General features: G+C 67.5%; 49 protein-coding genes and 3 pseudogenes (1 of these 52 only partly in view). 28 read left to right on the forward strand and 24 right to left on the reverse strand.

The genetic code is table 11. The annotated features are described in order from the left end of the window. A protein-coding gene (locus EBB59_RS06510) for a hypothetical protein (RefSeq protein WP_122101342.1) crosses the window boundary here: on the forward strand, positions 1–181 show its final stretch. It extends 314 nt beyond the left edge of the window; 181 of the gene's 495 nt are visible here — the last part of the coding sequence; its start codon lies beyond the left edge, outside the window; it ends in the stop codon at positions 179–181. Positions 182–238: 57 nt separating this feature from the next. Here EBB59_RS06510 and EBB59_RS06515 read toward each other — a convergent pair whose 3' ends face one another. Genes EBB59_RS06515 through EBB59_RS06530 form a run of 4 tightly spaced genes read right to left on the reverse strand, consistent with a single transcriptional unit; the run spans position 239 to position 4628 of the window. Then, positions 239–1861, reverse strand: coding sequence for an NAD(P)/FAD-dependent oxidoreductase (locus EBB59_RS06515; protein ID WP_122101343.1), 1623 nt, complete (start codon positions 1859–1861; stop codon positions 239–241). Further along, entirely contained in the window at positions 1858–2661 is an 804-nt protein-coding gene (locus tag EBB59_RS06520; RefSeq protein ID WP_122101344.1) for a glycosyltransferase family 2 protein, read from the reverse strand. Before EBB59_RS06520 ends, EBB59_RS06515 begins: the two co-directional genes overlap by 4 nt. Positions 2662–2664: 3 nt before the next feature. After that, positions 2665–3441 (reverse strand): beta-ketoacyl synthase chain length factor, encoded by a 777-nt coding sequence (locus EBB59_RS06525; protein ID WP_122101345.1) that lies wholly within the window; start codon positions 3439–3441, stop codon positions 2665–2667. Further along, positions 3438–4628 carry a beta-ketoacyl-[acyl-carrier-protein] synthase family protein gene (locus tag EBB59_RS06530; protein WP_122101346.1) on the reverse strand — a complete coding sequence of 397 codons (1191 nt, stop codon included), beginning with the start codon at positions 4626–4628 and terminating at the stop codon, positions 3438–3440. Before EBB59_RS06530 ends, EBB59_RS06525 begins: the two co-directional genes overlap by 4 nt. 117 nt (positions 4629–4745) lie before the next feature. Here EBB59_RS06530 and EBB59_RS06535 point away from each other — a divergent pair, with 117 nt between their 5' ends. After that, a complete protein-coding gene (locus EBB59_RS06535) occupies positions 4746–5432 on the forward strand; it encodes a YdcF family protein (RefSeq protein WP_122101347.1) in 687 nt (228 codons plus the stop codon). A 68-nt stretch (positions 5433–5500) separates the two neighbouring features. Then, positions 5501–7837, forward strand: a complete 2337-nt coding sequence (locus EBB59_RS06540; protein ID WP_122101348.1) for a S9 family peptidase — start codon at positions 5501–5503, stop codon at positions 7835–7837. Between the two features lie 51 nt (positions 7838–7888). Here the strand turns inward: EBB59_RS06540 and EBB59_RS06545 are convergent. Further along, positions 7889–8074, reverse strand: a pseudogene (locus EBB59_RS06545) (hypothetical protein); the annotation flags it as partial. Positions 8075–8412: 338 nt separating this feature from the next. Here EBB59_RS06545 and EBB59_RS06550 point away from each other — a divergent pair. The 9 genes and pseudogenes from EBB59_RS06550 (at position 8413) to EBB59_RS06590 (ending at position 16989) form a co-directional block, all read left to right on the forward strand. Further along, positions 8413–8970: a TIGR00645 family protein gene (locus EBB59_RS06550; protein WP_122101349.1), complete on the forward strand. Its 558-nt coding sequence runs from the start codon at positions 8413–8415 to the stop codon at positions 8968–8970. 511 nt (positions 8971–9481) lie between these two features. Continuing rightward, entirely contained in the window at positions 9482–11656 is a 2175-nt protein-coding gene (uvrD, locus tag EBB59_RS06555; RefSeq protein WP_122101350.1) for a DNA helicase II, read from the forward strand. Between the two features lie 177 nt (positions 11657–11833). Further along, positions 11834–11993 (forward strand): annotated as a pseudogene (locus tag EBB59_RS14380) (transposase); the annotation flags it as partial. Between the two features lie 60 nt (positions 11994–12053). Then, a pseudogene (locus EBB59_RS14550) lies at positions 12054–12556 on the forward strand (transposase); the annotation flags it as partial. Positions 12557–12599: 43 nt separating this feature from the next. Next, the gene (locus EBB59_RS06570; RefSeq protein ID WP_245979110.1) at positions 12600–12950 is read left to right on the forward strand and encodes a hypothetical protein; all 351 of its coding nucleotides are present in this window, start codon (positions 12600–12602) and stop codon (positions 12948–12950) included. Then, complete coding sequence (locus tag EBB59_RS06575; RefSeq protein WP_122101352.1) at positions 12947–13171, forward strand: hypothetical protein; 225 nt, start codon at positions 12947–12949, stop codon at positions 13169–13171. The genes EBB59_RS06570 and EBB59_RS06575 overlap by 4 nt, the downstream gene beginning before the upstream one ends. Positions 13172–13238: 67 nt before the next feature. After that, on the forward strand, positions 13239–13574 hold the full coding sequence (locus tag EBB59_RS06580) for a hypothetical protein (RefSeq protein WP_245979112.1): 336 nt from the start codon (positions 13239–13241) through the stop codon (positions 13572–13574). Then, positions 13571–16459: a zeta toxin family protein gene (locus EBB59_RS06585; RefSeq protein ID WP_122101353.1), complete on the forward strand. Its 2889-nt coding sequence runs from the start codon at positions 13571–13573 to the stop codon at positions 16457–16459. The genes EBB59_RS06580 and EBB59_RS06585 overlap by 4 nt, the downstream gene beginning before the upstream one ends. A 20-nt stretch (positions 16460–16479) precedes the next feature. After that, positions 16480–16989 carry a hypothetical protein gene (locus tag EBB59_RS06590; RefSeq protein ID WP_245979115.1) on the forward strand — a complete coding sequence of 170 codons (510 nt, stop codon included), beginning with the start codon at positions 16480–16482 and terminating at the stop codon, positions 16987–16989. A gap of 345 nt (positions 16990–17334) precedes the next feature. On the opposite strand, the gene rpmG is transcribed toward EBB59_RS06590, so the two are convergent. The 6 genes from rpmG to EBB59_RS06620 form a co-directional block, all read right to left on the reverse strand. Beyond that, positions 17335–17499, reverse strand: coding sequence for a 50S ribosomal protein L33 (gene rpmG, locus EBB59_RS06595; RefSeq protein WP_122101355.1), 165 nt, complete (start codon positions 17497–17499; stop codon positions 17335–17337). Between the two features lie 12 nt (positions 17500–17511). After that, positions 17512–17748, reverse strand: coding sequence for a 50S ribosomal protein L28 (gene rpmB / locus EBB59_RS06600; protein ID WP_100309418.1), 237 nt, complete (start codon positions 17746–17748; stop codon positions 17512–17514). 364 nt (positions 17749–18112) lie between these two features. Further along, positions 18113–19486, reverse strand: coding sequence for an ATP-dependent protease ATPase subunit HslU (gene hslU / locus EBB59_RS06605; protein ID WP_122101356.1), 1374 nt, complete (start codon positions 19484–19486; stop codon positions 18113–18115). Between the two features lie 109 nt (positions 19487–19595). Continuing rightward, positions 19596–20147, reverse strand: a complete 552-nt coding sequence (gene hslV, locus EBB59_RS06610) for an ATP-dependent protease subunit HslV (RefSeq protein WP_122101357.1) — start codon at positions 20145–20147, stop codon at positions 19596–19598. Positions 20148–20336: 189 nt separating this feature from the next. Then, positions 20337–23027, reverse strand: coding sequence for a pyruvate dehydrogenase (acetyl-transferring), homodimeric type (gene aceE, locus EBB59_RS06615; RefSeq protein ID WP_122101358.1), 2691 nt, complete (start codon positions 23025–23027; stop codon positions 20337–20339). Positions 23028–23121: 94 nt separating this feature from the next. Then, the gene (locus tag EBB59_RS06620) at positions 23122–23832 is read right to left on the reverse strand and encodes a class I SAM-dependent methyltransferase (RefSeq protein ID WP_158601732.1); all 711 of its coding nucleotides are present in this window, start codon (positions 23830–23832) and stop codon (positions 23122–23124) included. A 33-nt stretch (positions 23833–23865) separates the two neighbouring features. Between EBB59_RS06620 and EBB59_RS13790 the strand changes: the two genes are divergently transcribed. Both EBB59_RS13790 and EBB59_RS06625 read left to right on the forward strand, forming a co-directional pair. Continuing rightward, entirely contained in the window at positions 23866–24237 is a 372-nt protein-coding gene (locus EBB59_RS13790) for a hypothetical protein (protein ID WP_158601733.1), read from the forward strand. Next, positions 24234–25049 (forward strand): glycosyltransferase family 2 protein, encoded by an 816-nt coding sequence (locus EBB59_RS06625; RefSeq protein WP_122101392.1) that lies wholly within the window; start codon positions 24234–24236, stop codon positions 25047–25049. Before EBB59_RS13790 ends, EBB59_RS06625 begins: the two co-directional genes overlap by 4 nt. Before the next feature lie 4 nt (positions 25050–25053). Here the strand turns inward: EBB59_RS06625 and EBB59_RS06630 are convergent, their stop codons facing one another. The 5 genes from EBB59_RS06630 to EBB59_RS06650 form a co-directional block, all read right to left on the reverse strand. Beyond that, on the reverse strand, positions 25054–26043 hold the full coding sequence (locus EBB59_RS06630; protein WP_122101360.1) for a glycosyltransferase: 990 nt from the start codon (positions 26041–26043) through the stop codon (positions 25054–25056). Further along, complete coding sequence (locus tag EBB59_RS06635) at positions 26040–28325, reverse strand: NADP-dependent malic enzyme (RefSeq protein WP_122101393.1); 2286 nt, start codon at positions 28323–28325, stop codon at positions 26040–26042. The genes EBB59_RS06630 and EBB59_RS06635 overlap by 4 nt, the downstream gene beginning before the upstream one ends. Before the next feature lie 325 nt (positions 28326–28650). Further along, positions 28651–29706 carry an ABC transporter substrate-binding protein gene (locus EBB59_RS06640; RefSeq protein ID WP_122101361.1) on the reverse strand — a complete coding sequence of 352 codons (1056 nt, stop codon included), beginning with the start codon at positions 29704–29706 and terminating at the stop codon, positions 28651–28653. Further along, entirely contained in the window at positions 29703–31091 is a 1389-nt protein-coding gene (locus EBB59_RS06645) for a sensor histidine kinase (RefSeq protein WP_122101362.1), read from the reverse strand. Before EBB59_RS06645 ends, EBB59_RS06640 begins: the two co-directional genes overlap by 4 nt. After that, positions 31078–31767, reverse strand: coding sequence for a response regulator transcription factor (locus EBB59_RS06650; RefSeq protein WP_122101363.1), 690 nt, complete (start codon positions 31765–31767; stop codon positions 31078–31080). Before EBB59_RS06650 ends, EBB59_RS06645 begins: the two co-directional genes overlap by 14 nt. A 203-nt stretch (positions 31768–31970) precedes the next feature. Here EBB59_RS06650 and EBB59_RS06655 point away from each other — a divergent pair, with 203 nt between their 5' ends. The 4 genes from EBB59_RS06655 to EBB59_RS06670 all read left to right on the forward strand — a co-directional run bounded on the left by EBB59_RS06655 (position 31971) and on the right by EBB59_RS06670 (position 37723). Beyond that, positions 31971–33119 carry an OprO/OprP family phosphate-selective porin gene (locus tag EBB59_RS06655; protein ID WP_122101394.1) on the forward strand — a complete coding sequence of 383 codons (1149 nt, stop codon included), beginning with the start codon at positions 31971–31973 and terminating at the stop codon, positions 33117–33119. A 42-nt stretch (positions 33120–33161) separates the two neighbouring features. Then, the gene (locus EBB59_RS06660; protein WP_122101395.1) at positions 33162–34487 is read left to right on the forward strand and encodes a CitMHS family transporter; all 1326 of its coding nucleotides are present in this window, start codon (positions 33162–33164) and stop codon (positions 34485–34487) included. Between the two features lie 30 nt (positions 34488–34517). After that, positions 34518–35258: an acetoacetyl-CoA reductase gene (phbB, locus tag EBB59_RS06665; RefSeq protein WP_122101364.1), complete on the forward strand. Its 741-nt coding sequence runs from the start codon at positions 34518–34520 to the stop codon at positions 35256–35258. Between the two features lie 164 nt (positions 35259–35422). Continuing rightward, positions 35423–37723: a TonB-dependent receptor gene (locus EBB59_RS06670; RefSeq protein ID WP_122101365.1), complete on the forward strand. Its 2301-nt coding sequence runs from the start codon at positions 35423–35425 to the stop codon at positions 37721–37723. A gap of 370 nt (positions 37724–38093) precedes the next feature. Here the strand turns inward: EBB59_RS06670 and EBB59_RS06675 are convergent, their stop codons facing one another. Next, positions 38094–39335, reverse strand: a complete 1242-nt coding sequence (locus tag EBB59_RS06675; RefSeq protein WP_122101366.1) for a peptidase MATCAP family protein — start codon at positions 39333–39335, stop codon at positions 38094–38096. Continuing rightward, positions 39335–40426 carry a ribosome small subunit-dependent GTPase A gene (rsgA, locus tag EBB59_RS06680; RefSeq protein WP_245979116.1) on the reverse strand — a complete coding sequence of 364 codons (1092 nt, stop codon included), beginning with the start codon at positions 40424–40426 and terminating at the stop codon, positions 39335–39337. The genes EBB59_RS06675 and rsgA overlap by 1 nt, the downstream gene beginning before the upstream one ends. Positions 40427–40548: 122 nt before the next feature. On the opposite strand from rsgA, the gene EBB59_RS06685 reads away from it, so the two are divergent. Genes EBB59_RS06685 through EBB59_RS06695 form a run of 3 tightly spaced genes read left to right on the forward strand, consistent with a single transcriptional unit; the run spans position 40549 to position 43145 of the window. Continuing rightward, entirely contained in the window at positions 40549–41796 is a 1248-nt protein-coding gene (locus EBB59_RS06685; RefSeq protein ID WP_122101367.1) for an aminotransferase class I/II-fold pyridoxal phosphate-dependent enzyme, read from the forward strand. 45 nt (positions 41797–41841) lie between these two features. After that, positions 41842–42465 (forward strand): SGNH/GDSL hydrolase family protein, encoded by a 624-nt coding sequence (locus tag EBB59_RS06690; RefSeq protein ID WP_122101368.1) that lies wholly within the window; start codon positions 41842–41844, stop codon positions 42463–42465. Beyond that, a complete protein-coding gene (locus tag EBB59_RS06695; RefSeq protein WP_122101369.1) occupies positions 42462–43145 on the forward strand; it encodes a class I SAM-dependent methyltransferase in 684 nt (227 codons plus the stop codon). The genes EBB59_RS06690 and EBB59_RS06695 overlap by 4 nt, the downstream gene beginning before the upstream one ends. Before the next feature lie 24 nt (positions 43146–43169). Here the strand turns inward: EBB59_RS06695 and EBB59_RS06700 are convergent, their stop codons facing one another. Continuing rightward, positions 43170–43940: a polysaccharide deacetylase family protein gene (locus EBB59_RS06700; RefSeq protein WP_122101370.1), complete on the reverse strand. Its 771-nt coding sequence runs from the start codon at positions 43938–43940 to the stop codon at positions 43170–43172. A gap of 67 nt (positions 43941–44007) precedes the next feature. Between EBB59_RS06700 and grxD the strand changes: the two genes are divergently transcribed. After that, entirely contained in the window at positions 44008–44931 is a 924-nt protein-coding gene (grxD, locus tag EBB59_RS06705; protein WP_122101371.1) for a Grx4 family monothiol glutaredoxin, read from the forward strand. A 30-nt stretch (positions 44932–44961) separates the two neighbouring features. Continuing rightward, a complete protein-coding gene (locus tag EBB59_RS06710) occupies positions 44962–45402 on the forward strand; it encodes a hypothetical protein (protein ID WP_122101372.1) in 441 nt (146 codons plus the stop codon). On the opposite strand, the gene EBB59_RS06715 is transcribed toward EBB59_RS06710, so the two are convergent. After that, entirely contained in the window at positions 45399–45956 is a 558-nt protein-coding gene (locus EBB59_RS06715; protein WP_211327698.1) for a DUF924 family protein, read from the reverse strand. The genes EBB59_RS06710 and EBB59_RS06715 overlap by 4 nt on opposite strands. Positions 45957–46055: 99 nt before the next feature. On the opposite strand from EBB59_RS06715, the gene EBB59_RS06720 reads away from it, so the two are divergent. The 5 genes from EBB59_RS06720 (at position 46056) to EBB59_RS06740 (ending at position 50934) form a co-directional block, all read left to right on the forward strand. Then, positions 46056–47462: an amidohydrolase gene (locus tag EBB59_RS06720; RefSeq protein WP_122101373.1), complete on the forward strand. Its 1407-nt coding sequence runs from the start codon at positions 46056–46058 to the stop codon at positions 47460–47462. Continuing rightward, a complete protein-coding gene (locus EBB59_RS06725) occupies positions 47459–48742 on the forward strand; it encodes an amidohydrolase family protein (RefSeq protein WP_122101374.1) in 1284 nt (427 codons plus the stop codon). Before EBB59_RS06720 ends, EBB59_RS06725 begins: the two co-directional genes overlap by 4 nt. A gap of 127 nt (positions 48743–48869) precedes the next feature. Further along, complete coding sequence (locus EBB59_RS06730) at positions 48870–49814, forward strand: DegV family protein (RefSeq protein WP_122101375.1); 945 nt, start codon at positions 48870–48872, stop codon at positions 49812–49814. 66 nt (positions 49815–49880) lie between these two features. Next, positions 49881–50222 carry a hypothetical protein gene (locus EBB59_RS06735; RefSeq protein ID WP_122101376.1) on the forward strand — a complete coding sequence of 114 codons (342 nt, stop codon included), beginning with the start codon at positions 49881–49883 and terminating at the stop codon, positions 50220–50222. Positions 50223–50226: 4 nt separating this feature from the next. Further along, positions 50227–50934 (forward strand): Dph6-related ATP pyrophosphatase, encoded by a 708-nt coding sequence (locus EBB59_RS06740; protein WP_122101377.1) that lies wholly within the window; start codon positions 50227–50229, stop codon positions 50932–50934. Between the two features lie 275 nt (positions 50935–51209). Here the strand turns inward: EBB59_RS06740 and fghA are convergent, their stop codons facing one another. From fghA to ppc, 4 genes are all read right to left on the reverse strand, one after another. Next, positions 51210–52043 carry an S-formylglutathione hydrolase gene (gene fghA / locus EBB59_RS06745; RefSeq protein WP_122101378.1) on the reverse strand — a complete coding sequence of 278 codons (834 nt, stop codon included), beginning with the start codon at positions 52041–52043 and terminating at the stop codon, positions 51210–51212. After that, positions 52043–53152, reverse strand: coding sequence for an S-(hydroxymethyl)glutathione dehydrogenase/class III alcohol dehydrogenase (locus EBB59_RS06750; RefSeq protein ID WP_122101398.1), 1110 nt, complete (start codon positions 53150–53152; stop codon positions 52043–52045). The genes fghA and EBB59_RS06750 overlap by 1 nt, the downstream gene beginning before the upstream one ends. A gap of 58 nt (positions 53153–53210) precedes the next feature. Continuing rightward, positions 53211–53510 carry a metal/formaldehyde-sensitive transcriptional repressor gene (locus EBB59_RS06755; protein ID WP_122101379.1) on the reverse strand — a complete coding sequence of 100 codons (300 nt, stop codon included), beginning with the start codon at positions 53508–53510 and terminating at the stop codon, positions 53211–53213. A 302-nt stretch (positions 53511–53812) separates the two neighbouring features. After that, positions 53813–56527 carry a phosphoenolpyruvate carboxylase gene (ppc, locus tag EBB59_RS06760; RefSeq protein ID WP_122101380.1) on the reverse strand — a complete coding sequence of 905 codons (2715 nt, stop codon included), beginning with the start codon at positions 56525–56527 and terminating at the stop codon, positions 53813–53815. Between the last annotated feature and the right edge of the window lie 922 nt (positions 56528–57449).

Consider the following 57449-nt stretch of genomic DNA (forward strand, 5'->3'; position numbering starts at 1 on the left):
CTCGCTGTACGAAGGTGGCGAGAAAGTCGCCAGTTTCCGCGCCCGGCGCAATTCGATGGGCGGCGCCTTCGCCGGCTTCAAGGGGTCCTGCTCGGTGCTGGGCCGCACGGTCAAGGTGATCGGCCGCGACATCGCCGAGTGGCTCGCCGCGCCGCGCGACGGCGCCAACCTCGGCGATTGATCCCGACGCACATCCGACCCGCGAGGCGCTCCCCGGAGCGCCTCTTTCGTATCCGCTTCAGGCGCGCGTGGGATACCACTCGGCCGAGAGCATCGGCTCGACGGGCGGGGAGACGCCCGCAAGCAGGGCGGCCAACGCACCGGTATCGATATCCGGGTGGCGCGCGGTGGCCTTCGCCCGGATTTCCGCCGCGAGCCGCGCCATCAACCCGACGTTCCCGGCGATGCGCGCGGCGAAGCGGTCATCGTCCAGCGCATCGCCGAGCGCGCGGTTCAGCTCGTGGAACCAGCCGATGCGGTGCTGGTCGAGCAAACGGCCATCCTCCGGCGTGCCGTAGCCGGAGGCTTCGCCCCAGGCGCGCAGCAATGGCTGCATCGCCGCGTTGAGCTGTGTCGCCCGCTCCATCCACGGGCGCAGGCGGCCCAGCATCGTCAGCTCGGCGATGCGGCCAGACATGTACAACGGCGCCAGCAGCGCCCAGTAGAAGGTGTAATCCCAGATCACCTTGACCGGCATCACTTCGGCGTTGCCGAACAGCGCGTACTGGCCGCGATACAACGACATGGTGTTGTCGTAGAAGCCGCGATAAAGCTGCTGGAACAACGCCGCGTGCAGGGTAATGGGTTGGCCGCCGCGATCGAGACGGATCAGTTCGGCGACATAGGTATTGGAGATGGCGATGATGTCGCTGCCCGGCGAATAGAACGGGTCGGCGAAGAAGCCGGACTCGCCGGTCAGCGCCCAGCGCCTTGGCGAGAACACCTCAGCGCATTCGTGGGAAAAGTGGCGCAGGAAGCGGAAATCGAGCACGGCGTGCCCTGGCGCGCGCAGGCTTGCCGCCAGCCGCGGCTGATGGACGTCGAGCCAGGCCATCGCCTTGTCGTGCGTGTTGATCGATGCCAACGGGTGTATCGCTTCATCGGCGACGATGCCGACCGAGTGCGCGCCCGAGGACAGCGGGATCAGCCAGACCCAGTAGCCCGGCCCGCACAGGTGGTTGGTCGAACGCCAGCGCTCGGGCGGGTCGCAGCGCGCGTGCCAGCCGGCATCGTCCGACCAGGTATCGGGGTCGACGAAGCCCTCGACCCGCCACCAGGCCGAATTGACATCGTGATCGTTCGGTTGGGCCAGGCCGAGCTGGCGCTTCAGCAGCCCGGCGCGGCCCGTGGCATCCACCACCCATCGCGCTTCGATTTCGTGCGAGACGCCATCCACCGCATATCGCACGCGGTGCGGCGCGTCGTCGTCGGCCAGGCTCACCTCGCGCACGCAGGCGCCCTCGACGAACCCGATGCCGGCCTCGCGCAGATGCGCGCCCAGAAAGTTTTCGAAACGGCCGCGATCGATCTGCCAGGACGGCGTCGGCAGCGTCATGCTGACGCCGAGTTCCGTACAGCGGTCGATGCGACGCGCGCCCTCGCTGAAGAAGAAGCGGAAACCGAACTTGCGGATGTGCCGCGCCTTGAGGTGCGGCAAAAGGCCCAGCACCTGGGCGAAGTAGTGCGCGCCGATTTCGACGGTGGATTCGCCGACCTTGTGCGCGGCTTCCGGCACCGGGTGCGCGCGCCGCTCCAGCACGCGAATGCGGAGCGCCGCGTCCTGCCGGCGCAGTTGCAGGGCGAGCGTCATTCCGGCCAGACCGCCGCCGAGGATGACGACGTCGCAACGTTCGCCAGTCACGTCGCGGCTTTCCCGCGCAACGGGCGCAGGACGCCGTCGGCATCGTCGATCAGCGGCGGATTGGCGCGGGTGCGACGGTATTCGGCCACCACGTCGCCCCGACGCCACACCTGCCCGACCACGTGCGAGGTGATGCGCCAGAGATCGCGCAGCGGACGGAAGTGGCTGCGGCGGAATTGTTCGCCGGAATGCACGGTCTTGTAGCGCGCCTCGATTGGCACCGAGACCACCCGGTAGCCCAGTTCGCGCGCGCAGGAAATCAGCATCTGCGCTTCGTAGACGAAATCCTCGCCGGGAATCTCGCCAAGCGCGCAGGCCGGCGCGCGATACAGGCGCTGGCCGGACTGGGTATCGCGAACGAGGAAGCCACAGCCCCAACTGATGCCCCAATCGCCGAAATCGTTGCCCAGGCGGCGATGGAACGGCTGCTGCTCGCGACGGCGGATCCGCGCGCCGTTGATCAGCGCGCGCGGGTGGCGGTTGGCGGCGGCGATCAGCCGCGGCACGTCGCTGGCCTGGTGCTGGCCATCGCCATCCATCGTCACCACCGCCGCCTTGCCCTGGCGCAGCGCCTCGGCGAAGCCGTCGCGCAGGGAGGCGCCCTTGCCCATGCGCCGCGCATGGCGGAGCAGGGTAATCGGCAGATCGGCGATGCAATCGGCGGTGCCGTCGTCGGAACCGTCGTCGATGACGATCACGCTGTCGGCCTCGCGCAGGGCGCCTTCGATCACTTCGCGGATGCGCAGACGCTCGTTGAGCGCGGGGATGACGATGGCGGTGTTGTGGCGGTCGAGTCGCATCGCTTATCCAAGGCTTATGTGGAGCACGCGGCCGGCGCCGGCATCGAGCGCGACCCCGGCGGCGCCGGCCGCCAGAGCGTCGAAGAACGGTAGCATCGGCCGCATGGCGTTGCCGGCATCGCGCAGCGCCAACGGCCCATCGTCCGGCGAGGCCGTACCGTCTTCGAGCCGGGCGTCGATACGTGGCCCCGCGCCGGACTTCGACAGCACCAGCGCCGCGCCCAGCACGCCCGTCGTGGGCGAGACCTCGGCCAGTGGGCCGGGCGCGCCGGTGTCGTAGGCGACCAGCAGCACCGCGTCCTCGCCGGCTTCGAGCTGCGCCAGCGCCTCCAGCAAGCCCTGGGCGAAGCTCGCGGTGTAGGCCGAGACGGCGGTGGCCGGGCGCATGCAACCGGCACCGATGGTCCAGTAGCCGGCCGCGGCGTTGTGTACCGAATTGTGGAATCTGGTCGGCGAGATCGCGGCCGGATCGTCCCCGGCCAGGGTCTCGCTCATGTAGTCGGTGATGGCGAGATCGCCGTGGGTGGAGGTGAATACCGATGGCAGCGTGGCGGGATCGCGGCAGGCGGCCTGGCAGGCGGCCAACGCCACCTGAAGCGCCACCGCCACCGATTCCGGCGCACGCCGGCGCTCGTTCGGCGCCAGGAGCTGCGGCGACGGCTTGGCCGGCGCGTTTTCCGGCAATTCGCCGCTCTGCGCGAACGCCCGCGCCTCGGCCCAGCCGGGCAACCCCTTCGACCAGAAACCGATGCCCTCGACATGCGCGCTCAAGCTGCTCATGCCGCGCGTCCGAACAGCAGCGAGCAGTTGTTGCCGCCGAAACCGAAGGAATTGTTCATCGCGTATCCAATGGGCTTTCGTTGCGCCTCGAAACGGATCTGCGGGCCGCAGGCGGGATCGGGCTCGGCGCTGTTGAGCGTGGCGGGCAGAAAGCCCCGCTCCAGCGCCAGGAGCGCGATCGCCGATTCGACGATTCCCGCCGCGCCCAGCGTGTGCCCGGTCCAGCCCTTGGTCGAACTGGCGTGCAAGGCGGCGGGGAACAGCGCCGCGACCGCCACCGCCTCGATACTGTCGTTGGCCGGCGTCGAGGTGCCGTGCAGGTTGAGATAGTCCAGCCGCGCGGCCGCGATGCCGCCGCGCGCCAACGCATCGCGCATGGCGAGCTGGGCGCCCAATCCTTCGGGATGCGGCGACGACATGTGGTGGGCGTCGCTGGACTCGCCATAGCCGGCCAGCCGCAGCGCCGCCCACGGGTCGTCGCGTTCAAGCAGGGCGAAGCCGCCGGCCTCGCCGAGCGAAAGACCATCGCGGCGCGCATCGAACGGCCGGCATGGGTTGGCCGACACCAATCCCAGCGCGTTGAAGCCGTAAAGCACGCTGCCACACAAGGTATCCACACCGCCGACCAGCGCGGCATCGACCAGCCCCGCATCGATCAGCCGCGCCGCCTGCGCGAACACCTTGGCGCTAGACGAACACGCGGTCGCCACCGTGATGCACGGCCCCCGCAACCCGGTCGCCGCCTGTAGGAAAGCGCCCAGCGAATGCGGCGTGTGCACGCGCGGGCGGCGCAGATCGGCGGGGAAACGGCCATCCTCCAGGCGCGCATAGGCTTCCTCGGTGGCGCCGATGCTGGACGTGGACGTGCCCACCACCAGCGCGACGCGCCCGGCGCCGTATTTCTCCCGCGCCGCCGCCACAGCATCGGCCAGGCCATCCTGCGCCAACGCCAGCCAGGCCAGCCGGTTGTTGCGGCATTCCCATTCGGCGAATTCGTCCGGCAAGGCGGCATCCTCCAGCCCCGCCACCCGGCCGACCCAGGTCGGCAGCGGCGCGCCGCCGGCCAGCGGGCCGAAATCGTTGCGGCTCAGACCGCTGGCTTCATTGCGAAGGGCCGCGAGCTGGGCCTCGCGGCCGCGACCGAGCGCGGTGGTGGCGGTCCAGGCGCTGATGGCGAGCGGGCGCATCGGCGCGGGTGTTGCGATGGGACTGGCGGGCACAGGTTTTCCGGCTGGCGTTTGCCGCCGAAGTATAGCGACGGCCCTCCGGAGGGCCGTCACGATCGCGGCATAATATTCAGCAAAATGACCAGCCGCGCCGCCCACCGCATCTCCCTCCTGATCGACCGCGACGTGCTGCACGTCAGCGCGGTGGCGCTGGCCGCCTGCACGCTGAGCGCCGGCCTGGTCTATGCCGCCTACTTCACCCACGTTCTGCGGGTGGCGCGCCGCGCCGGCTGCCAACCGGCCGAAGCGCGCTGCGTGCTGCTGTTTGGCAAGCACGCGCCGGGCGGGCATATCGATGCCGATTTCGGCGCCCGCATCGAGCGCGCCGGACATCTGTGGAGCGCGCACGGGCCGGAACGCATCTTCCTGCTCGGCGGCGGCCCGGCCGGCCAGCGCAGCGAGGCCGAGATCGCCCAGGCCGCGCTGCTCGCCCGCGGCGGCGTGGACGCGGCACGGCTGCACTTGGAAAACCACTCGCGCGACACGCTGCAAAACCTACGCAACGCCCGCGCCCTGCTGCACGAAACCGCTCACCGCGGCCCGATCACCCTGGTCAGCAGCCGTTATCACCTCGCCCGCTGCGCGCTGTTCGCGCGCCAGTTGGGGCTGGAAGCCGAACTCTGCGCCGCCGAGGCGCATTTTCAATGGTCGCCGCGCAACCTGTGGCGGCTGGCGGGCGAAGCGGGCTACGTCTGCCTGGTCGACATCGGCACACGCTGGGCGCGGCTGATCGGCTCGAAACGGATGCTCGAACGCGTGACCTGAGGCGTCTGCACCGGCCCGGCGCAACGGGTAGCATCGCTCTCCACCGCTTCCATCCGACCAATGCCACGATGCCGCTCCGCCCGACCATCGCCACCCTCGCCATGCTCACCCTCGCCTCGCCGATGAGCCACGCCCAGACCGCCCATGCCCCAAAACAACTGACCGAAGCCGACTACGCCCGCGCCGAGGCGATGCTGGCGCACAAGCTCGACCCGCTGGTGGATGGCGCGGCCAAATCGCTGAGCTGGCAACCGGGCAACCGCGTGCTGTGGGTGGAAACGCGCGCGGGCCAATCGCGCCTGAGGGGCTTCGATGCGGCCAATGGCCGGGCGCTTCCCGCCATCGATCACGCATCGCTGGCCGAGGCGCTGGCCAAAGCCAGCGGCCAGCCGGTCGCCGCCGGCGAATTCGCCGGCAAGCTGCGCGAACTCCGCTTGGACGGAGACGACCTGCATTTTTCCTACGCCGGCGACGACTACGCCTGCAAACGCGACGGCGCCTGCCTCAAGCAAGAAAAACCGGCGCGAACGGACGGCGACGGCACGCCGGTGAAATCGCCCGACGGCAAGCGCGAAGTATTCATCCGTGGTTGGAACCTATGGCTGCGCGACATCGCCAGCGGCGCCGAAACGCCGCTGACCCGCGACGGTGCGAAGGACTACGGCTACGCCACCGACAACGCCGGCTGGGTACACAGCGACAGGGCGATCGTGGCGTGGTCGCCAGGCTCGGACAAGATCGCCACCTTCCGCCACGACGGCCGCCGGGTGAACACCATGACCATGGTCGGCACGAATGTCGGCGCGCCGGAGGCACGGCAATGGAAATACCCGTTCGCCGGCGACGAGCACGTCTTCATGATCGAACGAGTGGTGATCGACCTGGCCGGGCGGACGCCGCGCGTCGTCCGCCTGCGGATGCCGGCGGATTTCCACCGCTCCACCAGTTGCGACCACGTCAGCTGCAACGGCGGCTGGGAAGACGTGCAATGGGCGAAGGACGGCCGGTCGCTGGCCTTCGTCAGCACCGATCGCGGTCATAAGTCGGCGCAACTACGGGTGGCCGATGCGGCCACCGGCCAGGTACGCGACGTGTATCTGGAAACGGTCGAAACCCAGTTCGAGAGCGGCATCGGTGGCGTGGTGAACTGGCGCTGGTTGCCGGAATCCAACGAATTCCTGTGGTGGACGCAGAAATCGAACTGGGGCCACCTCTACCTGCACGACCTCGCCACCGGCCGCGAAAAACACGCCATCACCCGTGGCGACTGGAACGTCAGCGAACTGCTCCGGCTGGATGAGGCGAGCCGCACGGTGTGGTTCCACGGCGTCGGCCGCGAACCGGGCCGCGATCCCTATTTCAAACATTTCTACAAGGCCAGCCTGGATGGCGGCGACGTGCGGCTGCTGACGCCCGAGGACGCCGACCACCGCGTGCAGATATCGGACGGCGGCGAATATTTCATCGACACTCATTCCACCAGCGATTCGCCTCCCATCAGCGTGCTGAGGCGGATGAGCGACGGCGCGGAAACCGGGACGCTCGCGCGCGCCGACATCGCCCGGCTCAAGGCCGCCGGCTGGCGCGCGCCGGAAAAATTCACCGTCAAGGGCCGCGACGGCCGGACCGACGTGTACGGGATGATGTGGAAGCCCTCCCACTTCGACGCCAAGCGGAAGTACCCGATCGTCAACTACATCTACCCCGGCCCGCAGACCGGCTCGATCCGCACCCGCGGCTTCGCCACCGCGCAGATCGACCACCAGGCGCTGGCGGAATTGGGTTTCATCGTCGTCGCGATGGACGGCATGGGTACGCCCTGGCGCAGCAAGGCGTTCCAGGACGCCTACTACGGCCACATGATCGACAACACCCTGCCCGACCAAGTCGCGGGCATGAAACAACTGGCCGCACGGCACTCGTGGATCGACCTGGAACGCGCCGGCATCTGGGGCCATTCCGGCGGCGGCAACGCCACCGCCACCGCGATGTTCCAATACCCGGACTTCTTCAAAGTGGGCATCAGCGAGGCCGGCAACCACGACAACCTGAGCTACGAGGACGACTGGGCCGAGCGTTACCACGGCCTGATGGCGAAGAAGCCCGACGGCACCAGCAACTACACCGGCCAGGACAACGCCGCGCACGCCGCCAATCTCAAAGGCAAGCTATTCCTGATCCACGGCATGCTGGACGACAACGTGCCGGTGCAAAACACCCTGCTGGTGGTCGATGCGCTGACGAAAGCCAACAAGGATTTCGACCTGCTGCTGCTACCCCAGGCGCGCCACGGCTTCGGCCAGGATGGCTGGTACGTAATGCGCCGCCGCTGGGATTATTTCGTCCGGCACCTGCTGGGCGCGGAACCCCCGAAGCCATACGAAATCAAGCCACCGGCACCGTGAATCTCCCCCCGCCGCGCGCCACGCCGGGAAACCCCGGCATGGCCAACTCCCTCATGCCGCCACTTCCGCCCGCCCCGGCTTGAATTCCCGCGCGATCTTCCCACCCTGCATCACCAGCACCCGGTCGGCGCTGGCAATGGTTTCGGGCCGGTGCGCCACGATCACCTTGGTGACGTCCAAGCGCCTCACCGCTTCGTTCACCAGGTGTTCGTTGCTCACGTCCAGATGGCTGGTGGCGAGTGCGGCCGTGGCGGCGAAACCGGTCATCACCCACAAGGGGTTGCGCCAACGAGATGGCGCCCAGCCCGCTGCCGCGCTGGACGTCGTGGGCTTCTTGTCGAAAGAGAGGCTGTGCCATCCATGAACGAGTTGCGAAATAAAAATCCCCGTCCTGAGGGGCGAGGATTTTTATTTACGTATAAATCCGGCCTTGCTCCGGGTCGCCGAGGCCAATCGGGGCAGTCGCAGCACCGCCGCTGGCGGGTCGATGCCGAAAGCCCGTGAGGGGCCCCGCCCGCTTTGCCATTTCATCCCGCCCCGTTACCCTGCGCGCTGCCCATACTCACGCAATCCCCATGTCCAACGCTCCCCAAACACCCGCCCATCTTGGCCCGTTGCCGCGCCTGATCTTTGCCTCGCGCTGGTTGCAGTTGCCGCTCTATCTCGGCCTGATCGCCACGCAGGTGGTCTACGTGTTCCTGTTCATGAAGGAGCTGTGGCACCTGGTGATGCACGCCACCGAAATGACCGAGCAGCTCATCATGCTGGCCGTGCTGGGCCTGATCGACGTGGTGATGATCTCCAACCTGCTGGTGATGGTGATCGTCGGCGGCTACGAGACCTTCGTCTCGCGCCTGCGCCTGGAAGGCCACCCCGACCAGCCCGAGTGGCTCAGCCACGTCAACGCCAGCGTGCTGAAGGTGAAACTGGCGATGGCGATCATCGGCATCTCCTCGATTCATCTGCTCAAGACGTTCATCGCCATCGGCAATCTGGGCGCGGCAGATTCGAACTACACCGTGCAAGGGGTCGTCTGGCAGACCATCATCCATTGCGTGTTCATCCTCTCGGCCATCGGCATCGCCTGGACCGACCGGCTGATGAACGCAGCGGCCAGCAAGCGCGCACATTGAGCGACTCCGGCGACCGCGCACCCGCCAGACGGGGTGCGCGGTCGAGCCTGGCCACGAATCCGCCCCCGCCGCCCGAGGGCCTGCACGCGCGATGCGAACTGACGGCGATCGCTCAAGCCGTGCGCGGACGATCATTGCCCGACAAGTCAGGAGAATCCGGCGTAACGGAATCGGCCCCCGTAGCCGAACACGCATCCCGCCATTCCCCGGGCAGCCGAACGCCTTCGAAACGCACCTCGCCCATCTCCGCGCCACGCGGCGGGTCCGCCCACACGCGCCCGCCAGTTCAACCGATGCCAGCGCCCAGGCGAAGCGGCTGCCGCGAAACCACGCCGATGACGCCAGCGATCACATCCGCCACAGCCTGCCGGCCGGCGCCAGACAAGGCGGGCCATGGCAACTATGCGGCCTTGGCGAAAACGAACCGCCACCACGCCACCAGACACAGTATGCCGGCAACGCGCCGGGCACCACGCGCATCCAACCAGCACCGCCCACGTAGAATGCGGCGATGGATGTTTCCCACCTGCTCGACGGTCTCAATCCCGCCCAACGCGAAGCGGTAAGCGCGCCCCCCGCCCACACTTTGGTGCTGGCCGGGGCCGGCTCCGGCAAGACCCGCGTCCTCACCCACCGCATCGCCTGGCTCAACGAAGTCCACAACGTGCCGGCGCACGGCATCTTCGCCGTGACCTTCACCAACAAAGCCGCCGGCGAGATGCGCCATCGCGCCGAAACGCTGCTGCGCCATGGCGCGCGCGGGATGTGGATCGGCACCTTCCACGGCCTCGCCCACCGCCTGCTGCGCCTGCACTGGCGGGACGCGAAGTTGCCCGAAGGCTTCCAGATCCTCGACAGCGACGACCAGCTCCGGCTGGTCAAACGCGTGGTGCAGCAGTTGGAATTCGACGAAGCACGCTTCCCGCCCCGACAAATCGTGTGGTGGATCAACGCGCAGAAGGACGAGGGCCGCCGCCCGCAACACATCCAGCCCGCCGGCGACGAATGGAGCCAGGTGATGCTGAAGACCTACGCGCTCTACCAGGAGCGTTGCGACAACGCCGGGCTGGTCGATTTCGCCGAAATCCTGCTGCGCGCGCTGGAACTCCTGCGTGACACACCGGCCCTGCTGGCCCATTACCGCCAACGCTTCGGCGAACTTCTGATCGACGAATTCCAGGACACCAACGCCATCCAGTACGGCTTCGTGCGCCTGCTCGCCGGTGAGAGCGGCCATGTTTTCGCGGTTGGCGACGACGACCAGGCGATCTACGGCTGGCGCGGCGCCAAGGTGGAGAACGTGCAGCATTTCCTGCGCGATTTTCCCGAAGTGAAAACCATCCGGCTGGAACAGAACTACCGCTCCACCGCCAACATCCTCAACGCCGCCAACGCGGTGATCGCGCACAACCCGGAGCGGCTCGGCAAGCAGTTGTGGACCGACGCCGGCGACGGCGAAACGATCGATCTCTACGCCGCCTACAACGAGATCGACGAAGCGCGCTACGTCATCGAGCGCATCCGCCAATGGGTGAACGAAGGCGGCAGTTGGAGCGAGGCGGCGATCCTCTACCGCAGCAACGCGCAATCGCGGATGTTCGAGGAAACCCTGCTGGCCGGGCAAATCCCATACCGCGTCTACGGCGGCATGCGCTTCTTCGAGCGCATGGAAATCAAGGACACGCTGGCCTATCTGCGCCTGGTCGCCTCGCGCGCGGACGACGCCGCCTTCGAGCGCGCGGTCAACACGCCCACCCGCGGTATCGGCGAGCGCACGCTGGACGAAGTACGACGCATCGCGCGCGGCGCCGGCGTGGCGCTATGGGAAGCGAGCAAGCTCGCCATGACCGGCGACACGCTGAACGCGCGGGCGAAGAACGCACTGGCCGGCTTCGCGCAGCTCATCGACCAACTGGCGGACGAAACCACGGAACTGCCGCTACAGGACAAGATCGACCATGTACTGGCGCGCTCCGGCCTGCGCGCGCATTACGAGAAGGCATCGAAGAACAGCCTCGATTCGCGCGTCGACAACCTGGACGAACTGGTGAGCGTGGCCTCGCGCTTCGTGCGCGGCGACGACGAGGACTCCGCGCAGCTCTCGGAGCTGGTCGCCTTCCTCGCCTATGCCGCCCTGGAAGCCGGCGAAGGCCAGGCCGATGCCGGCGACGACGGCGTGCAACTGATGACCCTGCACAGCGCCAAGGGGCTGGAGTTTCCGCTGGTGTTCCTGGTCGGCCTGGAAGAAGGATTGTTTCCCAACGCGCGCAGCGTGGAGGAAAGCGGCCGGCTGGAGGAGGAACGCCGGCTGGCTTATGTCGGCATCACCCGCGCACGACAGAAGCTGGTGCTCTCGCATGCCGAAACACGTCGCCTGCATGGGCAGGACATGATCGGCCTGCCCTCGCGCTTCCTGCGCGAAATCCCACCGACGCTGATCCACGAAATCCGGCCGAAGGTGCAAGTGGCCCGCCCCTATCAATCGCCCGCGCGGCGCAACTACGGACATGCGCCAATCGAGTCGCCAGGCATCGCGCTGGGCGCCAACGTGCGCCATGCCAGCTTCGGGCTTGGCACCGTCACCGATATCGAAGGCAACGGCGCGCACGCGCGCGTGCAGGTGAACTTCGACCAGGCCGGCAGCAAATGGCTGGTACTGGCCTACGCCCACTTGCAGCCGGCGTAGGCCGGCAGGCCCCGCCAGGTCGCGGCGCCGGTTCCCACCCCGGTGCCGCTCACAGTGGCGGTGCGGCGGCATGCCCCTGACACGCACCGAATCCTGGGCTGACGACGCCGGGCCTGCCCCGGTTGGAACCAATCACCGCAACCATCACGAATTCCCGCCGTGCGCCGGAAGCATCCGCATCACGTCCACGAACAGGTAATACATGCGGCGGCGCCACAGGCGCGGATCGTGGCCGATCGGTTCTATATTCAACGGATAGCCAACGATGCGCTTGAGAAACTGCGCAAGCGCATCCGCAAGGATTTACCGACCCGACAGCGACTTAAACCGAAAGACGGGAAGCGCCCTTGCTCGGGCGACACCCGACTTGAGTGATCAACACATGGACGGCGCGTTGGAGCGATTCGCCAATTCCCGCAACCAAGGGAAACGCATCCACTCAAGGAGAGCGTTCTGTCAGTCCGCGGTCGGAAATCACATCCGCCACGGCTGCCGCCCGCGCGAAGTGGCAAGCCAATATCCCACCAAACCAGCGGCGACACCCCAAGACCTGACCACCGCGGTGCGCAACTGGCATGACGTAATCTTCGCCCACTTCGAGCAGCCCATCACCCATGCCTATACTGAATCCATCCACCAGGGCCAGGGACATGAACCGCATGAGCCGGGGTTACAGCTTCGAGGTGCTTCGGGCGCATGCTCCACGACAAAAAAGCGCGCAAGGACGGAACGCTCATCGAAACCGTACTGATCGATGACGACGGCCCGATGACCACGGATTTCATATTCCAGCGGATGACCACGTCAGCGATGCGCAAGAAGAAGGTCATGCGCACAGTCGAATACGACTCCCATCTCCCGACGTTGCCACGACGGCTCGAAGCCGGGCACTTCGAATAGCCCATTCGCACAAGTCCCAAACGTCCGCACGAAGGAACCCCACATGCCATCACGCCCTTCACCACCCGTGCCGCAAAAACTCCGCGAGATGCTCAAGGACTATCCGGGGCACATCGAACGCCTACAGGACGTGCTGGATTCGATGCTTGCCAAGCCTTCACACGGTGTCGATCCCTTCAATCGTGCGATCTGGAAGCTTGAAGGTCGATTGGAAACCTTCATCTCAGAAGCCCGTGCGGAACTGAAAGCCGCCGAGGCCAGCGGTGACCCGGTGGCGATCGAGCGGGCGAAGGCAAAAGAACTACTGATGGGGCGCGCCAGTTCCAAGGGGCGCTGGATCGGTGATGATGACCTGTGGCGCTATTTCCAGCCTAACCAGGGAGCATTCGAATGAGCGACTCCGACACTCGCTTGGATCAAGCCACGCATGCTCGGATATTTTCCGAGAAGGTGATCCCTAAAAGCACGTTTCCTGATGCCACTCCACAAATCCAGCCCAAGGCCATCATCCTGGCCGGGCAACCGGACGCAAGCAAGGATAGATTGGCTAGAGTAGAGTACAGCCGCTATCCCCCGACGTTGGCACGACGGCTCGAAGCCGGGCGCTTCGAATAGCCCATTTACACAAGCCCCAAACGCCCGCACGAAGGAACCCCACATGCCATCACGCCCTCCACCCCCCGTGCCGCAAAAACTCCGCGAGATGCTCAAGGACTATCCGGGGCACATCGAACGCCTACAGGAAGTCCTCAACTCAGTGATTGAGAAGCCTTCCAAAGTGACCCCACCTTTTGAAGTGGCAATCTGGCTGCTTGAGGGTCGATTGGAAACCTTCATCTCAGAAGCCCGTGCGGAACTGAAAGCCGCCGAGGCCAGCGGTGATCCGGTGGCGATCGAGCGGGCGAAGGCAAAAGAACTGCTGATGGGACGCGCCCGTTCCGGTAATGGAGGCATGCGGCTCGGCTTGATGGACGACCTATGGAATTACTTTGAGACAAACAAAGGAGCTTTCGAATGAGCGCCCCTACCGATCGTCTCGATCAGAAAACGCACGCGCGGGTCTTGTCAGAAAAGGTCATCCCGGAAAGCGGTTTGAGCGAAGTCAGTTCGCAAGCAAAGCCCAAGGCCGTCATCTTGGCGGGGCAGCCGGGCGCAGGCAAGGGCGGTCTGGCACGAACTGCGGAAATTGAACTTTTCAACGATGTGGTAAAGATCGATCCTGACGAACTCCGCGACCACCACCCCGACGTCAAGCAATTTCGCAAAGCCCGTCCCTACACCTGGTCAAGCCAGACACAGCACGATGCCGGCCAGTGGGCGGAGGAACTGCTGGATGCGACCGTCGCGGGCAAGAAACACCTGATCTTCGATACCACGCTCAGCAATGGGGAGTGGTCCTCCCAACTGATCAAGGACCTGCAAGCCAAGGGCTACGAGGTCGAGGTGCGCGCGGTCGCCGCGCATCGGTTGGAAAGTGAGCACGGAGTCGACGAACGCTTTGCAAAGAAACTCGATGCTGAAGGCTACGGCCGCCACGTCCCCAAAGGCGCGCGCGACGCCATCTACGACAAGTTGCCTGCCAGCCTGGATATGGTCCATGATCGCACCGACGTGCCGATCCGCCTCTTCAACCGCGAAGGCGTGGCGTTGTACGACAGCCGAACCAGCACGCAGTCGCCAGGCGCCGCGCTGGAAGCAGCCCGCGAAGCGCGGTTGCGTGACCCCGCCATCACCCATGGCCTGCGCGACGGTTGGCGCGAACAGCAGGCCTGGCATCGCGACCTGCCCCAGACGCTGCCAAACAATCAGCGGATCGATTCGCCGACCCGCGCAAACCTGCTTGCCGAACGCAGCGCCAACCAGGTGGCGGAACGCGTCGATCGCGCGGCCCTGGAAGCGGTCGAGGTCGATCACCGCACCCGCATCCGGCCGACCCGCATCCGTGCGGGCAGCGCACTGGGCATCGCCGGCCTGGCGCTGGATGCTTACGACGCCGCCAACAGCCTGCGCACCAGCCAGCGGCTGCGCGGCGAGGGCAATGCCACCGCGGCCGATTCCGAACTGATCCATTTCGGCTCGCGCACGGTCGGCGGTTTTGCCGGCGCGGGCCTGGGCATGGCGGCGGGCGCCGCCGCCGGTGTCGAGACCGGTCCCGGCTTGTTGGTCACAGGCGCCATCGGCGGTATCGCCGGGGCATTCGCCGGTGACAAGATCGCCGCCTGGACCGACGACCGCCGCATCTACCGCCAGCACGACCGACAGGGCAACACCTGGACCTACGATCCGGACCAGCCCACCCTCGGCTGGCAGCGCGAGGCCCCGATCGACGCCAGCAACGATCACATCGACAACCCGACCCGCGGCAGGCTGCGCGCCTCACCCGCGCTGGCCAATGAACTGAACCACCAGGCGACCCGCACGTCGGTGGAACGGGTGCTCGGCAGCCCCCCCTCGCAGCGCGACCCCTTTACCCAGCCCGCCCTCGCCAACGACGCGCCCAGCATCACCCCCGCGAACTGGGTCCGCGATGCCGACGGCGACACCTGGCGGCGCGAGGTCGTGGTCGCATACCTGGAACACGGTCTGCGCCAGACGCGCATCGACGCGGCCGGCCCGGAACGTGCGGCGGAACTGGATCGCGCAGCGGCGCAGACCGTGCTGCACAACGCCGCGAACAGCCCGGCGGCCATTGCGGCGCGCTACGAGGATGCCTACGCGCGCAACGGCTGGGCGGCCTACGGCGCCATGCCGGAAGCCGTGCAGCGCGCCCGCGTCGACCCGGACACCCTCGTCGCCTCCGACGACAACCGCTACCAGCGCCGCGCGAACGGCGAATGGGTCAGCGACGGCCTGTTCCACGACGCCACCGCGACCGGCAACCTGCGTGCGGAGTTGGATGCCACCCGCGAAGTCGTGCGCGCGACATTGCCACCGCCTCGAGCCGTACGGACACCGCCGCCGATGACGCCGGAGGCCCATGTGCGCGACACCGTTCTGGGCGCCTATGCGAATGCCGGGACGACACCGGACGCGGAACGCCTGGCGGCGAGTGTCGCCGCCGTGCGGGTGACGTGGGCGGCCCACGGACTCGATCCGAACACCACGGCCTTGCAGTTACAACGCGGCGCCAATGGCCGCTACGACCAGGACAGCCCCATCGGGAGCTTGCGCCTGGACGCCGACGGCAAGACGTATGTCATCGCGGCGGTCACCACCGCGGAAGAGATCCGGCGTGCGCAGATGCCGCCACCCCACATCGAAATCGGTCCGCCACCGGCCACGCCGCCCCATTCCGACGACACCCCCACGCCGGCCGGAACGCCCGAGCACCCCCCACATGCCCCTCCAACCGCCGCGAAGACACCACAAGATCCCTCGGATGCGCTAATCGAGCGGTACTTCGCCGCCATGCAAGCCGGCGACCGCGAGGGCATGCGTGCCGCGTCGATCGCCTTCGTCGACTCCGAACGCGGCCAGCACATCATTGCGCAATCGCGGGAGCGGATCGCGCAACAGCAGCGACAGTTGCCAGGTCGCGACAACCCGCTCTTTGTCCAGGCACTGCAACACCTGGAGCGGCTCGGGCCGGAGGCGGCCCGATACACCGATCAAGCCGACATGGAGCGTATTGCCGGCGCCATCGCGCTTGAAGCCAAACGGAACCGCCTACCCGCCATCGACACGATCATCCCGACGCGCGACGGCGAGCTGATGGCCACCTGGACGAACCCTCGCAACGACATGCTCAGGCATGACGCCACCGTCGATCCGATCCTTGCGTCGATACAACCGCTGGAGCGGAACTTTCAGCAGTTGGAGGTCGAAACGCAACGACAGGAACAGCAGGAACTACAGCAGGAGCAGCAGCGGCAGATGAGCGCGCAGCACGGAATGTCACGCTGACGGAATTCTGGAGTGGGATAGTGAATGACGACGACACACGCAGTGAATTTGACCGGATATTGGCGGCATCCGGCGGCCTGGAGACATTGATCGCCGAACTGCGCCAGCAAACGCGGGAAACGCAAGCGGCGATCCGGGCGACACGGGAACGGGAGGAAGTCCGGTTCAAACAGGCGATGACGGCGCTGTTCCAGGAGCAGCAGCGACGTACCGAAATGGCGCTGCGGCCGAAGATCGCGCGGGCGTGGCAGGCGCTCGTCGTGCTGGCCGGCGTTGGCGTACTGGTGTTCGGCGGCTTCCTGCTGTTACTCGGCCGCGCCAACGACCGGCTGCGGGTGGCCGAGGCCCGTGCCGATGCGGCCGAAGTGCGGGCGGAAGTGCGGGAAGCATCACGACACGTCGAGATCACCTCCTGCGGCGGCCGGCCGTGTATTCGCATCGACAGAAACGCACCGACGTGGAAGCGCGGAAGCGGCGAATACATCCTGGTCGATGGGAAGCCGGGCAAGGAGACCGGCAAGCGGCGATGAAGCGCACCCTCTGCGTGTCCGCACACTTCCAACCTCACGTTGGCATGACGGACAAGGGCAGCGCCAGCAGACGTGGCCCCACCCGCAGGCTTGCCTCGGGAGACATGAGTTGGAAGCGAGTCCCGCGCTAGAACCGGATACCCCAATAAATCCAACGCGGATTCCGTCCCGCGCACCGCTTCGCCTGTCCCCCAAACGCCATCTTCGCGCAGGGCGGTGCCGATGTCTCTTGCCGGCGCCGCTTCGCCCGTACTCCCCAGCACCGGCTCACTCGGATTGGCGCTGGATAGCCAAAAAGAAACCCGCCATTTCCGGCGGGTTTCTTTCGCATCCTGCAACGAAGGCTTACTTGATCTTGCCTTCCTTGTAGATCACGTGCTTGCGGGCGACGGGGTCGTACTTCTTCATCTCCATCTTGCCCGGGGTGTTCTTCTTGTTCTTGTCTGTGGTGTAGAAGTGACCCGTTCCTTCCGAGGAAATCAGGCGAATCTTGTCGCGCTTGGAGGGCATGTCGTCGGCTCCTTAGATCTTTTCGCCACGGGCACGCAGGTCGGCGAGGACGGCGTCGATGCCGTTCTTGTCGATGGTGCGCAGGGCCTTGGTGGAAACACGCAGCTTGACCCAACGGTTCTCGGAAGCCACCCAGAAGCGGCGTTCGTGGAGATTGGGCATGAAGCGGCGGCGGGTCTTGTTCATCGCGTGCGAGACGTTGTTGCCGGTCGTCGTACGCTTGCCGGTGACTTGGCATTGGCGGGGCATGTGAGCACCTCTCGTGTCCGTGGTGCCTCCCGTAGCCCGGAAGGCGGCGGCCCCGGCGGCCTTGCGGCTGCCGCGCGATGCGGGCGGAACCTGCGGCCGGAATCGCGCTTCGGGCACAGTCCGCCAGGTGACGGACGCAGGGAGCCGGGCATGGTGCGGGAAAATGTCGGCGAATGCAAGCCCGCCGAAAGCGCAAACGCCATCACGCCGCGCCGTCCCAGCGCCCTAGCGCCTCGACTGAGCGGGAGAAGAAACCGAACCCCGGCGTGCCGGCGCGGCGAGGAAAAGCGCGCCGGGAATCGAAACGCGGGGGGCGGGCCAAGCGCTTGGCGAACGCGGCCGGCGAATCGCCCCCTCGCATACCTCAGAGGATGTAGCGCGACAGATCCGGGTCCTTCACCAGCTCGCTCAGATGCGCATCGACGTAGGCCGCATCGATCAGCACTTCGCCGCCCTTGTCCGGCGCGTCGAAGCTCAGGCCGTCCAGCAGGCGCTCCAGCACGGTGTGCAGGCGGCGCGCGCCGATATTCTCCTGACGCTCGTTGACGGTGGCGGCGATTTCGGCGAGACGCTCGACGGCTTCGTCGGCGAAGTGCAGTTTCACGCCCTCGGTGCCCAGCAGCTCGACGTATTGCCTGGTCAACGCCGCTTTCGGTTCGGTGAGGATGCGGATGAAATCGGCCTTGGTCAGCGCGTTCAGCTCGACGCGGATCGGGAAGCGCCCCTGCATCTCCGGGATGAGATCGGAGGGCTTGGCCAGGTGGAACGCGCCGGAGGCGATGAACAGGATGTGGTCGGTCTTCACCGGCCCGTACTTGGTGCTGACGGTCGAGCCTTCCACCAGCGGCAGCAGATCGCGCTGAACGCCCTCGCGGCTGACGTCGGCGCCGTGGCCTTCGCTGCGCTTGGCGACCTTGTCGATCTCGTCGATGAAGACGATGCCGTGCTGCTCGCAAGCCTCGATGGCGGCTTCGCGCACCTCGTCCTCGTTGACCAGCTTGCCGGCCTCTTCCTCGATCAGCAAAGCGCGCGCGGCCTTGACGGCCAGTTTCTTGGCATGCGTCTTGCCGCCGGCCAGTTGCGAGAACATCGAGCGCAATTGCTGGCCCATCTCCTCCATGCCGGGCGGCGCCATGATGTCGACGTTGGAAAGAGAAACCGCGGTTTCGATCTCGATTTCGCGGTGATCCAGCTCGCCGGCGCGCAACTGCTGGCGGAACTTGCGGCGGGTATCGTTCTCCACCTTGGAGGGCTCGTCCTTGGTCGCTTCGTCGATGTTGAAGCCGAAGCTGGTGGTCTGCCGCTGCGGCAGCAGGGCGTCGAGGATGCGGTCCTCGGCATTTTCCTCGGCCTGGGTGCGGACGCGCTGCTTGGCCTGTTCGCGGTAGAGCTTGACCGCGGTATCGGCCAGGTCGCGGATGATCTGTTCGACATCCTTGCCGACGTAGCCGACCTCGGTGAAGCGGGTCGCTTCCACTTTCACGAACGGCGCGTTGGCGAGCGTCGCCAGCCGGCGCGCGATCTCGGTCTTACCGACGCCGGTGGGGCCGATCATCAGGATGTTCTTCGGCATCACCTCGCGGCGCATGTCGTCGGCCAGCTGCATGCGCCGCCAGCGGTTGCGCAGCGCGATGGCGACCGCGCGCTTGGCGTCGTTCTGGCCGACGATGTGGCGGTCCAGCTCGGCGACGATCTCGCGCGGGGTCATGGAGGCGGAAGTGTTGTCGATTTTTTGCATGGCGTCTCAATACAACGTCGTGGCCGGCGGGCGGCGCGGGTATCCGATCCACGAAGCGGGCATGGGGCGCGACCGGACCGGATACCCGCGCCGCCCGACATCGAAGCGCTTAGAGTTCTTCGAGCACGATATTGCGATTGGTGTAGATGCAGACCTCGCCGGCGATGTTGAGCGACTCCACCGCGATGTCGCGGGCCGGCAGTTCGGTGTGCTTGAGCAGCCCGCGCGCGGCGGACAGGGCGTACATGCCGCCGGAGCCGATGGCGATCAATCCGTCTTCCGGCTCGATCACGTCGCCGGTGCCGCTGATGATGAGCGAGGTCTCGCGGTCGGCCACCGCCAGCAGCGCTTCGAGCTTGCCGAAGCGACGCTCGGTACGCCAATCCTTGGCCATCTCCACCGCCGCGCGCAGCAACTGCCCGTGTTTCTGCAACTTGGCCTCGAACAGCTCGAACAGGGTGAAGGCATCGGCGGCGGCGCCGGCGAATCCGGCCAGCACTTGGCCGTTCTCGCCTAGGCGGCGCACCTTGCGCGCATTGGCCTTCATCACCGTGTGACCAAGCGTGACCTGGCCATCGCCGGCGATCACCACCCGATCGCCCCGGCGCACCGAGACGATGGTGGTGGCGTGGAAGACATTGGGGTTCTGACTGGGATCCATGCGGCCTCCTGATGAAGTTCCAACATGGGGCCGCCCGCCGGCGCTTCAAGCAGCGTGTCCGGCCGCCCACGCCGGACGACGTCAGGTCAACCGGAGGTGTCCGCCGCCGGTACCGACAAGCGACCCGGCGGCGCGGCCATCACCGTCGCCGGCGGACGAACGCCGGCACGGTGATGGCGCATTCGGGCATCACGCAAGCAGCGGGTTGGGCTTGCCGCCATCGATACCCCAGGTCTTGTTGGCGCGGGCCACGTCCTTGGCCGTGAGCTTGCCTTCTTCGGCCAGCGCGGCGACGGCCGCCTGTGCGACGTGGAAGCGATCCACTTCGAAATGCCGGCGTAGATTGGCGCGGGTATCCGAACGACCGAAGCCATCGGTGCCGAGCACCACGTATTTCATCGGCACGAATTCGCGGATCTGGTTGGCGAAGCCGCGCACGTAGTCGGTGGCGACGATGGCCGGGCCGGCGCGACCTGCCAGCAGGCCGGTGACGTAGGGCACGCGCCTGTGCTTCGCTTCCGGGTTGAGGCGGTTGAAGCGCACCGCGTCCTCGCCTTCGCGCGCCAGCTCGGTGAAGCTGGGGCAGCTCCAGAGGTCGGCTTTGATGCCGAACTCCTGGTCGAGCAGCTCGGCCGCCGCGATCACCTCGCGCAGGATGGTGCCGCTGCCCATCAATTGCACGCGCAACTCGCCCTTGCGCACCTTGCCGGCGTCCTTCAGGAGATACATGCCCTTGACGATGCCCTCCGCGCTGCCTTCGGGCATCTCCGGGTGCGCGTAGTTTTCGTTCATCAGGGTGAGATACCAGTATTCGTCCCGCTGCTCGGCCAGCATGCGCTGCATGCCGTGCTGGAGCAGCGTAACCACTTCGTAATGGAAGGTCGGGTCGTAGCTGCGGCAGTTGGGGATGAGGCCGGACTGGATGTGGCTCTGGCCGTCCTCGTGTTGCAGACCCTCGCCGTTCAAGGTGGTGCGTCCGGCCGTGCCGCCCAGCAGGAAGCCGCGCGCGCGCATGTCGGCGGCCTGCCAAGCGGCGTCGCCGACACGCTGGAAACCGAACATCGAGTAGTAGATGTAGAACGGCAACATCTGCAAGTTGTTGGTGCTGTAGCTGGTGGCCGCGGCCATCCAGGAGGCGAACGCGCCGGCTTCGGTGATGCCCTCCTCCAGCACTTGGCCCGCGGCGTCCTCGCGGTAGAACATCAACTGGTCGGCATCGACCGGTTTGTATTTCTGCCCTTGCGGTGCGTAGATGCCGAGCTGGCGGAACAGCCCTTCCATGCCGAAAGTGCGCGCTTCGTCGGCCACGATCGGTACACAGCGCGGGCCGACCTGCTTGTCGCGCAGCACCACCGCCAGGGCCTGCACGAAGGCCATGGTGGTGCTGATCTCGCGCTCGCCGGTGTCCTTGGTCAGACGCTCGAAGGCGTCGAGCTTGGGCACGACGAGCGATTCATCCGCTTTCTGCCGGCGCCGCGGCAGGAAGCCGCCCAGCGCATGGCGACGTTCCAGCATGTATTGCACTTCGGGCGAATCCTTGCCGGGGTGCAGGAAGGGAATCCGGCCATCCTTGATGGCATCGTCGGGCAGGTCGATCTTGAAGCGGTCGCGGAAGGCGCACACCGCGTCGTTGTCGAGCTTCTTGGTCTGGTGCGTGGGATTGAGCGATTCGCCCGCGCCGCCCATGCCGTAGCCCTTCACCGTCTTGGCGAGGATGACCGTCGGCATTCCCTTCTGTTCCATCGCCGCGGCGTAGGCGGCGTAGACCTTGTGCGGATCGTGGCCGCCACGGTTGAGCCGCCAGATGTCGCTATCGCTGAGGCTGGCCACCATGTCGGCGGTTTCGGGATATTTGCCAAAGAAATGCTCGCGCGTGTAGGCGCCGCCGAAAGCCTTGCAGTTCTGGTATTCGCCATCCACCGTTTCCATCATCAGGCGCTTCAGCACGCCATTGCGATCCTTGGCGAGCAGTGGGTCCCAGTAGCTGCCCCAGACCAGCTTGAGGACGTTCCAACCCGCGCCGCGGAATTGGCCTTCCAGCTCCTGGATGATCTTGCCATTGCCGCGCACCGGGCCATCCAACCGTTGCAGATTGCAGTTGATGACGAAGACCAGATTGTCGAGGCCCTCGCGCCCGGCCACCGAGATCGCGCCGAGCGACTCCGGCTCGTCGGTCTCGCCATCGCCCAGGAAGCACCAGACCTTGCGGTCGGACTTCGGCATCAAACCGCGCGCCTCCAGGTATTTCCAGTTGCGCGCCTGGTAGATGGCGGCGATCGGGCCAAGCCCCATCGAGACCGTCGGCACCTGCCAGAAGTCCGGCATCAGCCACGGATGCGGATAGCTTGAGATGCCCTGGCCATCGACTTCCATACGGAAATGATCGAGCTGCGATTCGTTGAGCCGCCCTTCCAGGAAGGCGCGCGCGTAGATGCCGGGCGAGCTGTGGCCCTGCACGCAGATGAGATCGCCCGGATGATTTTCCGAAGGCGCGCGCCAGAAGTGATTGAAGCCGACGTCGTAGAGCGTGGCCGAGCTGGCGAAACTGGCGATGTGGCCGCCCAGGTCGCCCGGCTTGCGGTTGGCGCGCACCACCATCGCCATCGCGTTCCAGCGGATCATCGAACGGATGCGCCACTCCATCTGCTGGTCGCCCGGCATCTTCGGCTCCAGATGTGGCGGGATGGTGTTGATATATTCAGTGGTCGGGGCGAACGGCAGGTGGGCGCCGGCGCGACGGGTCAGCTCCACCATGTTCTGTAGCAACTGGTGCGCACGCTCGGAGCCTTGTATGTCGATCACCGCCTTAATCGACTCGATCCACTCGCGGGTTTCGGCCGGGTCCGGGTCGTTTTGCAGGAGTTCGTTGAGCCAGTGCATGGGTGCTCCGCCGTTTCGTCTCGTTGGGATGGGGAAGTCTAGCAAGCGCCCACGAACGCTCCCGTATGCCGACGCAATTTAAGCCGGCTAATAATCAATCGGGCTTGCGCAGCATCGCCATGTAGACCTCGCCGCGCAGATGCCCGGGCGTCGAGGAAAAGCGCTCCACCAGCCACGACAGCATCCAGAGCCTGCGCTTCCGGCGCCGTTTGAACATCCGCCACGGGTCCGCGACACTGAGCTCTTCGATGCACTGATAGCCGCAGCCTTCCCATGAAAGCCGCAGCAAGGCGGGCACGATTGGCGAAATATGCCCCTGCGTCCGCCAATCCTCGGCGTTGAACCATTGCGGGTAGCCCGTGACGATCGCCATCGCCTGCGAAAACGGATTGGCCAGATTGGGCGTGGACAGCAGCAGCACGCCCCCGGGCTTGAGCATGTCGAAACACTGCCGCAGGAAATGATGCGGATTCTCCAGGTGTTCTATCAGCTCCAGCGCCACCACGGCATCGAAAGTCCCCGGCAGTTTCCCGGCGAAGTCATCATTCAGATTGAGTACCGAAAACGGCACTTGCCCGGCGGGCACGAAACGCTCCGGGAACAAATCGCTGGCCGTCAGCGCATAGCCGGCGTCGTTGAGGCGCAGGCTCATGGAGCCGGAACCCGCGCCCAGCTCCAATATCCGCGGCTCCGACGCGGGCGGCAGCCGCTGGAGCAACAATTCCAACGCGGCTTCGTGTACCCCCGGGGCCGCGAAAATGGGAATCCCGCGATAGACATCGACACCGGTCGCGCCATCGAACAAGGTGCGGAAACTATCGGCGCGTTGTTCCGCGCGATGCCGACCCGCATCCGTATTCGCATTTTTTTCCATATCCATCGCAAGCCCAATGTCTTCGGTAAAATTCTCGCCCATGCCGGGCATGCTCAAGCGCCGCGCGGTACTCCGCAGACGCCGTATCTCAAACTCGGCCACGGTGGAACCCGCCGATTCCCCATTGATCTACAATGCCGCGTTTGGCCGGCCATCCTAGAAGGCCATTCAATCCGGGGCAAGGCTGGAAATATGCCCGATTGGTTTCCGGCTTTATCCATGGCGATTTCAATCAACGGACCGCAACGGGCAATGCGGGCGCACTCGCCGCGGCGCCGCGCATTCGCACACGGTCCCATCACAACCATTCGCCCGAAAACGATTCGAAGCCCATGAAACGCGTCAGTCTGATCGTGACCACCTACAACTGGCCGGAGGCGCTTGCGCGCTGTCTCCACAGCATCGCGCGCCAGCGGCATCCGCCGTTCGAGGTGGTCGTCGCCGACGATGGTTCGGGGCCGGCGACCACCGCGCTCATCGAGCGGATGGGCCGCGACTTCCCGGTTCCACTGCGCCATGCCTGGCAGGCGGACGCCGGCTTCCGCGCCGCGCGCGTGCGCAACCTCGGCGTCGCCCATGCCGCCGGCGACCATCTGGTGTTCGTCGATGGCGATTTGATCCTGCATCCGCGCTTCGTGGCCGATCACCTCCAACTGGCCCGTCCCGGCGGGTGGTTGCAGGGCGGGCGCCTCAACAGTTCGCAGGCCGAGGCCCGGCGTCTCCTGCAAGGCGGGCGGCCGAGGTTTTCGCCATGGATGCCATTCGCATCGCACATACCCGGCGAGCAGAAGCCCAAGCACGCGCTGCGCAACCTGCCGTTGGCCCGGTTGACCCTGGGGCGGAACCCGCCGGTGATGAGCTGCAACATGGGCATCGGGCGCGACGATTTCGAGCGGGTCAACGGTTTCGATGAAGCCTACGAGGGTTGGGGCCGGGAGGACGACGACATCGCGGCGCGGCTGGCGCATGCGGGAATCGCCGCCCTGCGGGTGCGCTATGCGGCGCTCGCCATCCATCTGTGGCATCCGACGCGTTCGGCATCCGACACGAAGGACGAGCGCCTGCCCAACGACGCGTTGCTGGAGGAGGCGCTCGCCACGCGCCGGGTCCGTTGTGAGCGCGGGCTGGCCGGGCACGCCCGCCCCTGACCGGTTACAGCCCGACCAGGCGCCGGGGCAGCAGCAGTTTGAACGCCCGTTCCAGGCTCTTGCGCCGCAGGCCGCGCTGCATCACGCCCCTGACGATCGGGCCGATCCACTGGCGCCGGGGCTTGTCGAGCAACGCTTCACGGGCATCCGCCTCGATCCGGTACATGCCCAGGATGTTCCGCGCGACCGCGCGGTCTGGCGCGGAGAGCGCCGGCAGTTTCCGCACGGCCTGCTCGAAATCATCGGCGGTGCCGCGATAGAAATCCACCGTGCGCCGGTAGCGTTTGCGTTTGGCGGTCGCCTTGTCCTCGTCGCGCGCGAACACCCCGGCGCTGACGCTGCCGGAATGAATCCGGTAGCGCACCAGCGGCTCGCGCAGGTTCATGCAGGTGCCGAGCAGCGCCGCGCGCAGGCTGAGCGCGTTGTCCTCGATTGGCCCGACGATCGGCCCGAAGCGGTCGAACACCTCGCGACGGAACGACAACGTCGCGCCGAGCAGGCCGATCAGCCGGCCGACTTCGACGAAATACGGCAGATCGAAACGTTCGCGCCGGTTGTGGAAAGGCAGCGCGGTGGGCTGGCCCGCCGCATCGACCGCCTCGAAATCGCTGGCGATCGCCATCACCTCCGGGTGGGCCTGGTAGGCCGCCAACAAGCGGCTGACACGATCGGGCCGGGAAACGTCATCGCCAGCCATCATCACCACGATCTCGCCACTGCTCAACGGCACCACCGCGTTGACGTGCGCGGCCACGCCCAGATTGCGCGCGTTGCAACGAAGCGTGACCCGGTGCGGCCCTCGGTAGCCTTCCAGCAGGGCGCGGGCGCGCTCGTAGGTGCCATCGCCCGAGCAATCGTTGGAGACGATGATCTCGCACGCAACGGTCTGCGCCAGCGCCCCGGCGATGGCCTGATCGATGTAATCGACGTCCTTGTGGCACAACAGCAGGATCGAGACCCGCGGCGTATCCGTCGACGGCGCCGGAGCGTTCATTCCCGCTCCGGCAGGCCCGCCCGGATTTGCGCGTCCACCGCGGCGATGGCGGTCATGTTGACCACGCGACGCGGAGTGGCGGCCGGGGTCAGCACGTGGGCGGGCTTGTCCAGCCCCATCAGCACCGGGCCGATGGCGACGCCGCCGGTGGCCACGCGGATCAGGTTGTAGCCGATGTTGGCGGCGTCCAGGTTCGGCATCACCAGCAGGTTGGCGCGGCCTTTCAGGGTGGTATCGGGGAAGATGCGCCGGCGCAGCGCTTCGTCCCAGGCGGTATCGGCCATCATTTCGCCGTCGATTTCCAGCTTGGGCACGCGCTCGACGATCAATTCGCGGGCGCGGCGCATCTTCGCCGCCGAGGCGTCGAGATGGCTGCCGTAGTTGCTGTGCGAGAGCAGCGCCACCCGTGGTTCGATGCCGAACAGCTTCAGCCGCCAACTGGCCTGCAACGCCGATTCGGCGATCTGCTCGGCCGACGGGTCAGCCTGCACGTGGGTATCGACGAAGAACCAGGCGCCGTGGTCGTTGATCACGCCGGTCATCGTCGCGGTGCCGCCGACGCCCGGTTCGAGATCGAACACGCTGCGGAGATAGCCCAGCTTCTTATGGAAGCGGCCAACCAGGCCGCAGATCAGCGCGTCGGCTTCGCCGCGTTCCACCATCAGCGCCGCCACCAGGGTGGGGCGCGAACGGATCAGGTTCTTGGCGGCGTCCTCGGTGATGCCGTTGCGGGCGTTGCGCCGGTGGTAGGCACGCCAGTAATCGTCGAAGCGCGGGTCGTCGTTGAGGTTGACCAGTTCGAAATCGCGGCCGGCCCGCATGCGCAGGCCGAGCTTTTCGATGCGCCGGGAAATCACCTCCGGGCGGCCGATCAGCACCGGGAACGCCAGCCGCTCGTCGATCACCGTCTGCACGCCGCGCAGCACGGTGTATTCCTCGCCCTCGGCATACACCACGCGCTTCTTGTCGGCACGTGCGCGTTCGTAGACCGGCTTCATCATCAGGCCGGTCTTGTGCACGAACTGGCCGAGCTTCTCCTCGTAGGCCGGCATGTCGGCGATCGGTCGCGCCGATACGCCCGAGGCCATCGCCGCCTTCGCCACCGCCGGGGCGATCACGGTGATGAGCCGGGGGTCGAACGGGCGCGGAATCAGGTATTCGGGGCCGAATTTCGGAATCTCGCCGCCATAGGCGCCGCCCAGGTCGCTGGCTTCCATCCGCGCCAGTTCGGCGATGGCGCGCACGCAGGCCAGTTTCATCGCCTCGTTGATTTCCGTCGCGCCGGCATCCAGCGCGCCACGGAAGATGTAGGGGAAGCACAGCGCGTTGTTGACCTGGTTGGGGTAATCGCTGCGGCCGGTGGCGATGATCGCGTCGGGCCGTACCGCCTTGGCGTCCTCGGGCAGGATTTCCGGGTGCGGGTTGGCCAGCGCGAGGATGATCGGCTTGTCGGCCATCTTCGCCACCATCTCCGGCTTGAGGATGCCGCCGGCGGACAGGCCGAGGAAGATGTCGGCGCCGGCGACGACTTCATCCAGCGTGCGCGCGGCGGTATCGCTGGCATAGCGGGCCTTGTCGGGGTCGAGGTTCGGACGGCCGGCGTAGATCACGCCTTCGCGGTCGAAGGCGACGATGTGCTCGCGCTTCGCCCCCAGCGCCACCAGCATGTCCAGGCAGGCGATGCCGGCCGCGCCGGCGCCGGTGGTGGCGATCCTCACCTCTTCGATCTTCTTGCCGGTGACTTCCAGCGCGTTCAGCACGGCCGAGCCGACGATGATCGCGGTGCCGTGCTGGTCGTCGTGGAAGACCGGGATGTTCATCCGTTCGCGCAGCTTGCGCTCGACGATGAAGCATTCCGGCGCCTTGATGTCCTCCAGGTTGATGCCGCCGAAGGTCGGCTCCAGGCTGGCGATGATCTCGATGAGCTTGTCCGGGTCGCGCTCGTCGATTTCGATGTCGAACACGTCGATGCCGGCGAATTTCTTGAACAGCACGCCCTTGCCTTCCATCACCGGCTTGCCGGCCAGCGGGCCGATGTCGCCGAGGCCGAGCACCGCGGTGCCGTTGGTGATCACCGCCACCAGGTTGCCGCGCGCGGTCATCTCGCTGGCGGCGTTGGCATCCTCGACGATCGCCTCGCAGGCGTAGGCCACGCCCGGCGAATAGGCCAGCGACAGGTCGCGCTGGGTCACCATCGGCTTGGTCGCGCTGATCTTGATCTTGCCTGGCGGAAATTGGCGGTGGTAGTCGAGGGCGGCCTGCTTGAAATCTTCGTTGGGCATCGGGATGAGGAAACGTCGTGGCGGGAAGGGGCTGGAAAGGATGATACCCGCTTGGATCGGGCCGGCCGCCGTGCCGGGCCACTTTGCCAAGCCACTTTGCCAAGCCACTTTGCCAAGCCACTTTGCCAAGCCACTTTGCCGGGCCACTTTGCCGGGCCACTTTGCCGGGCCACTTTGCCGGGCCACTTTGCCGGGCCACTTTGCCGGGCCAGCGGGCGGCGCCGGCCGGTGGCGAGCTTCGTGCCGCGCCATTCTCACGGCGTGCGTTTGGCGAAACCACGCGCGGATATGATCGATACATCCAGCCAACCGGCCGGGGAAGCGCTCAGCGCTTGGCCGGCTCCATGCTGCCGCGCCAGGCATCGAGAAACTGCCGGCGCTTCAGGGCGTCGAGGTAGACCAGCAATCCGGGGCCGAGCTGGATCGGCCGCCGGCCCACGCCCGGCGCGTGTTCGCGCTGGCCGCCGGCGGGGAGAAGCGGCATCAACCTGGCTTCGCTCGCCAGCACCCGCTGGCCGCGCGGCGAGAGCAGGTAGTCGAGAAAGCGGCGCGCCTCGGCCGGGTGCGGGCTGGTGCGGGAAATCAGCGCGGTACGCAGCACCACCAGCGTGTAGTCCTCCGGCTCGACGATGCCCAGCGGCGCGCCGGCATCGATGCGAGCCTTGGCGTAGGAGCCGAGCACGTTGTAGGCCAGGGTCAGTTCGCCGCTGCCGACCTTGTCCAGCAATGCCCCGGTGTGCGCCTCGCGCCGCGCCCGGTTGTCGCCCAACGCGCCAAGCAGCACGCCGGCCAGGTTGCCGTGCTGGGCGTCCTGGGTCGCCAGCAGATAGCCGACGCTGCTGCGTTCGATGTCGTAGGTGCCGACCCGCCCCCGCAACGGCGCATCCGGCGCGCGCAGCAGGTCGAGCAGTTGCCGCCGCGTGCGCGGCACCCGCGATGCCGGCAGCCTGCGCGTGTTGTAGACCATCACCACCGGCTCGTAACTGATGCCGTAAGCCTCGTGCCGCCATTGCGCCCAGGCGGGCACCGCTTCGGTGCGCGCCGAGCGATGCGCCAGCGCGTGCCCGTCGTTGACCAGCCGGGTCTGCAAGTCCATGCCGCTGGAGATCAACAGGTCGGGCGAGTCCGGCCCGCGCCGCTCGCGCAGATAGCGCGCGTAGAGATCGTGGGCGTCGATATCCTCGTACACCACCTCGGTACCGGGGTGGATGCGCTGGTAGTCGACGACCGCCGCGGCGAACACTTCGATGTCCGTGCTGCCGTGGATGCGCAGGTGGGCGTTGGCCTTGCCAGGGGCCGGGAAACGCCGCATGTCGCCCGGCGCGGCGAGCGCCGGCCATGCCAGCGCCAGGACGAGAAAGAGGGCGATCGAACGGATCATGTGACCATCCTCGGCAGGTGAAGGGTGGCCACCAGGCCACCTTGCGGCCGGTTGGCCAGGTTGATCCGGCCGCCATGCGCGTCGATCACCCGCTTGACGATGGCAAGCCCCAGGCCGGCACCGCCGGCGGCGGCGCCCTCGCCACGCGCGAATCGCTCGAACACGCGCCCGGCATCGGCGGCGGAAATCCCCGGGCCATGATCGGCGATGGTCAGCACCGCCCGCGCGTCCTCCAGTGTCAGCGCGATCTGCAAGGGGCCGTCGCCGCCGTACTTGAGCGCGTTGTCGATCAGGTTCTTGATCGCCTCGCGCAGCAAGAGCGCATCGCCGCGCACCCACACCGGCCCGGCGGTGATCGCCATGCGCACCGGCGGGGCCTCGCCAACCCGCGGCAACACGTCGTGCAGCGCCTGATGCACGGTCTCGGCCAGGTCCACCGGGGAGAAACGCTGGAGATGCGAGCGGTGGATCACGCTGGCATCGCTCAGCAACTGGTTGAGCAGACGACTCATGTGGGTGGCGTTGCGTTCGATCGCCCGCAGGCTGCGGCGCATGTCCTGCGGGTCGTCGTCGTCGAGCGCCAGTTGCGCCTGCGCGCGCAGCGCCGCCAGCGGCGTGCGCATCTGGTGCGCGGCCTCGGCCATGAACGCGCGGAGCGTCTCGTTGTTGTTCGACAGCCGCGCCATGAAACGGTCGAGGGCCATGGCCATCTGATCCATCTCGCGCGGCACGCGGGCATCGAGCGGGCGCAGATCGGAAGGCTCGCGGCGCGAAAGTTCGCGCTCCACCCGCGCCAACGGGCGCAGCGCACGGTGCACGCCCAGCCACACCAGCGCCAGCGACAGGAGCGAGAGCACGCCGATGGCCAGCAACGCGCGGCCGACCAGGTCCCGCGCCACCGCCTCGCGCGCGCGCCGGGTCTGCCCCACCTGCACCCGCACCTGGCCCTGCGCCGATGCCGAGAAGAGGTTGCGCGTGACCGCCACGAAGCGCACGGTCTCGCCGCTGTAGAACGCATCGAACAATTGCGGACCTTCCGAAACGCGCCCGGGCCCGGCGGGCAGATCGGCATAGCCGGTGATGGTGCGGCCACGGCTGTCGGCGACGCGATAGAACACCCGATCCTCTTCGGCCATCGACAACAGATCCAACGCGGCGTAAGGCAGATCCACCTGCCACTGGCCGTCGACCAGGGCCACCGAATCGGCGATCGACAGCGCCGAGGACACCAGCAGGTGATCGTAGGAACGGTTGGCCGCGCGCCGGCCGTAATCGTCCGCGACGAACAGCAGGGCCACGGCGAACACCGCCAGCAACCCGCCCAGGTACAGCATGAGGGTGCGGCGCAGCGATCCCGGCGCCGCGCGCGCTTCAGCAGGCGTCATTGGCGTTGGCGTCGCTGGCTTCGAGCAGATAGCCGACGCCGCGCACGGTGGTGATGCGAAGCGGCGCGCCGGCGAGCTTCTTGCGCAGCCGGCCGACGTACAGCTCGATGGCGTTGGGGCCGGCCTCGTCGTCGAAACCGAACAGGCCGTTGCCGATCTCGTCCTTGCCCACCACCTGGCCGAGCCGGCCGACCAGGATTTCCAGCAGGCGGTATTCGCGGTTGGGCAGTTCGATCGGCTCGCCGTCCAGGCTGACCCGGTGCGCGGCGTTGTCGAACTGGAAGCCGCCGACTTGCACCACCTCGCTGGCGTGCCCGCGCGCGCGGCGCAGCAGCACGCGGCAGCGCGCCTCGAATTCGCGGAAGTCGAACGGCTTGCCGAGGTAGTCGTCGGCACCGACATCCAATGCTTCCACCCGATCCTCGATGCCATCGCGCGCGGTGAGCATCAGCACCGGCGTGTCGTCGCCACGCCCGCGCATGCCGGCCAGCACGCGCATGCCGGCCAGGCCCGGCAACCCGATGTCCAACACCACCAGGTCGAAGCGCTGGTAACGCAGCACGCTGGCCGCGGCCAGGCCGTCGGCCTGCCAGTCCACCGCGTGCCCGCTGCGGCGCATGCGGCGGACGATGGCGTCGGCCAGGTCCGGGTTGTCTTCGACCAGCAGCAGGCGCATCGGAAAAAGAGACCACAGAGCGGAGGAATGCCGGCCATGCTAACGCGCGGACCGGCGGCGGCGCGGCCCCCGCTTTGCCGCAACGCACAAAACACTGACAGGTGGATGACAGCTTTCCGGGGCGAGACTCCGCTCGCACCGTTTGACGCGCACTCACGCGCACCTGGGAGGGGTTTGTGGAGAAAAACATCGTCCGGCCGCGCATGGCCGCCGTTCTTGTCTTGTCGGCGCTTGCCGCGCCGGCGTTCGCCGCCGATGGCGGCCGGCCGGTGACTGCCAGCCTCGGCGGCCGGCTGCATCTGGATTTCGCCCACTTCGACAACGACACGCGCGGCAAGCCGAACAAGAACGGCACCGAGATCCGCCGTGCCTGGCTGGGGGTCTCCGGCAAGTTCTTCGCGGTCGATTACAAGCTGGAGGCCGATTTTTCCAGCGACCCGATCATCGCCCGCGACGTGTACCTGAGCCGGAGCTTCGGCAAGGCGGGCAGGCTCACCATCGGCCAGTTCAAGCAGTACTTCTCGCTGGACGACCGCACCAGTTCCAACTACGGCAGCTTCCTGGAGCGCGGCCATGCCGGCAGCACGCTGGCGCCGCTGTATCGGCTGGGCGCGTCCTGGCAGGCCAACCCGGGCGATTTCTCGTTGGCCGCCAGCGTATACAGCCTGGAAAGCATCAATGTCTGGCAGGTCAAGGGCCGCGCCGTCGGTGGCCGCGCGACCTGGTCGCCGGCGCCACGCGAGGGCGACGTGCTGCACCTGGGCGTATCGCTGGCCCGCGAGCGCTACGACACGCCCGGCGCCAACGGCGTGTCGGCGCTGCGCATCCGCCCGCGCCCGGCCGGGCATCTCTCCGACAACAACCGCCCGACCCTGGTCGATTTCTCCGCCGGCCGCGATACCGACGTGGGCAAATGGTCGCTGGAATACGCGCAGGTGCATGGCCCGTGGTCGTGGCAGGGCGAGTTCAGCGGCGCCACCTTCGATGACGGCGCGCAGCGCGGCCAGATACTCGCCGCCTACGGGATGCTGAGCTGGTTCGCCACCGGCGAATCGCGCGCCTACGACCGCAAGACCGGCCGCTTCACCCGGATCAAGAACATCCGCCACAAGGCCGGCGCGTTCGAGCTGGCGCTGCGCTACGACCGGATGCAGGGCGCACAGCACGCATACGGCATGCCCGACGCGCGCCGCGCCAGCACCGACGCCTGGACGTTGGGCGGCAACTGGTATCTGCGCAAGAACCTGCGCCTCATGCTCAACCTCATCGAAACCCGCAACCGGGACCGCCTGAGCGGGTTGACGACCGACCGCACCCGCGCGCTGACCGGCCGCCTGCACTTCGATTTCTGACCCCTCCCCACCCGCCCTGTTTCCCCAAGGAGCGCGCAAATGATGCTGTCCATCCTCGGCTTCGGCATGGTACTCACGTTCATGTATCTCATCATGAGCAAGCGCCTGTCGCCTCTGGTCGCCCTGATCACCGTGCCGATCGTGTTCGCGCTGCTGGGCGGCTTCGGCGCCGGCATCGACGAGATGATGCTCGAAGGCATCAAGAAGATCGCGCCCACCGGCGTGATGCTGATGTTCGCCATCCTCTATTTCGGCGTGATGATCGACGCCGGCCTGTTCGACCCGCTGGTGCGGGTGATCCTGCGCATCGTCAAGGGCGACCCGCTGAAGATCGTGATGGGCACGACGGTGCTGGCGATGCTGATTTCGCTCGATGGCGACGGCTCGACCACTTACATGATCACCGTCTCGGCGATGCTCCCGCTCTACCAGCGTCTGGGCATGAACGCGCTGAACATGACCTGCGTGACCATCCTCTCCGGCGGCGTGATGAACCTGACCCCCTGGGGCGGCCCGACCGCGCGCGCGGCCACCGCGCTGCACGTCGACCCGGCCGACGTGTTCATCCCGCTGATCCCGACGATGGCGATGGCCTGCGCGGGCATCCTGCTGCTGGCGTGGTTCCTGGGCATGAAGGAACGCCGCCGCCTGGGCGTGGTGAACCTGCCACGGGGCGGCGCCTGGATGGACGCCAGCGTCTCCGACGACGGCGCGCTGCCGACCGTGGAGGACGCCGACGACATCAAGCGGCCCAAGCTCCTGTGGGTAAACCTCGGCCTGACCCTGGCGCTACTGATCGCGCTGGTGATCGGCCTGCTGCCGATGCCGATCCTGTTCATGGTCGGCTTCGCCATCGCTCTGGTCATCAACTATCCCGATCTGGCCGAACAGCGCCGCCGCGTGGTCAACCACGCCGGCAACGTGCTGTCGGTGGTCTCGCTGATTTTCGCCGCCGGCATCTTCACCGGCATCCTCTCCAACACCGGCATGGTCGAGGCGATGTCGCGCAGCTTCCTGGCGGTGATTCCCGAATCGTGGGGTCCGTACCTGGCGGTCATCACCGCGCTGGCGTCGATGCCGTTCACCTTCTTCATGTCCAACGACGCCTTCTACTTCGGCGTGCTGCCGATCCTGTCCGAGGCGGCCGGCAATTACGGCATCACCCCGGTGGAGATGGCGCGCGCCTCGCTGGCCGGACAGCCGGTGCACTTGCTGAGCCCACTGGTGCCTTCCACCTACCTGCTGGTCGGCCTGGCCAAGGTGGACTTCGCCGACCACCAGAAATTCACCCTGAAGTGGGCGGTGCTGATCTCGCTGCTGCTGATGGCCGGCAGCCTGCTGCTGGCGCTCTACCCGCTGGCCGCGTAAGCGCCCACCGCCCCCCAACCGGAGACTTCCATGACCCTTCGCATCGCCTACGTCACCAGCGGCATGGGCAGTGTCGGCACCGCCATCTGCCAAGCCCTGGCCCGCTCCGGCCATACCGTGGTCGCCGGCTGCGCCCCCGACTCGCCGCGCAAGGCGGGCTGGCTGCGCGAACAGCGCGAGCAGGGCTTCGATTTCATCGCCTCGGAAGGCAACGCCACCGACTGGGCTTCCACCAGCGCGGCGTTCGCCAAGGTGCGCGCGGAGGTCGGCGAGATCGACGTGCTGGTCAACAACGCCAGCGGCAGCCGCGACGTGTTGTTCCGGCAGATGCGCCCGGAGGACTGGGACGCGGTGATCGCCTCCAACGTCAACGCGCTGTTCAACATCACCAAGCAGGTGATCGAAGGCATGGTCTCGCAGGGCTGGGGCCGGATCATCAACATCGGCTCGGTAAGCGCGCACAAGGGGCAGATCGGCCAGGTCAACTTCGCCACCGCCAAGGCGGCGATGCACGGCTTCAGCCGTGCGCTGGCCGCCGAGGTGGCCGCGCGCGGCGTTACCGTCAACACCATTTCGCCCGGCTACATCGCAAGCCAGGCGATCAGCAGCTTTCCGCCGGACGTGCTGGACCGCCTGGCCGCCTCGGTGCCGGTGCGCCGGCTGGGCCGCCCGGAGGAAGTGGCCGCGCTGTGCGCCTGGCTGGCCGCCGATGAAGCCGCCTACGTGACCGGCGCGGATTACCCGGTCAACGGCGGTCTATACATGGGGTGAGCCGCCCGGCCAGGTCTCACGGCGGGCGCCGCGATGGTTTCGTCGCGGCGTTTTGGGTTCCGGCATCGATTTCCGATGGCGTCAACAAGGTTTCATGTTGCGTTCGCATAGTGCTCTCGCACCCTGCCCTGGCCCGGTGCGCCTCTCCCATTCGACGGACCACCATGCAGACCCGACACCTGACGATCGCCGTGGCGATCGCGCTTTCCGCCGCCAGCGCCGCCGCCGCCGCACCGACCGACACCGATGCCGACACCCGCGCCAATGCCGCGCCCGACGCGCGGACGCTGGACACCGTCTCCGTCATAGGCCGGGGCGAGACCCGCCAGGTGCAGCGCATCAGCGCCGTGGACAAACAGGTGCTGCCGCCTGGCGCCAGCGGCCAGAAGATCCTCGACCGCCTGCCGGGCGTGTCGGTGCAATCCAACGACGCGTTCGGCGCCAACGAGGAGTCGCAGACCATCAGTCTGCGCGGCTTCGACAAGAGCCGCCTGGGCTATACGCTCGACGGCATTCCGCTGGGCGACAACGCCTACGGCAACTACAACGGCCTGAGCATCGCCCGCGCGCTGATCGCCGAGAACCTCGCCGGCGCCGAACTGTCGCAGGGCATCGGTTCGCTGGGCGTGGCCTCGACCAGCAACCTGGGCGGCACCATTCAATATTTTTCGATGGCCCCGTCCACCGAATTCGGCGCCCGCGCCAGCCTCACCGTGGGCAACGACAACCAGCGCCGCGGCTTCCTGCGCGTGGATACCGGCGATCTGAACGGGTTCTCGGCCTACGTCTCCGGCGTGCACCAGAACGCGGACATGTGGGCCACCCCGCGCCAGAACCAGACCACCCGCCAGTTCAACGCCAAGGCGACGTGGCATGTGGGCGACCACCGCTTCGGCGCGTTCGTCGCCACCTCGCGCGCCAGCCAAGCCAACTACGCCTACCTGTCCAAGGACTTGCTCGCGCGCGGCCTGGGCTGGAACTGGAACATCTACGCGCCGGACTGGGACCGCGCGGTGGCCGCCGCGTACTGCGCGCCGGCCATCTACGATGCGCGGCGCTGCAAGTTCAGCGGCGGCGTCACCAGCATCGACGATGCGTACTACCAGAGCCGCGCGCTGCGCGACGACAACCTGTACTCGCTCGATGCCGATCTGCGCCTGGGCGAGCAAGGCCGCCTGAAACTTCTGGCCTACCGCCACCAGAACCGTGGCCAGGGCCACTGGTGGGCGCCGGGCCAGCCCTCCCACCCGGGCACCGGCCGCATGCTGCCGATCTCCATCCGCAGCACCAACTACGCCATCGACCGCACCGGCATGAGCGCGGCGCTGTCGTGGACGTTGGGCATCCACGAACTGGAGGCCGGCCTGTGGTACGAGAAGAACGACCACGACGTCGAGCGCAATTTCTATTACGTCGACGGCCCGTTCCTGGACGATCTCTACCTGGCCAACCCTGACCGCCGCCTGTTCGACCAGAACTTCGACATCCGCACCCGCCAGTTCTACGTGCAGGACCGCATGCGCTTCATGGACGAGCGGCTGACCGTGGACGTGGGCATCAAAAGCCCGAACACGCGCATGAGCGCCAAGGCCCGCCCGGGCACCGAGACCCGCCTCGCCTCCGGCACGCTGACGGCCAGCAAATCGGTGCTGCCGCAGGTGGGCGTCGGCTTCAAGATCAACGCCAACCACGAGGTATTCGCTTCCTATGCCGAGAACATCGCCGCCTTCGTCGGCGGTGGCAGCGGCGGCCCGTTCCAGGTCTCGCCGGCGTCGTTCGCGGCCAGCGCCGGCCTAGCCCCGGAGCAGTCCAGCACCTTCGAAACCGGCTACCGCACCTTCGGCGATAAATACCAGGCGTCGATCGCGGCCTACCATGTGAAGTTCGACAACCGCCTGCTGTCGCTGAACCCATGTTCGAGCATCGAAGTGGGCACTCGCCCGGAATGCGTGACGCGCTTCGTCAACGTCGGCTCGGTGCAGAGCCGCGGCGCGGAGCTGACCTTCATCCTCAAGCCGGTTGACGGTTTGCAGTGGTACAACGCGCTGTCCTGGAACAAGACCACCTACGAGAATGACTACACCGCCGGCGGCGCGATCGTGCCGGTGGCCGGCAAGATCACGGTGGACACGCCGCGGCGGATGGCCTCAAGCCAATTGAGCTGGAACCGCGATGGCTTCTTCGCCAACCTGCGCGCCAAATACACCGGCAAGCGCTATTACACCTATACCAACGACCAGTCGGTACCGGGCGTGACCACCTTCGATGCCGGCGTCGGCTACGATTTCGGCCCCGGCCTGAGCCTTGGCAACGTCAAGGTGGCGCTGAACGCGACCAACCTGACCAACAAGCGTTACGCCGGCCAACTGAGCTCGTTCGCGCCAAGCGACCCAAACGGCACCCGCTACGCGATACACGCCAGCGCGCCGCGGCAGGTCTTCATCACCTTCGGCGCGGAGTTCTAGTTGTGCCCCCCATGTTGTTCATTGGGATGCGGGAGATAGTCGGCTCGTAGCCCAGGCTGGCGTGGGCCGATGCGAGTTGTACCGGCGTTTTGTCCACCCCGCCCGCGAAAAGCCGCGCTGGAGACGAAGCACGAAAGCCAAGGCGCCGGAAACCGCTCGGCGTCTCGGCTTTCCAAAGCGCATCACTCCGGCGCTTTGCCCACCGCGCCCACGAAAAGCCATGCCGGAGCGGGCGTTCGCACGGGTGGGAGCATCCACGCATGGATGCCGTGGCCGGGTGCGCATGGACGCGCTCGGCGCGCGTGCTGGCCGGCGACGCCGCCCACACCGCATCGATGCGGAAAAGACGCCGCAAACCCGTCAGCGCATTTCATTCCACCGCCAGCCGATCCAGGCGAATCCGGTTGGCGAACAGCGAGAACGCCAGCATCCCGGCCAGGCCATTGGCGCGCGCGGCCCAGCGCGGCAGCCAGCGCGGCGGCGCCAGCGCGCCGGCCTCGAACAGCGGCTCGAAGCGCTGCACGTCGTCCAGCGTCATCTTGCCGGCAAACAGCCAACGGCCGAGCCGCAGCCGGTCCCGCCCCAATGCCCAGCGGAAGAAGGTATGCACGCCAATCAGGCCACGCAGATACACCGTGTCCTTGGTGAAGGCCGCGCCGCCGGTGACCGGCACGCCGCGGAACACCCGCTGGGCCGAAGCGAAACTCTCCGCCCCGGTTTGCCCGGCATTGAGGAAGTAGCGGAAGACCTCGATGAAATCCGCCCCTTCCAGCGCCATCGCCACCGCCTCGGTGCGCAGACTCACCCGCTTCATGCGCTGGATGTCGGTGGCGCCGGTAATCAATTCGGCGAACGTCGCCAGGCCCTCCTGGGTGGCGGTGGTGCGCGGCGAAGGCAGCTCCAGGCTCTTCAGCGCCGGCTGCTCGCGGCCGTTCAGCGCGGTCAACGAATGCACGAAGGCTTCGTGCTGGAGCAGTTGTTCGCGGTCGTAATCGGTGAAGGTCGCGCCGGTGCGCAGGCGGATGCGGGTGGCGCCGGCCGCCGCCTTGGCGATCAACCCGGAATCGAGTTCGATAGTGATGACGCGGCCGCCGAAGAAATCGTCCAGATCGTTCTGCAACTGCAATTGCAGCGCGGTGGCCGAGATCGGCACGGTCTCGGCGGGCGACAGCAGTTCGTGGTCGAGTTCGCCGGCGATGCCGATGAAATGCCGCGCCGCCTCGCGGGTGGAAGGCCCGTTGCCGGGCAGGCATTCGTCGGGCCTGCCGTAGAGGGCGATGGAATGCGCCGTCACCGCCGGCGTGCCGAGCGCCTCCAGCATGCGCGCGGCGGTGGCCCAGCTCCGCGCCGATTCGCGCAGGTACGCGCCAAGCGGATGCGCCGGGTCGACGGCGCTGGCGACGGCGTCCAATTCACGGCGTTCGGCGGAGAAATCCAGCTTCGGGTAATCCACCCGCGGCAGGCGCGGCCGGCCGGTGCGCCAGCCCGCCAAAAAAGGCGGCTGAAGGCTCGCCGGCCAGCTCATCAGGCCGAGGACGCGCAGCGACCTGGCCGCCCGCACCATGCGCGCATCCAGCTCGGCGAAGCGGGCGATGTCGTCCCCACCCGCCATCAGCGGCGGCCGTGCTTGTCGTCGGGGCGGCGATTGGGCGCGCGCGCCGGCCCTTTCGGTTCGGCTTTCTTCGCCTGCCGCGCTTCCAGCGTCCGCGCGGCGACGGCCACTTCGTCGCGCAGTTTCAGGTAATTGGCGAGGCGGGCGACGTCCAGCCGGCCGCCCTCTACCGCTTCGCGCACCGCGCAGCCCGGCTCCCGGTGATGGCGGCAATCGCGGAAGCGGCACTGTCCGGCCAGGGCCTCGACATCGGCGAACGCGGCTTCGTCCAGCTGTTCCTCGCCGGTGGGTTTCAACTCGCGCATGCCCGGCGTGTCGATCAAGCAGGCGCCGGCCGGCAAGGCGAGCAGCGCGCGGTGGGTGGTGGTGTGGCGGCCGCGCGCGTCGTGGCCGCGCACCGCGCCGGTTTTCATCCGGGCCACGCCCAGCAGGGTGTTGGTGAGGGTGGATTTACCGGCGCCGGAGGAGCCGACCAGCACCACCGTGCGCCCCGCCCCCAACCATGGCGCCAACGCCGCCACGCTGTCGGCCTCACGGGCGTCGAGGCTGCGCACGGCCACGCCCTGCGCCGCCAGCTCCGCCAACGCGGCAAGCGCGCCCGGCACGTCCGTTGCGATGTCCCGCTTGGTCAGCACCACCACCGGCTCGACGCCGCCGCCCTGCAACAGCAGCAGGTAGCGCTCGATCCGGCGCGGGTTGAAATCGCCATCCAGCCCGGTGACGACGAAAGCCGTATCGACGTTGGCCGCGATCAATTGCTGCTTGTAATGCTCGCCGGCGGCCGCGCGCTTGATCAGGCCACGACGCGGCAGCAGGGCGACGATGCGCGGCTTCTCCGGCGCGTCCTCGATCAGCACCCAGTCACCCACCGCCGCCCGGCGGGCCGGCTCGCAGCGCGGGCGCATCCAGTCCGGCAGCGATTCGGCGGGCTGGGCGTCGGCGACGGATTCGGCCACCACGTAACCGGAGCGGTGCTGCTCGACCACCCGCGCCGGGCGGGACAGGGGATGCGCCGCCATCGCATGGCGCCATGCTTCCGGCGGATCGGCCGGCCAACCGATCCGCGACAGGCGGGGGGCGTCCAGGCTCAAGCGGGGCGGTGGAAAGCGGTCATGCGGCGGATTCTAATCGGGCGACACGGGGCGATGCGCGGCCCCTGCCGCACGCGCGAATTTCCGATACGCTGACGCATCGTTTCCACGCCACGCCACCGATGTCCCAGCCCGCTCTCGCCACCCGCAACCGCCTGACCGAAGTCCGTTACGAGATCCGCGGCGAGCTGGCCCGGCGGGCCCGCGATCTGGAAGGCCAGGGCCGCCGGCTCATCAAGCTCAACATCGGCAATCCCGGCGCATTCGGCTTCCGCGCACCCGAGCACCTGCAACGCGCGATCGCCGATCACATCCACGGCACCGATCCCTACACCCACCAGCAGGGCCTGCCGGAGGCGCGCGAGGCGATCGCCGAATTCCATCGCCTGCGCGGCACGCCCAACGCCGCGCCGGAGCGGGTGTTCGTCGGCAACGGCGTCAGCGAGCTGATCGACATCGCCCTGCGCGCGCTGCTCAACCCCGGCGACGAAGTACTGCTGCCCTCGCCCGATTACCCGCTGTGGTCGGCGGCCACCATCCTCAACGACGGCCGCCCGGTGTACTACCAGTGCCGCCCGGAAAACGCCTTCCTGCCCGACCCGGAGGAAATCGAGAAACTGATCTCCAGCCGCACCCGCGCGCTGGTGCTCATCAACCCCAACAATCCGACCGGCTCCAGCTACCCGCGCGCGCTGCTGGAGCGCATCGTCGCCATCGCCCGCCAATACCGCCTGGTGCTGATGGCCGACGAGATCTACGACCACATCCTGTACGACGAGGCGACGTTCCAGCCGCTCGCCCCCCTGGCCGGCGAGCTGCCCTGCCTGTCCTTCGGCGGCTTGTCGAAAGTGCATCGCGCCTGCGGCTGGCGCGTGGGCTGGGCGATGCTCTCGGGCGAGGCGACCGTGATCGGCCCCTATCACCACGCGCTGGACCTGCTGGGCGCGCTGCGCCTGTGCGCCAACGTGCCGGGGCAGTTCGCCATCCACGCGGCGCTGCACGGCATCGACACCATCAGCGCGCTGACCGCGCCGGGCGGACGGCTCTACGAGACCCGCCGCGCCCTGATCGAATGCTGCGAATCCAGCCCGCATCTTTCGCTGGTCGCGCCGCGGGGCGCGCTGTATGGCTTCCCGCGCGTGGTCGGGGCCGCCGCCGAAAGCTTCGACGACCACGATTTCGCCCTGGAGCTGCTGGAAAGCGAAGGCGTGCTGATCGTGCCCGGCTCCAGCTTCAACGTGCCCTACCGCGACCACTTCCGCGTCACCCTGCTACCCGAGGCCGAGGTGCTGCGCGACGTGTTCGCGCGGGTCGACCGCGTGCTGGCGCGCCGCGCGACGCTGGCCGGCGGACGCGGCGCGCACGGCTGACGCGCGTCCACTATCGATGGCCCATCCCGCACAGGAACCCCCGCGATGACCACGCTCTCCTACCTCGCCCTCGGCGACAGCTACAGCATCGGCGAAGGCGTCGCCGAAGACCGCCGCTGGCCGGTGCAACTGGCCGCCGCGCTGCGCCAGCTTCGGGTACCGCTACGCGATCCACGCATTCTCGCCACCACCGGCTGGACCACCGACGAACTGGCCCACGCGCTGGAGCAAGCCGACTTGAAAGACGGCGAATGGGATTTCGTCACCCTGCTGATCGGCGTCAACGACCAATACCGCGGCCGCGCCCTGCCGGAGTTCGCCACCGGCTTCGACGCGCTGCTGCACCGCGCCGAACTGCTTTCGAAACACGGCGCGGCCACGGTCATGGCGCTGTCGATCCCCGACTGGGGCGCGACCCCGTTCGCCGCCGTCGAAGGTCGCGAGCCGGCGCGCATCGCCCACGAGCTGGAGGCCTACAACACCCACATCCGCACGATGTGCGAAGCGCAGGGCGCCGGTTTCGTCGACATCACCGCGGCCAGCCGCGCGCACGGCGGCGCGCGCGGCATGCTGGCCGCCGACGGCCTGCATCCATCCGCCACCCAATACGCCGAATGGACGCGGTTGGCGCTGCCGGTGGCGCGCGGCCTGCTGGAAGGGCGCGAATGAAACCAGACACGCGCGCGCTGGCCCGCGCGTTTCTCGACCCGGCGCGGCCCTTCGACCGCCACCACTACTACTACGCCCGCGGCAAGCTGGCCACCGATCCACTCTATGGCGGCGTGCAGCGCGCGCTGGCCGGCGGCGACCTGCCGATCCTCGACATCGGCTGCGGCATCGGCATCCTGCTGCACTGGCTGCGCGCGGCCGGCATCGGCGCGCCCTACCTCGGCACCGATTACGACACCCGCAAGATCGCCCAGGCCCGGGCCGCGCTGGCCCGCACGGGGCTGGACGATGCCCGCTTCGAATCAGGCGATGCCGCACGCGGGCTGCCGGCGCATTCGGGCCACGTCTGCATCCTCGACGTGCTGCAATTCCTGCCCGATACCGACACCCAGGACGCCCTGCTCGGCCAGGCCATCGAACGGCTCGCGCCGGGCGGCAAACTGGTGATCCGCACCGGGCTGGACGATGGCGGCGCGCGTGCGCGGATCACCGTCGCCGTGGACCGACTGTCCAAGCACTGGGGTTGGATGCGCGCGCGGCCACAGCACTATCCCAAGCTGGAGCAGTTGCGCGGCCTGTTCGGGCGGGCCGGTCTCGATGCCGAATTCACGCCGCTCCACGGCAAGACCCCGTTCAACAACTGGCTGGTCGTCGCCCGGAAACCCGTCCACTCGCCCTAGCGCGGCGGCGCGGGTCCGGCATGGCTATTCGGGCAACTCGGCGCGCAGGCCGCGCTCGCCGAGCAACGCCAGCACCCGGCGCAAAATCTCGATGTGGCGACCATCGCCGCCCTCGTGCAGCAGGACGATGGCACCCGTGCGCACGCCGGGCGCGAGCTTCGCCATCACGGTTTCGACATCGCGGCCCAGCCCATCGAAACCGCGCGCGCTCCATGCCACCCGCGCCAACCCATGCTCGCGCAAGGGCGCCTGCACGAACGGGTTGGCCATCCCCACCACCGCGCGGAACCAGCGCGGCGCGCGACCGGCCAGCCGGGTAAGCGTGGCCTGCGCCTCGGCGATTTCCCTCCGCATCGCGCGCGGGCCGAGCGCCCAGAACCAGCGCGCCGGATGGCTGTCGCTGTGGTTGCCGATGTCATGGCCACGGCGCACGATCTCGCTCACGCATTCCGGCCGCGCCGCCGCGCGCCGGGCAACCAGGAAAAAAGTCGCCTTCGCCCCGTGCGCGTCGAGCAGGTCGAGCATCGGCAAGGTGTCGTCGGACGGGCCATCGTCGATGGTCAGCCAGACCCGGGGCGCCGCGCCCGGCAGCCGGTTCAGCACCGGCCCGTAGAAGCGCGAGTACGGCCATAGCGCGCCCCACCAGAACGGCAAGTGCGACAGCGCCATCAACGGCAGGCCGACACGCCAGCCAAAGCGCCAGCAGACGAACGCCACCCCAAGCTGGCAAGCCAGCAGCCATCCCCACCAACGGTGCGGACGAGTCGGCGGACGATGGATCGGCGATGGCGACATCCGCGCATCATGCCATCGAAGCGCGGCGGGGCCGGCGTAGAATCGCCGCGTTCATTCGGAGAAAGCCATGCCCCTCGACCCCGCCCTGCGCCAGCGCATCAGCGACCTGCTCGCCGCGAACCGCGTCGTGCTGTTCATGAAAGGCCAGCCGGACGCACCGCAATGCGGCTTTTCGGCGCAGGCCGCCGGCACCCTGCGCGATCTCGATGTCGCGTTCGCCCACGTCGACGTGCTGGCCGACCCGGACATCCGCGAAGGCATCAAACACTACGGCGACTGGCCGACCATCCCGCAGCTCTACATCGATGGCGAACTGGTCGGCGGCAGCGACATCATCGTGCAGATGGCCGGCAGCGGCGAGTTGCAGGCCGCGCTCGGCCTGCCGCCGCCGGACCGCACCCCACCCGCGATCACCGTCACCCCGGCGGCGCTGGCCATGCTGAAACAGGCCGTGGCCGACGCCGGCGGCGAGATGGCCGTGGAAATCGCCATCGACCGGCAATTCCGTACCCGCCTGCACCTGGTGCAGCCCGACGCCAACGCCGTGCAGGTGCGCCACGCGGACCTGCTGCTGCAATTCCCCGCCAACGACGCCCGCCGCGCCGACGGCCTGACCCTCGACTTCGCCGACGACGCGCGCGGCAAGGGCCTGGTGATCGACAACCCCAACGCGCCGAAGCCGGTACGCGACATCACGCCGGCCGAAGCGGCCGAACGCGTGCGCGCCGGCACTCTGACCCTGGTCGACGTGCGCCCGCGCGCCGAGCGCGCGCTGGCCGCCGCCCCGGTCGCCTGTCTGCATTTCGACGACGGCCCCGGCGCGGTCGATGCGCTCGACAAATCCACCCCGCTCGCCTTCCTCTGCCATGCTGGCGGCCGCAGCCGGCAAGCCGCCGAACACTATCGCCAGCAGGGCTTCCGCGAGGTCTGCAACGTCGAGGGCGGGATCGACGCCTGGGCAGTGATCGACCCATCGGTGCCGCGCTACTGACCCCTTTCCCGGCCATACGGGACAAACTCGATGCGCAAGATGCCGCTCTCCCTCGCCTTGCTGTTGGCCGCCTGCGGCAGCCCGCCCCCCCAACGCCGGTGGCTGGATCGAACCGGCCATGCCGTGCGCGCCGCCAACGAAGATCCCACCCACGGCATACGCGGCCATTTCGTGCTGATGGTGCGCAGCATTGGCCAACGGCACGACCTCGGTTACCTCAACTCGGAAACCGATTACCGCCACCAGACCAATCTGACCATCGCCATGAAAACCGCCACCATGCGGCAAGTGGCGAAACGGCTGGGCGTGGAACCCGGACAACTGCGCGGCCGGCGTCTCGTCGTGCTGGGCCAGGCCCAGCGCATGCGCATCGCCTTCATCGACGGCCAGGGCCGCCCCACCGGCAAGTACTACTGCCAGACCCATGTCCGGGTCGAGCACCCGACCCTTGTCGAATTCGCCCCCGACTAGAAGCCGCCGCCCGCCGCCAGCCATGCCGCTTCCTCGGCCGTATCGATGCGGCCAAGCGCGGCATTGCGGTGCGGGAAGCGGCCGAAGCGTTCGATGACCTCGCGGTGCCGGATCGCGTAATCGTGCATCACCGGGTCGCCGAGCGCGGCGAACAGCGCCACCGAGCGGTACTGGTCGGCCAGCGACTCGGAATGCTCCAGCGGCAGGTAGAAGAAACCACGCAGCGCCGGCTCCACCTCGCCATCGTGGCCGGCGGCGATCGCCTGCGAGGCATAACGGCGCGCAAGGCCATCGGTGGCGAAGGCATGGCCGCCGCCGCGCCAGATGTTGCGCGGCATCTGGTCGAGCAGGATCGACAGCGCCAGCGCGGATTCGGCATCCTCCAGCCAATGCGCCAGCGCGCCGCGCGCGGCGGCCAGGTGCGCCGGCTCGAAACGGACACGGCATTCGGCATCGAAATCAACGCCGCCACCGAACCACTTGGCCCTGCCGGCCGCGCGCCAGAAGGCCACGATCTCGCCCGCGGTCGGTAATGCCTTCATCGCCTCGTTCATCTTCCGTCTCCCGTTCGCGGCGCCCAGTCTAGGACTTCCGGCAGGGTTGGCACTCCGCCGGCCAGACGCTAGCGTGGCCGTTCCAATTGGGAAGCCGACATGCACAAGACCGTCCTCGCCGCCAGCGCCGCCGTGCTACTGGCATCCTGTGCCAGCGCCCCGGCGCACAAGCCCGAGCGCGACACCGGCCTCGCCCGGCCGTATTCCTTCACCGACGACCCCTATCCCAGCACCTACCGACGCATCCCCTCGCCGCCGGTGCTGCTGGCCGGCGCGACCGTGCTCGATGGCGCCGGCCAGCGCCACGAGAATGCCGACGTGCTGATGCGCGAAGGCCGGATCGTCGCGGTCGGCCGCGCCATCGAGGCGCCCGCCGACGCGATCCGCGTCGATGCCCGCGGCAAATGGGTGACGCCCGGCATCATCGATGTCCACTCGCATCTCGGCGTGTACCCGAGCCCCGCCGCCGCCGCGCACGGCGACGGCAACGAGGCCACCGCGCCAGTCACCGCCCAGGTTTGGGCCGAACATTCGATCTGGCCGCAAGACCCGGGCTTCGCCACCGCCCTGGCCGGCGGCGTCACCAGCCTGCAAGTGCTGCCCGGCTCGGCCAATCTCATCGGCGGGCGCGGGGTGACGCTGAAAAACGTCCACGGCACCACCTACCAGGGCATGAAGTTCCCCGGCGCGCCCTGGGGCCTGAAGATGGCCTGCGGCGAGAACCCCAAGCGCGTCTACGGCAACAAGGGCGGCCCATCGACCCGGATGGGCAACATCGCCGGCTTCCGCGCCGCCTTCGCCGATGCCGCCGAGTACATGAAGAAGCGCAAGGCCGCGCGCGATTCCGGCAAGGATTCGGGCGGCAAGCGCGACCTCAAGCTCGACTCCATCGCCGGCGCGATCAACGGCGACATCCGCATCCACAACCACTGCTACCGCGCCGACGAGATGGCGATAATGCTCGACCTGGCCAAGGAATACGGCTTCAGGATTGCCGCCTTCCACCACGGCGTCGAGGCCTACAAGATCGCCGACCGGCTGGCCGCCGAAGGCGTCTGCGGCGCGCTCTGGGCCGACTGGTGGGGCTTCAAGATGGAATCGTTCGACGGCATCCAGGAGAACCTGCTCATGGTCGATCGCGCGCCCGGCGGCTGCGCCATCGTCCACAGCGACTCCGGCGAGGGCATCCAGCGGCTCAACCAGGAGGCGGCCAAGGTGATGGCGGCTGGCCGGCGCATCGGCATCGAGACCACGCCCGAGCACGCCATCCGCTGGCTCACCCTCAACGCGGCCAAGTCGATGGGCATCGAAGAGATGACCGGCTCGCTCACGCCCGGCAAGATGGCCGACGTGGTGCTGTGGAACGGCAACCCCTTCTCCAGCTACGCGCTGGCCGAGCAGGTCTACATCGATGGCGCCAGGCTCTACGACCGCGCCGACCCAAAACTGCAACCGACCTCCGACTTCCTGCTGGGCCAGGACCTGATGCGCGGAGAAGCGAAATGAACCGCCACCCGATGAAATCCACACTGGCCGCCGGGTTGCTGGCCGTGGCCGGCGCCGCGCCCGCCCAGGACATGCTGATCCGCAACGCCACCGTGCACACCGCCAGCGGCCAGGGCACGCTGAAGAACGCCGACGTGCTAGTGAGGAACGGCCGCATCGCCGCGCTCGGGCGTGGGCTGGGCGCGGGCGGCGCGCCGGTGATCGAGGCCGAGGGCCGTCCGCTCACCCCGGCGCTGTTCGCCGGCATCACCGACATCGGCGTGGAGGAAGTCAGCGGCGAATCCAAGACCGTCGACAGCCAGGTCGCGCTCGGCCAGAACGGCAAGGACATGCAGGTGCGGCCGGAGTTCGACGTGACCCTGGCCTACAACCCGGAATCGGTGCTGATACCGGTGGCGCGGGTCGAAGGCTTCGGCTGGACGATGCTGGCCGCCAACCCGACCAGCGGCGGCGCCTTCATCGGCGGCCAGGGCGGCGCGTTCCGTTTCGACGGCAGCCTCGACCCGATCGGCCAGCGCATGCTGTTCGTCACCCTCGGCGCGGATGGCGCCCGCCTCACCGGCGGCTCGCGCGCGGCGCAGTGGATGATCCTCGACCAACTGCTGGACGAAGTGCGCGGCCGTATCGCCCCGGATTCACGCTTCGCCCTGCTCACCCCGGCCGGCCGCGCCACCCTGGCCCGCTATTTCGACGGCGAGGGCCGCATCGCCCTCGGCGTGCATCGCGCCGCCGACATCCGCCGCGCGCTGCGCTGGGCGAAATCGCGCAACGCGAAGATCGCCCTGGTCGGCGCCAGCGAGGCATGGAAAGCGGCGTCCGAAATCGCCGCCGCGCGGGTGCCGGTGTTCATCGACCCGCTGGCCAACCTGCCGGCCGATTTCGACCAGATCGCCGCCACCCAGGAAAACGCCGCCCGGCTGCGCGCGGCGGGCGTGGAGGTCGCCTTCTCGCTGAGCGACAGCGCCTCGCACTATGCGCGCAAGCAACGGCAACTGGCCGGCAACGCGGTCGCCCACGGCATGGCCTGGGACGACGCCCTGGCCGCCCTGACCCGCGTCCCGGCCGAGGCGCTCGGCCTCGCCGCCGAAGTCGGCACCATCGCCCCCGGCCGCCGCGCCGACCTGGTGCTGTGGAGTGGCGACCCGCTGGATGTCGCCGAGACCGCGCGCCAGGTCTGGATGGGCGGCCGCGCCGTGCCGATGACCTCGCGCCAGACCCAACTACGCGAGCGCTACCTGCATCGCGGCGAGACCACCCTGCCGCCCGCGTACTCGCGTTGAGCGGGGGCACCCAGGCGGAGCCGCCGCGATACCTGGCGGCCCCGCCGCGCACCATTCGCATGAGCACGGACCGCCCTTCAGGCTTCGGGCATACTCAGCCGCCCGGGGAAAAATACGGAGCCTAAATATGCGGATTGGATTTCTCGTGGATGCCACCTGCGACATTCCCGACGAATACATCGAATCCGGCACGGTGATGGTCATGCCCGTCACCGTGCGGATCGACGATTACGAAGTCACCGACCGTCGCAACGGCGAGGTCACGCTGAACTTTCTCGACAACGACATCGCCCGCAAGGCCAGCGAAGCGCAGACCCGCTCGCTCAGCATCCAGGAAATCCGCGAACTGTTCCTCGAAAAGTTGGTGGTGGAATACGACTACGTGTTCTGCCTGACCGTCACTCGCGAGCGCAGCCCGATCTTCGAGAACGCCACCAAGGCCAGCTTCGGCATCCTCAACGACTACCAGCCGATCCGTCAGGCCGCCGGCCATTCCAGCGCATTCTCGCTACGAGTGATCGATACCGGCAGTCTCTTCGCCGGCCAATCGATCCCGCTGCTGGCCGGCCTGAGGCTGCAAGGCGAAGGCGCCACGCTGCCGCGCATCCGTCCCCGCATCGAACACGTGGCGATGCATACCCACGCGTTCGCCGTGCCACCCGACCTCTATTACCTGCGCAGCCGCGCCCGCGCCAAGGGCGAGCGCAGCGTCGGCCTGATGAGCGCGATACTCGGCTCGGCGCTGGACGTCAAGCCGATCCTCTACTGCAACCGCGGCCAGACCGCGCCGCTGGCCAAGGCCCGCGGGTTCGAAGCCGCCGCGCAGAAACTGTTCGAAGGCATCGCCGCCGATGTCCGCAGCGGCTTGTTGCTGCCGGTGGTGAGCCTGAGCTACGGCGGCCCCGTGGAGGAAATGCGCTGGCTGCCAGGCTATGCCGAACTGGCGAAAACCTGCCGCGCGCACGGCGTGGAACTGCTCGAATCGCTGATGAGCCTGACCGGCATCATCAACCTCGGCAAGGGCGTCCTCTCGGCCGGCTACGCCAAGGAGGGCAAAAGCGCCCTGCACTGAAACCTGCACGCCGCCGATACGCCCGCGCGACGTATCCTTGGCGGTGTTTCCATCAGGACCATCGAAATGGCCACCCGCTACTTCATTTCCCTGCCCGAACCGGACAAGGCGCGCACCGGTACGCCCTTCGGCTTCCGCTCGCACGGCCCCGACGGCTTCGCCGAGGAACTCCAGGACGCCCTGCGCAGCGCCAGCGTGTTCCAACGCTGGCTGGAAACCCAGGACGACCCGGACGAAGTCGATCCCAAACTGGCGGCCACCGACCCGGACGCCACCGTCGAAGGCCGCCAGGACGACCTCAAAATCGAGCTGATCGCCACCACCCGCCTCGGCGGCGATTGCCTGCGCCACCGCCTGCGCCTCCTGGCCGGCCAGCACTGGCAACTGCGCGACGTCACCTCGGCCTGAGCGCTTGCGCCGTCTCCTGCTTGCCTGGAGCGGCGGCAAGGATTCCGCCTGGACGCTGCACACGCTGCGCCAGGCGGGCGAATTCGAAGTCACCGGCCTGCTGACCACCTTCACCGAGGGCCTCGACCGCGCATCGACGCAGGGTATCCGCCGCGACGCGCTGCACGCCCAGGCGCGCGCCGCCGGCCTGCCCCTGCTCGAATCATGGCAGCCGCCACGGTTGGACAACGCCACCTACGAGGCCCGCTTCGCCGCCGCCCTCGACGCAGCGGCGAAACGCTGGCCCGGCATCGCCGACATCGCCTTCGGCGACCTGCTGCTCACCGACGTGCGCGACTGGCGGGTCGCACTGTGCCAACGGCTTGGCTGGCGCGCGCATTTCCCCTTGTTCGACATGGATACCGCCAAACTCGCCCGCACGATGATCACCGGCGGCCTGCGTGCGCGGCTCTGCTGCGTGGACACCGCGCGGCTCGATGCCGGCTTCGTCGGCCGCCAATTCGATGCCGCCCTGCTCGACGCGCTGCCGCCCAGCATCGACCCCTGCGGCGAGCGCGGCGAATTCCATACCTGTGTCCTGGCCGGGCCGATGTTCTCCGCGCCACTGGCGCTGATGCCCGGCGACATCCTGCCGGGCGAGGGAAATTTCCTGTACCGCGATTTCCTGCTGCCTGGCCAGAACGACGCGGGCGACAGCGCCATCGATGGGTGATGTTCCGCCGCCACGCGCAAGGCGGCGCATCGTCAACTGCTCGCCTTCGCCCCGCCTTCGTCAAGGCAACGATCGGTGCCGTCGGCCACCTCGCGCGGCGCCGACCTCACCCTGCACGGAAGCCACGCGCGTTGGACCGCCTCCTCCGGCGTCAAGGCAAGGCAAGGCAACGACCGGTGCCGTCGGCCACCTCGCGCGGCGCCGGCCTCACCCCGCCCGCAAACCACCGTCACGCGCCCGACAAACCGCGTGGCGGCCACGCCGCGCGACCATGCTCAGGGCTTCAGCGCCCGCGCATGCCAATCGAAATGGCTGCCGATGAAACTGGCGATGAAGTAATAACTGTGGTCGTAGCCGGGGCGCAGGTTGAGCGTCAACGGGTGGCCCTTGGCACTGGCCACCGCCCGCAACAGTTCGGGCCGAAGCTGGCTTTCGAGAAACTCGTCGGCGCCGCCCTGGTCGATCAAGATCGGCAACCGCGCTTCCCGCGCCACCGACAGCAGCTCGGTGGCGTCCCACGCCCGCCAGGCATCGCGGTCATCGCCGAGATAGGCGGCAAACGCCTTCTCGCCCCACGGCACCCGCGAGGGCGCGACGATCGGCGAGAACGCCGACACGCTGCGATACCGGCCAGGGTTCTTCAACGCGGCCACCAGCGCGCCATGCCCGCCCATCGAATGGCCGGAGACGCCGCGCGCGGCACTGGCCGGGAAATGCGCTTCGACCAGCGCCGGCAATTCACGCGTGACGTAATCGTGCATGCGGTAATGCCCGGCCCACGGCTCGCGGGTGGCATCGAGGTAGAAGCCCGCGCCCTGGCCCAGGTCGTAGCCCTCGGCATCGGCCACGCCCTCGCCGCGCGGGCTGGTGTCGGGCGCGACCACGATGATCCCGTGTAACGCCGCATACCGCTGCGCGCCGGCCTTGGTGATGAAATTCTGCTCGTCGCAGGTCAAACCGGAGAGCCAGTACAGCACCGGGCAGACACCGTCTTCCGCCTGCGGCGGCAGGTAGATGGCGAAGCGCGTCTCCACGCCCAGCGTGGCCGAGCGATGTTTCCAGACTTCCTGCCAGCCGCCAAAGCTCGCGTGTCGTTCGATGCGCTCCATCAGTAATGCACCACGCTGCGGATCGACTTGCCCTCGTGCATCAGTTCGAAGGCGCGGTTGATCTCTTCCAGCGGCATGGTGTGGGTGACGAACGGGGCCAGGTCGATCTCGCCCTTCATCGCCTCCTCCACCATGCCCGGCAACTGGCTGCGGCCCTTGACGCCGCCGAACGCCGTGCCCATCCACTTGCGTCCGGTGACGAGCTGGAACGGGCGGGTCGAAATCTCCTGGCCCGCGCCGGCCACGCCGATGATGACGCTTTGCCCCCAGCCCCGATGCGCGCATTCCAGCGCGGCGCGCATCACGTTGACGTTGCCGATGCACTCGAAGCTGTGATCCACCCCCCAGCCGGTCATCTCCACGATCACCTGTTGGATCGGCTGGTCGTGATCCTTCGGGTTCACACATTCAGTCGCGCCCATCTCGCGCGCCATCGGGAACTTGTCCGGGTTGGTATCGATGGCGATGATCCGGCCCGCCCTGGCCTGCCGCGCGCCCTGGATCACCGCAAGCCCGATGCCGCCCAGGCCGAACACCGCCACCGAATCGCCCGCCCGCACCTTCGCCGTGTTGTGTACCGCGCCGATGCCGGTGGTGACGCCACAACCCAGCAGGCAGACCTGCCCGGGGTTCGCCTCCGGGTGGATCTTCGCCAACGAGACTTCCGCCACCACCGTGTATTCGCTGAAGGTGGAGCAGCCCATGTAATGGTGGATCGGCTCGCCCTTGTAGCTAAAACGGGAGGTGCCATCCGGCATCACGCCCTTGCCCTGCGTGGCGCGTACCGAGGTGCAGAGGTTGGTCTTGCCGCTCTTGCAGAACAGGCATTCGCCGCATTCGGCGGTGTAGAGCGGAATCACCTGATCGCCCGGCTTCACCGACGTCACGCCCTTGCCGACATCGACCACGATGCCCGCGCCCTCGTGCCCCAGCACGGCGGGGAAGAGGCCCTCCGGGTCGTCGCCGGACAGGGTGAAGGCGTCGGTATGGCAGACGCCGGTATGGGTGATGCGCACACGCACTTCGCCGGCCCTGGGCGGTGCGACGTCGATCTCGACGATCTCCAGCGGCGCGCCGGCCTTGAAGGCGACGGCGGCGCGGGATTTCAGGGGCTTGCCTGCGGTCTCGGACATGGCTGAACTCTCCGGTCGGTTCGATCTGGGGGAATCACTTCAGGTAGGAACGCACCAGCGCCGCCACCTTGTCGATGGCGGCGCGCATGCGCTGGCGTTCGGGGTCGCGGGGGTCGCCGTCATCGTGACCGGCGCAGCCGAAGGTCTCGCGCAGATGGCCCTGCAAGACCTCGGCCATCAATCCATTGATGCCGCCGCGCATGGCGGCCAGTTGCTGCAACACCTCGCCACAATCGCTGCCGGCGCCGATCGCCCGCTCCAGCGCCTCGGCCTGGCCACGCACCCGGCGCAGACGGCTGATGACACGCTTCTTCTCGGCGGGCGTATGCGGCATGACCCGGCAATCCTGATACTGCCGGGGAGTATATCGCGCAATCGCGTGAGGGCATGTTCATGCGCCGCAGCCCGACACGAAACGCCCGGCGGCATGCCGCCCCATCGCCCGGGAGTCCGCATGAAGGACAGGCGAAGGCCGCCCGGCAATGGCGCATCTCACGACGCATCTCAACGACGCATCTCAACGACGCATCTCAACGACGCATCGCGCGGTCACGGCCGTTTGCCATCACCGGCGGAGACGAATCGCGGAGACCGTCGCCTACCGCGCCCCGCCACCGTCCCCGGCAACGTGCGCGCTCAGCCGGTGTTCTGGATGCCGGCGGCGATACCGTTGACGGTCGCGGTCAACGCCCGCAGCAAGCCTTCGTCTTCACGCCCGCCCGCGCGCCAGCGTCTCAGTAGTTCCACCTGCAACAGACTGATCGGGTCGACATAGGGATTGCGCAGCCGGATGGAAAGCCGCAGGCGATAGTCGTCGTCGAGCAATTCGTCGCGCTGCTTGAGCGCGCAAATCGTCTCGCGGGCGCGGCTGAACTCGTCGGCGACATCGCTGAAGAACCCGGCGTGCAGCTCACCGGCCAAGTGCGAATAACGCGCGAAGATGTCGAGGTCCGACTTCGCCATCAGCATCTCGACATCGGCCAGCAGAGCTGCGAAGAACGGCCAGTCGCACGCCATCTCGCGCAACGGCTCCAGCCCGAAGCGTTCGACCCCATGCGCCAGCGCCGTGCCGATACCGTACCAGCCGGTCAGGCCCGAGCGGTTCTGGCTCCAGGCGAATACCCACGGGATCGCGCGCAAGGTGTCGATGCCGCCCTCGCGGCGCTTGGACGGGCGTGAGCCGATGCGCAGGCGCTCGATCACGTCGATCGGCGTCGCCGCGCGGAAATAGGCGGGAAAATCCACGCGCTCGTGTACCAGTGCGCGATAGTGCCGGCGCGCGATTGCCGCCATCTCCGCCGCCCACTCGCGCCAGGCGTCCTCGCGCCCATCGGCCGGACGCGGGCGCAGGCTGGCGCGCAGCACCGCGCCGGTGGCCTGCTCCAGATTGCGCAGCGCCAATGCACGGATGCCGTATTTGCGATGGATCACTTCCCCCTGCTCGGTGACGCGCAACACGCCATCCACCGACCCGCGCGGCGCCGCGTGGATCGCCCGCTCGGTCTTGCCACCGCCGCGGCTGACCGAACCGCCGCGCCCGTGAAAGAACACCAGCCGCACTTCGTGTTCGCGCGCCAACGCCAGCAACTCCACCTGGGCGCGCTGCAAGGCCCAGCGCGAAGCCAGCAAACCGCCATCCTTGGCACTGTCGGAATAGCCGAGCATCACGATCTGTCGATTGCCCCGCGCCCGCAGATGCGCGCGATACGCGGGGTCGTCGAACAGTTCGCGCATCACCGCGCTGGATGCCTGTAGATCGGCCACCGTCTCGAACAGCGGCGCGACGTCGAGCGGCACCTGCCCGTCCTCCACACAGCCGGCGATCCGCGCCAGTGCCAGCACCGCCAACGCATCGGCGGCGTTGCGACTCATGCTGATGATGTACGGCCCGAACGCCTGAGCACCGTAGCGGCCACGCAATTCGCGCACCGTGCGGAATACCGCCAGCGTGGACGCCGCCGCCCCGGCCCGCGGATCACGCGGCGATGCGCCGGCGACCAACGCCCGCAACCGGACGGCGCGCTCCTCGGCCGGCAATGATGGCCACCCCGGGTCCGCCTCCAACGCGGCCAGCGCCTCGTCGTGCGCCAGCGACTCCTGCCGCAAGTCGAGCGCGGCGAGATGGAAGCCGAACGTCTCGGCCCGGCGCAATATGCGGCGCAGCGCGAACAAGCCGGCATGCTCGCCGCGATGCGCCGCCAGGCTCGCTTCGATCAGACGCAGATCGGCGATGAAAGCCTCGACATCGGCATAGCCACGCGGATCGGCTTCGTCGGCGCTCGCCTCCAACCGCGCCGAAAGCAGTTCGATCAGACCGCGATACGGCATGTCGGCCATGCGCGGGCGCAGCCCGGCGGCGGTCTCGGGCAACAAGGATTTGTATTCGTCGATGCGCGCCTCGATCGCGGCATCCACGCCCGCCCGCGCCCGGCTCTGGGTGAGGATGTCGGCCAGCCCGCGCAGATCGGCCCGATAGGCCGCCAGCACCTGCGCGCGCTGCAATGCCAGCGCGGCGCGAATGGTCTCCGCGCCGACATTGGGATTGCCATCCATGTCGCCACCCACCCAGGTGCCGAAACCAAGCAGCGGCGGCAGTGCGATGCGCTCGCCATACACCGCTTCGATGGCATCGGCGAAAGATTCGAGAAAGGCCGGCAGCACCCGGTACAACACGCCGAGATAAAAGCCGATGTGCTCGACCTCATCGGTGACGGTGGGTTTTTCCGAAGGGGCTTCGGAAGTCTGCCAGGCCGTGGAAAGCGACTGGCGGATACGCGCGTGATCGGCGCGGCGCTCGGTCGGGGTGCGTCCACGGTCGATATCGGCCATCAACCGCGCCACCACGGTGTGCTCCTTGACCAACAAGGCACGGCGCACCGCCTCGGTGGGATGGGCGGTAAACACCGGCTGGATGACCAGTCGCGGCAACCACGCGCGCAACTCGTCGAAACTCACGCCTTCCGCCTTCAATTCGCCCAACACCGCCTCGAAGCCGCCCGGCTGGGGGACGTCCGTCGCACGCTGATAATCGCGGCGGCGACGGACGCGATGCACGCGCTCGGCCAGGTTGATCGCACCGAACCAGGCCGCGAAAGCACGCACCAGCGCCTCGGCGTTTTCCTGCGGCACCGATGCCAAACGTTCGGCCAACGCATCGACCGGCTCGCCCTTCTCGCGGCGGGCAATCGCCGCGCGGCGCACCGCCTCGACCTGCGCCAGCAACGCCGGCGAAACCTGCTCGGCCAGCATCTCGCCGACCATCGCGCCAAGCCGGCGCACGTCGTCGCGCAACAGTGCATCGCTGGCAACGAATTCGAGCGCCTCTCGGCGCGGGGAAAGGGATGCGTTCATGACACCAGGCGGACAAAACCAGCCCCAGTCTGCCAGATGTTCCCTCTTTGCATCGTGTTGGATCGGGACGAATTACCTAGTCTCCAATGACCCCGACCGTAAGCCGGGCGACGAACTCAGGCTTCAATATGGCGCCGTGCCTGCGCCCCCGCCAGAAGACCGCGAGGCCATCGAAAGCATGCTTGATGGCGTGAGCATCAAACATCACGCAAATCAATTCGTCGGAGAGTTGCAAAGCCGATGGCAACAACAGCCGCCGAAGAAGCAGCCCCGTATCCGGCGCTGAATTTCAAAGAAACAAGCAAAAAACTCAATGACGAGAATTCAACCCCTTGAATTTATCCGGCAGATCGAAAATCCTAAAAACCCAACAGCGAGCAATCCGCCATGATCCAGCAATATTTGGCATATGTAAGCAGCAGAGCCGACAACAGATCTCTTATGCAAGATGATATCCACATGAAGTCTTGCCAAAACACCCACCTTACCGAAAGAAAAAACGAAATCCCGAAATAATCCAGGGCAATTTTCTCCTAAAAAACTGATCGATGAGCGTCAACTCCACATCCGAAGAGCCTCCCGAATAACTCTCCTTGCAATTTTTACTTACAATAATCGACACGCCCCTTGCATCATGCAGCGCCTTCCTTCCATGCAAATCGTATCTCTCAACATCAGTCGCAAACCCCCTGAGCACGCAGGACAGGCTGGGCGAAACCTCTTTTATATAGTTGAAATAATCAGAAAAAATTCCATAACACTCCATCATGATGGATTCGCCCAATCTTTTTTCACATATCCTCACAATCCGGGTAATCAGAGGCCGCATCACACTCTCTTACCGGACTCGGCGTTGTCATTTCAATGAGAGGGCCAATAAAAGGTCAGCCTCGCAATCTATTCTTAAATCCAGACCACCGCC

The organism is Solilutibacter pythonis (assembly GCF_003697345.1).
GTDB lineage: Bacteria > Pseudomonadota > Gammaproteobacteria > Xanthomonadales > Xanthomonadaceae > Solilutibacter > Solilutibacter pythonis.

Excerpts from the sequence above, each read along its gene's own strand:
- EBB59_RS06520 (WP_122101344.1), bottom strand. The coding sequence starts at position 2,661 with ATGCGACTCGACCGCCACAACACCGCCATCGTCATCCCCGCGCTCAAC.
- EBB59_RS06525 (WP_122101345.1), bottom strand. The coding sequence starts at position 3,441 with ATGAGCAGCTTGAGCGCGCATGTCGAGGGCATCGGTTTCTGGTCGAAG.
- EBB59_RS06530 (WP_122101346.1), bottom strand. The coding sequence starts at position 4,628 with ATGCGCCCGCTCGCCATCAGCGCCTGGACCGCCACCACCGCGCTCGGT.
- EBB59_RS06535 (WP_122101347.1), top strand. The coding sequence starts at position 4,746 with ATGACCAGCCGCGCCGCCCACCGCATCTCCCTCCTGATCGACCGCGAC.
- EBB59_RS06540 (WP_122101348.1), top strand. The coding sequence starts at position 5,501 with ATGCCGCTCCGCCCGACCATCGCCACCCTCGCCATGCTCACCCTCGCC.
- EBB59_RS06550 (WP_122101349.1), top strand. The coding sequence starts at position 8,413 with ATGTCCAACGCTCCCCAAACACCCGCCCATCTTGGCCCGTTGCCGCGC.
- uvrD (WP_122101350.1), top strand. The coding sequence starts at position 9,482 with ATGGATGTTTCCCACCTGCTCGACGGTCTCAATCCCGCCCAACGCGAA.
- EBB59_RS06570 (WP_245979110.1), top strand. The coding sequence starts at position 12,600 with ATGCCATCACGCCCTTCACCACCCGTGCCGCAAAAACTCCGCGAGATG.
- EBB59_RS06575 (WP_122101352.1), top strand. The coding sequence starts at position 12,947 with ATGAGCGACTCCGACACTCGCTTGGATCAAGCCACGCATGCTCGGATA.
- EBB59_RS06585 (WP_122101353.1), top strand. The coding sequence starts at position 13,571 with ATGAGCGCCCCTACCGATCGTCTCGATCAGAAAACGCACGCGCGGGTC.
- rpmG (WP_122101355.1), bottom strand. The coding sequence starts at position 17,499 with ATGCCCTCCAAGCGCGACAAGATTCGCCTGATTTCCTCGGAAGGAACG.
- rpmB (WP_100309418.1), bottom strand. The coding sequence starts at position 17,748 with ATGCCCCGCCAATGCCAAGTCACCGGCAAGCGTACGACGACCGGCAAC.
- hslU (WP_122101356.1), bottom strand. The coding sequence starts at position 19,486 with ATGCAAAAAATCGACAACACTTCCGCCTCCATGACCCCGCGCGAGATC.
- hslV (WP_122101357.1), bottom strand. The coding sequence starts at position 20,147 with ATGGATCCCAGTCAGAACCCCAATGTCTTCCACGCCACCACCATCGTC.
- aceE (WP_122101358.1), bottom strand. The coding sequence starts at position 23,027 with ATGCACTGGCTCAACGAACTCCTGCAAAACGACCCGGACCCGGCCGAA.
- EBB59_RS13790 (WP_158601733.1), top strand. The coding sequence starts at position 23,866 with ATGCCGACCCGCATCCGTATTCGCATTTTTTTCCATATCCATCGCAAG.
- EBB59_RS06625 (WP_122101392.1), top strand. The coding sequence starts at position 24,234 with ATGAAACGCGTCAGTCTGATCGTGACCACCTACAACTGGCCGGAGGCG.
- EBB59_RS06630 (WP_122101360.1), bottom strand. The coding sequence starts at position 26,043 with ATGAACGCTCCGGCGCCGTCGACGGATACGCCGCGGGTCTCGATCCTG.
- EBB59_RS06635 (WP_122101393.1), bottom strand. The coding sequence starts at position 28,325 with ATGCCCAACGAAGATTTCAAGCAGGCCGCCCTCGACTACCACCGCCAA.
- EBB59_RS06640 (WP_122101361.1), bottom strand. The coding sequence starts at position 29,706 with ATGATCCGTTCGATCGCCCTCTTTCTCGTCCTGGCGCTGGCATGGCCG.
- EBB59_RS06645 (WP_122101362.1), bottom strand. The coding sequence starts at position 31,091 with ATGACGCCTGCTGAAGCGCGCGCGGCGCCGGGATCGCTGCGCCGCACC.
- EBB59_RS06650 (WP_122101363.1), bottom strand. The coding sequence starts at position 31,767 with ATGCGCCTGCTGCTGGTCGAAGACAACCCGGACCTGGCCGACGCCATC.
- EBB59_RS06655 (WP_122101394.1), top strand. The coding sequence starts at position 31,971 with ATGGCCGCCGTTCTTGTCTTGTCGGCGCTTGCCGCGCCGGCGTTCGCC.
- EBB59_RS06660 (WP_122101395.1), top strand. The coding sequence starts at position 33,162 with ATGCTGTCCATCCTCGGCTTCGGCATGGTACTCACGTTCATGTATCTC.
- phbB (WP_122101364.1), top strand. The coding sequence starts at position 34,518 with ATGACCCTTCGCATCGCCTACGTCACCAGCGGCATGGGCAGTGTCGGC.
- EBB59_RS06670 (WP_122101365.1), top strand. The coding sequence starts at position 35,423 with ATGCAGACCCGACACCTGACGATCGCCGTGGCGATCGCGCTTTCCGCC.
- EBB59_RS06675 (WP_122101366.1), bottom strand. The coding sequence starts at position 39,335 with ATGGCGGGTGGGGACGACATCGCCCGCTTCGCCGAGCTGGATGCGCGC.
- EBB59_RS06685 (WP_122101367.1), top strand. The coding sequence starts at position 40,549 with ATGTCCCAGCCCGCTCTCGCCACCCGCAACCGCCTGACCGAAGTCCGT.
- EBB59_RS06690 (WP_122101368.1), top strand. The coding sequence starts at position 41,842 with ATGACCACGCTCTCCTACCTCGCCCTCGGCGACAGCTACAGCATCGGC.
- EBB59_RS06695 (WP_122101369.1), top strand. The coding sequence starts at position 42,462 with ATGAAACCAGACACGCGCGCGCTGGCCCGCGCGTTTCTCGACCCGGCG.
- EBB59_RS06700 (WP_122101370.1), bottom strand. The coding sequence starts at position 43,940 with ATGTCGCCATCGCCGATCCATCGTCCGCCGACTCGTCCGCACCGTTGG.
- grxD (WP_122101371.1), top strand. The coding sequence starts at position 44,008 with ATGCCCCTCGACCCCGCCCTGCGCCAGCGCATCAGCGACCTGCTCGCC.
- EBB59_RS06710 (WP_122101372.1), top strand. The coding sequence starts at position 44,962 with ATGCGCAAGATGCCGCTCTCCCTCGCCTTGCTGTTGGCCGCCTGCGGC.
- EBB59_RS06715 (WP_211327698.1), bottom strand. The coding sequence starts at position 45,956 with ATGAACGAGGCGATGAAGGCATTACCGACCGCGGGCGAGATCGTGGCC.
- EBB59_RS06720 (WP_122101373.1), top strand. The coding sequence starts at position 46,056 with ATGCACAAGACCGTCCTCGCCGCCAGCGCCGCCGTGCTACTGGCATCC.
- EBB59_RS06725 (WP_122101374.1), top strand. The coding sequence starts at position 47,459 with ATGAACCGCCACCCGATGAAATCCACACTGGCCGCCGGGTTGCTGGCC.
- EBB59_RS06730 (WP_122101375.1), top strand. The coding sequence starts at position 48,870 with ATGCGGATTGGATTTCTCGTGGATGCCACCTGCGACATTCCCGACGAA.
- EBB59_RS06735 (WP_122101376.1), top strand. The coding sequence starts at position 49,881 with ATGGCCACCCGCTACTTCATTTCCCTGCCCGAACCGGACAAGGCGCGC.
- fghA (WP_122101378.1), bottom strand. The coding sequence starts at position 52,043 with ATGGAGCGCATCGAACGACACGCGAGCTTTGGCGGCTGGCAGGAAGTC.
- EBB59_RS06755 (WP_122101379.1), bottom strand. The coding sequence starts at position 53,510 with ATGCCGCATACGCCCGCCGAGAAGAAGCGTGTCATCAGCCGTCTGCGC.
- ppc (WP_122101380.1), bottom strand. The coding sequence starts at position 56,527 with ATGAACGCATCCCTTTCCCCGCGCCGAGAGGCGCTCGAATTCGTTGCC.